General features: G+C 49.9%; 51 protein-coding genes and 5 tRNA genes (1 of these 56 running past the window's edge). 10 read left to right on the top strand and 46 right to left on the bottom strand.

Annotation, left to right across the window (positions count from 1 at the left end):
* The 9 genes from P1P86_02475 to P1P86_02435 form a co-directional block, all read right to left on the bottom strand.
* Positions 1 to 959: the 5' portion of a cytochrome ubiquinol oxidase subunit I gene (locus P1P86_02475; protein MDF1574041.1), read on the bottom strand. 1,693 nt of this gene lie to the left of the window's left edge; the window shows 959 of its 2,652 coding nt (coding positions 1-959); its start codon is at positions 957 to 959; its stop codon lies off the left edge, out of view.
* Positions 956 to 2,005, bottom strand: coding sequence for a hypothetical protein (locus P1P86_02470; GenBank protein MDF1574040.1), 1,050 nt, complete (start codon positions 2,003 to 2,005; stop codon positions 956 to 958). The genes P1P86_02475 and P1P86_02470 overlap by 4 nt, the downstream gene beginning before the upstream one ends.
* An 86-nt stretch (positions 2,006 to 2,091) precedes the next feature.
* Entirely contained in the window at positions 2,092 to 2,772 is a 681-nt protein-coding gene (locus tag P1P86_02465) for a PrsW family glutamic-type intramembrane protease (GenBank protein ID MDF1574039.1), read from the bottom strand.
* Positions 2,773 to 2,774: 2 nt separating this feature from the next.
* Positions 2,775 to 3,395 (bottom strand): hypothetical protein, encoded by a 621-nt coding sequence (locus P1P86_02460; GenBank protein MDF1574038.1) that lies wholly within the window; start codon positions 3,393 to 3,395, stop codon positions 2,775 to 2,777.
* A 37-nt stretch (positions 3,396 to 3,432) separates the two neighbouring features.
* On the bottom strand, positions 3,433 to 5,118 hold the full coding sequence (locus tag P1P86_02455) for a ribulokinase (GenBank protein MDF1574037.1): 1,686 nt from the start codon (positions 5,116 to 5,118) through the stop codon (positions 3,433 to 3,435).
* A 12-nt stretch (positions 5,119 to 5,130) separates the two neighbouring features.
* Positions 5,131 to 5,829, bottom strand: coding sequence for an L-ribulose-5-phosphate 4-epimerase (locus P1P86_02450; protein MDF1574036.1), 699 nt, complete (start codon positions 5,827 to 5,829; stop codon positions 5,131 to 5,133).
* A gap of 1 nt (position 5,830) precedes the next feature.
* Complete coding sequence (gene araA / locus P1P86_02445; GenBank protein ID MDF1574035.1) at positions 5,831 to 7,339, bottom strand: L-arabinose isomerase; 1,509 nt, start codon at positions 7,337 to 7,339, stop codon at positions 5,831 to 5,833.
* Between the two features lie 54 nt (positions 7,340 to 7,393).
* The gene (locus P1P86_02440) at positions 7,394 to 8,092 is read right to left on the bottom strand and encodes an NUDIX domain-containing protein (protein ID MDF1574034.1); all 699 of its coding nucleotides are present in this window, start codon (positions 8,090 to 8,092) and stop codon (positions 7,394 to 7,396) included.
* A gap of 15 nt (positions 8,093 to 8,107) precedes the next feature.
* Positions 8,108 to 9,805: a sodium:solute symporter gene (locus tag P1P86_02435; protein ID MDF1574033.1), complete on the bottom strand. Its 1,698-nt coding sequence runs from the start codon at positions 9,803 to 9,805 to the stop codon at positions 8,108 to 8,110.
* 154 nt (positions 9,806 to 9,959) lie between these two features.
* Between P1P86_02435 and P1P86_02430 the strand changes: the two genes are divergently transcribed.
* Positions 9,960 to 11,675, top strand: coding sequence for a sodium:solute symporter family protein (locus tag P1P86_02430; protein MDF1574032.1), 1,716 nt, complete (start codon positions 9,960 to 9,962; stop codon positions 11,673 to 11,675).
* 19 nt (positions 11,676 to 11,694) lie between these two features.
* Complete coding sequence (locus P1P86_02425; GenBank protein ID MDF1574031.1) at positions 11,695 to 11,910, top strand: hypothetical protein; 216 nt, start codon at positions 11,695 to 11,697, stop codon at positions 11,908 to 11,910.
* 364 nt (positions 11,911 to 12,274) lie between these two features.
* On the opposite strand, the gene P1P86_02420 is transcribed toward P1P86_02425, so the two are convergent.
* Complete coding sequence (locus P1P86_02420) at positions 12,275 to 12,598, bottom strand: hypothetical protein (protein ID MDF1574030.1); 324 nt, start codon at positions 12,596 to 12,598, stop codon at positions 12,275 to 12,277.
* A 211-nt stretch (positions 12,599 to 12,809) separates the two neighbouring features.
* A complete protein-coding gene (locus P1P86_02415) occupies positions 12,810 to 12,977 on the bottom strand; it encodes an ImmA/IrrE family metallo-endopeptidase (protein MDF1574029.1) in 168 nt (55 codons plus the stop codon).
* A gap of 398 nt (positions 12,978 to 13,375) precedes the next feature.
* Here P1P86_02415 and P1P86_02410 point away from each other — a divergent pair, with 398 nt between their 5' ends.
* A complete protein-coding gene (locus P1P86_02410) occupies positions 13,376 to 14,362 on the top strand; it encodes a carboxypeptidase-like regulatory domain-containing protein (protein ID MDF1574028.1) in 987 nt (328 codons plus the stop codon).
* A 153-nt stretch (positions 14,363 to 14,515) separates the two neighbouring features.
* Here the strand turns inward: P1P86_02410 and P1P86_02405 are convergent, their stop codons facing one another.
* The 11 genes from P1P86_02405 to P1P86_02355 all read right to left on the bottom strand — a co-directional run bounded on the left by P1P86_02405 (position 14,516) and on the right by P1P86_02355 (position 27,018).
* Entirely contained in the window at positions 14,516 to 15,424 is a 909-nt protein-coding gene (locus P1P86_02405; protein ID MDF1574027.1) for a DMT family transporter, read from the bottom strand.
* Between the two features lie 17 nt (positions 15,425 to 15,441).
* Complete coding sequence (locus tag P1P86_02400; GenBank protein MDF1574026.1) at positions 15,442 to 17,607, bottom strand: S46 family peptidase; 2,166 nt, start codon at positions 17,605 to 17,607, stop codon at positions 15,442 to 15,444.
* A gap of 19 nt (positions 17,608 to 17,626) precedes the next feature.
* A complete protein-coding gene (locus P1P86_02395; GenBank protein MDF1574025.1) occupies positions 17,627 to 18,217 on the bottom strand; it encodes a Maf family nucleotide pyrophosphatase in 591 nt (196 codons plus the stop codon).
* Between the two features lie 3 nt (positions 18,218 to 18,220).
* Positions 18,221 to 19,201: a geranylgeranylglycerol-phosphate geranylgeranyltransferase gene (locus P1P86_02390; GenBank protein ID MDF1574024.1), complete on the bottom strand. Its 981-nt coding sequence runs from the start codon at positions 19,199 to 19,201 to the stop codon at positions 18,221 to 18,223.
* 11 nt (positions 19,202 to 19,212) lie between these two features.
* Positions 19,213 to 19,734 carry an HAD-IIIA family hydrolase gene (locus P1P86_02385; GenBank protein ID MDF1574023.1) on the bottom strand — a complete coding sequence of 174 codons (522 nt, stop codon included), beginning with the start codon at positions 19,732 to 19,734 and terminating at the stop codon, positions 19,213 to 19,215.
* Positions 19,721 to 20,512: a DUF2520 domain-containing protein gene (locus P1P86_02380; protein ID MDF1574022.1), complete on the bottom strand. Its 792-nt coding sequence runs from the start codon at positions 20,510 to 20,512 to the stop codon at positions 19,721 to 19,723. Before P1P86_02380 ends, P1P86_02385 begins: the two co-directional genes overlap by 14 nt.
* 40 nt (positions 20,513 to 20,552) lie before the next feature.
* On the bottom strand, positions 20,553 to 22,337 hold the full coding sequence (locus P1P86_02375; GenBank protein ID MDF1574021.1) for an acyl-CoA dehydrogenase family protein: 1,785 nt from the start codon (positions 22,335 to 22,337) through the stop codon (positions 20,553 to 20,555).
* Between the two features lie 21 nt (positions 22,338 to 22,358).
* Positions 22,359 to 24,446 (bottom strand): heterodisulfide reductase-related iron-sulfur binding cluster, encoded by a 2,088-nt coding sequence (locus P1P86_02370; GenBank protein ID MDF1574020.1) that lies wholly within the window; start codon positions 24,444 to 24,446, stop codon positions 22,359 to 22,361.
* A 19-nt stretch (positions 24,447 to 24,465) separates the two neighbouring features.
* Complete coding sequence (locus tag P1P86_02365; GenBank protein ID MDF1574019.1) at positions 24,466 to 25,434, bottom strand: electron transfer flavoprotein subunit alpha/FixB family protein; 969 nt, start codon at positions 25,432 to 25,434, stop codon at positions 24,466 to 24,468.
* Positions 25,435 to 25,473: 39 nt separating this feature from the next.
* A complete protein-coding gene (locus P1P86_02360) occupies positions 25,474 to 26,223 on the bottom strand; it encodes a hypothetical protein (protein ID MDF1574018.1) in 750 nt (249 codons plus the stop codon).
* A gap of 99 nt (positions 26,224 to 26,322) precedes the next feature.
* Positions 26,323 to 27,018, bottom strand: a complete 696-nt coding sequence (locus P1P86_02355) for a Crp/Fnr family transcriptional regulator (GenBank protein MDF1574017.1) — start codon at positions 27,016 to 27,018, stop codon at positions 26,323 to 26,325.
* 166 nt (positions 27,019 to 27,184) lie between these two features.
* Between P1P86_02355 and P1P86_02350 the strand changes: the two genes are divergently transcribed.
* The 3 genes from P1P86_02350 (at position 27,185) to P1P86_02340 (ending at position 29,009) form a co-directional block, all read left to right on the top strand.
* The gene (locus P1P86_02350) at positions 27,185 to 27,553 is read left to right on the top strand and encodes a thioredoxin family protein (protein ID MDF1574016.1); all 369 of its coding nucleotides are present in this window, start codon (positions 27,185 to 27,187) and stop codon (positions 27,551 to 27,553) included.
* 2 nt (positions 27,554 to 27,555) lie between these two features.
* Positions 27,556 to 28,512 (top strand): FAD-dependent oxidoreductase, encoded by a 957-nt coding sequence (locus P1P86_02345; GenBank protein ID MDF1574015.1) that lies wholly within the window; start codon positions 27,556 to 27,558, stop codon positions 28,510 to 28,512.
* A gap of 68 nt (positions 28,513 to 28,580) precedes the next feature.
* Positions 28,581 to 29,009 carry an OsmC family protein gene (locus P1P86_02340; protein MDF1574014.1) on the top strand — a complete coding sequence of 143 codons (429 nt, stop codon included), beginning with the start codon at positions 28,581 to 28,583 and terminating at the stop codon, positions 29,007 to 29,009.
* Between the two features lie 123 nt (positions 29,010 to 29,132).
* Here the strand turns inward: P1P86_02340 and P1P86_02335 are convergent, their stop codons facing one another.
* From P1P86_02335 to P1P86_02230, 22 genes are all read right to left on the bottom strand, one after another.
* The gene (locus P1P86_02335) at positions 29,133 to 29,450 is read right to left on the bottom strand and encodes a DUF3467 domain-containing protein (GenBank protein MDF1574013.1); all 318 of its coding nucleotides are present in this window, start codon (positions 29,448 to 29,450) and stop codon (positions 29,133 to 29,135) included.
* Between the two features lie 11 nt (positions 29,451 to 29,461).
* Positions 29,462 to 33,784, bottom strand: coding sequence for a DNA-directed RNA polymerase subunit beta' (gene rpoC / locus P1P86_02330; GenBank protein ID MDF1574012.1), 4,323 nt, complete (start codon positions 33,782 to 33,784; stop codon positions 29,462 to 29,464).
* A 63-nt stretch (positions 33,785 to 33,847) separates the two neighbouring features.
* Entirely contained in the window at positions 33,848 to 37,657 is a 3,810-nt protein-coding gene (gene rpoB / locus P1P86_02325; protein MDF1574011.1) for a DNA-directed RNA polymerase subunit beta, read from the bottom strand.
* A 112-nt stretch (positions 37,658 to 37,769) separates the two neighbouring features.
* Positions 37,770 to 38,147, bottom strand: coding sequence for a 50S ribosomal protein L7/L12 (gene rplL, locus P1P86_02320; GenBank protein ID MDF1574010.1), 378 nt, complete (start codon positions 38,145 to 38,147; stop codon positions 37,770 to 37,772).
* A gap of 20 nt (positions 38,148 to 38,167) precedes the next feature.
* Complete coding sequence (gene rplJ / locus P1P86_02315) at positions 38,168 to 38,689, bottom strand: 50S ribosomal protein L10 (protein MDF1574009.1); 522 nt, start codon at positions 38,687 to 38,689, stop codon at positions 38,168 to 38,170.
* Between the two features lie 24 nt (positions 38,690 to 38,713).
* Positions 38,714 to 39,409, bottom strand: coding sequence for a 50S ribosomal protein L1 (rplA, locus tag P1P86_02310; protein MDF1574008.1), 696 nt, complete (start codon positions 39,407 to 39,409; stop codon positions 38,714 to 38,716).
* A gap of 13 nt (positions 39,410 to 39,422) precedes the next feature.
* The gene (rplK, locus tag P1P86_02305) at positions 39,423 to 39,866 is read right to left on the bottom strand and encodes a 50S ribosomal protein L11 (protein MDF1574007.1); all 444 of its coding nucleotides are present in this window, start codon (positions 39,864 to 39,866) and stop codon (positions 39,423 to 39,425) included.
* A 104-nt stretch (positions 39,867 to 39,970) separates the two neighbouring features.
* The gene (gene nusG, locus P1P86_02300; protein MDF1574006.1) at positions 39,971 to 40,522 is read right to left on the bottom strand and encodes a transcription termination/antitermination protein NusG; all 552 of its coding nucleotides are present in this window, start codon (positions 40,520 to 40,522) and stop codon (positions 39,971 to 39,973) included.
* A 3-nt stretch (positions 40,523 to 40,525) separates the two neighbouring features.
* A complete protein-coding gene (gene secE / locus P1P86_02295) occupies positions 40,526 to 40,717 on the bottom strand; it encodes a preprotein translocase subunit SecE (GenBank protein MDF1574005.1) in 192 nt (63 codons plus the stop codon).
* A gap of 15 nt (positions 40,718 to 40,732) precedes the next feature.
* Positions 40,733 to 40,805, bottom strand: a tRNA-Trp gene (locus tag P1P86_02290).
* 76 nt (positions 40,806 to 40,881) lie between these two features.
* Entirely contained in the window at positions 40,882 to 42,069 is a 1,188-nt protein-coding gene (gene tuf, locus P1P86_02285) for an elongation factor Tu (GenBank protein MDF1574004.1), read from the bottom strand.
* A gap of 54 nt (positions 42,070 to 42,123) precedes the next feature.
* Positions 42,124 to 42,195, bottom strand: a tRNA-Thr gene (locus P1P86_02280).
* Between the two features lie 14 nt (positions 42,196 to 42,209).
* A tRNA-Gly gene (locus tag P1P86_02275) sits at positions 42,210 to 42,282 on the bottom strand.
* Positions 42,283 to 42,316: 34 nt separating this feature from the next.
* Positions 42,317 to 42,399 (bottom strand) — tRNA-Tyr (locus P1P86_02270).
* A gap of 37 nt (positions 42,400 to 42,436) precedes the next feature.
* Positions 42,437 to 42,510: transfer RNA gene (locus P1P86_02265), tRNA-Thr, on the bottom strand.
* Positions 42,511 to 42,655: 145 nt separating this feature from the next.
* Entirely contained in the window at positions 42,656 to 42,946 is a 291-nt protein-coding gene (locus tag P1P86_02260) for an HPF/RaiA family ribosome-associated protein (protein MDF1574003.1), read from the bottom strand.
* A 27-nt stretch (positions 42,947 to 42,973) separates the two neighbouring features.
* Positions 42,974 to 43,855: a tyrosine-type recombinase/integrase gene (locus P1P86_02255; protein ID MDF1574002.1), complete on the bottom strand. Its 882-nt coding sequence runs from the start codon at positions 43,853 to 43,855 to the stop codon at positions 42,974 to 42,976.
* Positions 43,856 to 43,890: 35 nt separating this feature from the next.
* Entirely contained in the window at positions 43,891 to 44,082 is a 192-nt protein-coding gene (gene rpsU / locus P1P86_02250; protein ID MDF1574001.1) for a 30S ribosomal protein S21, read from the bottom strand.
* 275 nt (positions 44,083 to 44,357) lie between these two features.
* Positions 44,358 to 45,029: a helix-hairpin-helix domain-containing protein gene (locus P1P86_02245; GenBank protein ID MDF1574000.1), complete on the bottom strand. Its 672-nt coding sequence runs from the start codon at positions 45,027 to 45,029 to the stop codon at positions 44,358 to 44,360.
* A gap of 30 nt (positions 45,030 to 45,059) precedes the next feature.
* Positions 45,060 to 46,448, bottom strand: coding sequence for a sodium-dependent transporter (locus P1P86_02240; GenBank protein MDF1573999.1), 1,389 nt, complete (start codon positions 46,446 to 46,448; stop codon positions 45,060 to 45,062).
* Positions 46,449 to 46,459: 11 nt separating this feature from the next.
* A complete protein-coding gene (gene fbaA / locus P1P86_02235) occupies positions 46,460 to 47,539 on the bottom strand; it encodes a class II fructose-bisphosphate aldolase (protein MDF1573998.1) in 1,080 nt (359 codons plus the stop codon).
* A gap of 75 nt (positions 47,540 to 47,614) precedes the next feature.
* Complete coding sequence (locus tag P1P86_02230) at positions 47,615 to 49,843, bottom strand: BamA/TamA family outer membrane protein (protein ID MDF1573997.1); 2,229 nt, start codon at positions 49,841 to 49,843, stop codon at positions 47,615 to 47,617.
* Between the two features lie 155 nt (positions 49,844 to 49,998).
* On the opposite strand from P1P86_02230, the gene P1P86_02225 reads away from it, so the two are divergent.
* Positions 49,999 to 50,775, top strand: coding sequence for an RNA methyltransferase (locus P1P86_02225; GenBank protein MDF1573996.1), 777 nt, complete (start codon positions 49,999 to 50,001; stop codon positions 50,773 to 50,775).
* Positions 50,776 to 50,781: 6 nt separating this feature from the next.
* Here the strand turns inward: P1P86_02225 and P1P86_02220 are convergent, their stop codons facing one another.
* Positions 50,782 to 51,516 carry a porin family protein gene (locus P1P86_02220; GenBank protein ID MDF1573995.1) on the bottom strand — a complete coding sequence of 245 codons (735 nt, stop codon included), beginning with the start codon at positions 51,514 to 51,516 and terminating at the stop codon, positions 50,782 to 50,784.
* Between the two features lie 54 nt (positions 51,517 to 51,570).
* On the bottom strand, positions 51,571 to 53,787 hold the full coding sequence (gene purL / locus P1P86_02215; GenBank protein ID MDF1573994.1) for a phosphoribosylformylglycinamidine synthase subunit PurL: 2,217 nt from the start codon (positions 53,785 to 53,787) through the stop codon (positions 51,571 to 51,573).
* Between the two features lie 76 nt (positions 53,788 to 53,863).
* Here purL and P1P86_02210 point away from each other — a divergent pair, with 76 nt between their 5' ends.
* From P1P86_02210 to P1P86_02200, 3 genes are all read left to right on the top strand, one after another.
* Positions 53,864 to 54,631, top strand: a complete 768-nt coding sequence (locus P1P86_02210) for an SDR family NAD(P)-dependent oxidoreductase (protein ID MDF1573993.1) — start codon at positions 53,864 to 53,866, stop codon at positions 54,629 to 54,631.
* Positions 54,632 to 54,671: 40 nt separating this feature from the next.
* Complete coding sequence (locus P1P86_02205; GenBank protein ID MDF1573992.1) at positions 54,672 to 55,751, top strand: Ldh family oxidoreductase; 1,080 nt, start codon at positions 54,672 to 54,674, stop codon at positions 55,749 to 55,751.
* Positions 55,752 to 56,205: 454 nt separating this feature from the next.
* A complete protein-coding gene (locus tag P1P86_02200; GenBank protein ID MDF1573991.1) occupies positions 56,206 to 57,144 on the top strand; it encodes an AraC family transcriptional regulator in 939 nt (312 codons plus the stop codon).
* Positions 57,145 to 57,671 lie beyond the last annotated feature (527 nt).

Raw genomic sequence — 57,671 nt, 5'->3', positions numbered from 1 at the left:
GAGTACATATGACCATAAAGCACAAAAGGTTTCCGGGCGATCTCACGCATATATTCGAATCCTGACATCCAGCCAAAACAGATTACCACCAGGACCAGGGCCCCGGCCTTCTGAGTGGCCTGTGAAGAATTAACCAGGGTAAAGAGGCCCAATCCAAAAAGCAGGATGGAGCTTACAATGATCAGGGTGATAAAAGGGGTGCTTTCCCGGTTAAAATGAAAGAGGTTTTCAAAGGATTCGGCAGGGATTACCCGGGTATAATAAATTCCTGTAAGCACCAGGACCAGCAAGGGAATATACATCCAACGGGCGCAGAGGCGAAAAACGGTCCGCCGCATTTCTTTGTTCTTCAGCCGGGCCCCGGTGACCAGTCCGAAGACCCCTGCGAAAATCAGGGATATGGAGGTCCTGAATAAGAGCGAGGGCAGATAACTGGGATTAAAAAAGCCGTGCCAGAAGGATCCGGTTTCGATCCATTTTCCGGGAGTCAGCATAAATCCCAGGATCCCGTTAATGACAACGAGGCTTAACCAGGCAAAGATGAAATAAAGCCAGCCCAGGATCATATGTGATTTTGAATCCATTTTACCGAAGCGGTAATGATAGATCAGCAGGGCCACGATCTCCCCGATAAAAAAGACCCATTCAATGGCCCATCCGAACACAAAGGTGTGAATAAGGCTCGAAGTGGCTGCCGGATTCACCAGGGATATAATAAACCAGATACCCACACCGCTCATCCCTCCAAAAACCATGGTCAGCAGCAGGAAGAACCAGGTATGTTTTCTTACATATTCAAGCAATGCACTGTTTTTTGTCTTAACTGCCTTTCGTTCGGTGAGCACGAGAAAGAGGCCCCCTCCCACGGCCAGGTGCGCAATAACAACATGCAGTATCGCGATGATTGCAATTAGCAATCCTCCTCCCAACTGGGGAAGATACCAGACCGGATAGTTCATGATTTGGACGTTTTAGAGGTGAACATAAGACGGATCATATAGGATAGGGCCAGGAGGCCAAGCACAAATACCAGAAGGAAAACAATCAAGGGGGACAATTCATGTACGTTCTCCAGTTGCGAGGGATGGAAATTTTCCTTTAAATAGGCTGCACGGGCCAGGTCCCTGATAATAACCATCACCAGTACTTCCAGTCCGCCCAGAATCATGGCCGCTGTCAGCCTTCCGGTAAATGCACTGTGCAGAATCAGCAGAGCCAGCAACCAGCCGCTTACCATCATAAAGGTTGCGAAAAAACTCCCCCCCATAAAGGTCTTCCAGACCGCCTCGGGCATGGCCAGCCAGAACCAGCTTCCAATGGCGAACTGGATCACAGTGATCCATCCAAACAGTTTCAGATTTCGCCTGATCTGGCCCTCCTGCTCCTTCTTATCGATTTTGGAGTAACGGTAAAGGATGGCCCGGCCCAGGGCTCCTATGGCCAGTGCCGCCAACAGGAAGTGCAGGTACCTGGACCAGAGGGTGGGTTCACCCAGGTTAAGGTTCCATCCACCCGGATCCTTAAAATAGATGCCCCACCGGTCGGGCACCATGGCCAGTGTGTTGTTGTTTACAAGGATAAAAGCAATATAGAGCAGGGAAATGGAGGTGAAAATCAGCGCCCCCCTGGATAAAACAGGGGCTTTATCGACTTTTCTAACGAACAGATACGCCCCGTAGTAAGCCAGTATCAGTATGGGAATCACCAGGATCCAGGGAACCGCCAGCATGACCGAACTGGAGTAAAAGAAATGCCCGTAAAGAACCTGGACAAAGAGCAAGGGCGGCACACCGAAATTAACGGTCAACGCCACCAGGGTGGGGATGCTTCCCGGAGTCCTCTTCTCCAATTTCCCGGTAAGCAAATCCCATACAGTAAGCAGGCTCCCTCCCAGAAGAAAATTCATCAGGATCATATGGACAAAGAAGGTAAGAATAAGCAAGACCTGAAACCATAGCCAGTGAACCGGTATGGTATCCGCTGTTGGTATGATTGAATCGTACATGGTATGGAATTAGGGTTTTACCGAATATACTAAAAAATAGGGTGAACCCTCACAAATCCTGATGCAAAACAGAAGGAATACTGATCCTACTCATCCCCTTCCATGGGCCGGAAGATCGAGGAGTCGGAGAGGCGCTTCATCTTCCTGGCTGCCATGAAGTAGAGCATAAAAACGTAAGGGATAAAAAACAAAAGCAGCCAGCCGACTTCCACCATCAGTATAAAATCGTAAATCCCGTGCAAAACGACGGGGACCAGCAGGGCCCTGGCCAGGTATCTGCTCCTCAGCTCTTTATACATATGAGCAATTCCCAGGTAATAGCCCATGGTCACTCCAAAAATTGCATGTGCCGGAACTGCTGTAATGGCTCTGATAAGGGCTGTCTCCATTCCGCCATCGCTCACATACAGCACATTCTCCACCCCGGCAAAACCCAGGGATACAAAAACCGCATAGACAATCCCGTCGAACTGCTCGTTGAAGCTGGAACTCTTCCACACCAGCAGGCAGAGGCCCAGGAACTTGAACAACTCCTCGGTAAAGCCGGCCACGACAAAGGCCTGATATGCCGCATTTTCCACTTGTCCCGTCTGAGGGGAAAAGATCATCAGAAAACGCTCCATAAAAATCACAGGAACCACAATGACCACCCCCATTAACAGAGCTTTCAGAAGCAGGCCGAAAGGTTCCTTATCATATTTATCCCGGAAGTAGATATAGAACAGTATGATGAAGACAGGAGCCAGGGAGGCCAGCAGCACAGCCATGATTACCAGCCAAAAGGTGAAGGATAGAATGGACTTCCGAAAGGACTTGTTCTGAAGCCCTGATAAGGGTTCGTATTTCTCATATGAACGGATGCCCCTATGGTCAGATTATTTCCAATTTTGTAGGTAGCTCCCAGGGATAAATATTCCATGGGATAAGGGGCGAAGGGGGTTAGCGGGGCCCGAACCAGCTGCTTAATGCCGGCGCCATGAAGCAAGAGGCGCTCACTCATCCGGTAGGAAGCTTCCGCAAAAACGGCGAGACTGTTGAAGGTACCGGGCAGCAGGGCTTCCCCCGGCTGGCTGTAATTAATCCCCTGATAGTGGGAGGCGATCAGTCCGCCATGAAGCGACCAGCGCTGATTCAGAGACAGGGTGTAGCCTGGGGCGGTATAAAGCATCATCCCGGAACCATAACCCTTCATATAGGCGTAAGTGCTTCCCACCGAAAAATCCCAGTGCCCGAACTTCTGCTTCTCCCCCTCTGCAGACTCTTCACCGCTCTCTTCCAGCACCACGCTCTCCGTCTCCTGCCTGATCCGCAGCCTGTCCTCTTCGGCCGACTGTGCCAGCAAAGCGGAACAGGAAAAAATAAATGCACTTATGAAAAATAGTATTCGCATCCGGGTCCTTTCTTTCCTTTGAAACAAATATAGCAAACTATTTGTTTGAATCCTCCCTGCCGGTCTCCCGCTCCACAAACCTTCCAAATCTCTTATACTGCTCATACAGGGCATCATAAAGGCGGACCCTGTCCGTATCGGGGTGATACTCCATTTCAAATCCTCCCCCCATGGCCTTCTGTGCCTCGGGAACGGAGGCATGTACACCCGCAGCCACCGAAGCAGCCATGGCCGATCCCAGGGCCACGGCCTGTTCCGAGCGGGCCACCTTGATGGGTATATTCAGTACATCAGCCACAATCTGCATCACCAGCGGTGATTTCCTGGCCACACCCCCCAGGGCAATGACCCCGTCGATGCGAACTCCCTCCTCTGTAAACCGGTCCACAATCATCCGGGCACCGAAAGCCGTGGCCTCCACCAGTGCCCTGAATATGGCCGGGGCTTCGCTGCCCAGGGTCAGGCCCATAATGGCCCCTTTCAGATTTTGATTGGCATCGGGTGTTCTTCGTCCGTTCATCCAGTCCAGGGCCAACAGAGACGTATCGCCGGGGCGAATCTTTGAAGCAGCCTCACTTAAACGTGCAATCATCTGATCGGAGGTAAGCTTTCGGATCTTCTGTTTCAGGGCTTCGTCCAGTCCGTCCATCTCCATCACCATATTCTCCAGGGGCCACATCAACAGCTCCCTGAACCAGGCATAAATATCGCCAAAGGCCGACTGTCCGGCTTCCAGGCCCACCATACCGGGTACAATGGAGCCATCCACCTGTCCGCAAATCCCTTCCACAGGCCGGTCCCCCAGCTCTCCGGCAGGAGCAATGATCATATCACAGGTGGAAGTACCCATCACCTTGCTCAGCTGGTAAGGGCCTATCTCTGCCCCCAGGGCCCCCAGGTGCGCATCAAAGGCTCCTGCTCCCACGGCCACGGTGGCAGGCAGTCCCAATCTACCGGCCCACTCCTCACTCAGGGTACCCACCTTCACTTCACAACTATAAGTCTCCTCGAAAAGCCGCTCCTTCAATCCCCCGAGCAAGGGATCCAGTTGCACCAGAAAGTCCTCGGAAGGAAGTCCTCCAAAAGCTTCATGCCACATGGCTTTGTGTCCGGCTGCACACCTGCTTCGCTTCAGCTTCAAAGGATCGGTAAGGCCTGCCAGCAGTGCCGGGATCCAGTCGCAGTGCTCCACCCAGGAAAAGGCCTGACTGCGAACGGCCCGGTCTTCACGAAGCACATGAAGAATCTTGGCCCAGAACCATTCCGAACTATAGACGCCCCCTTCAAATTTCGTATAATCTGTCCCGCCCCATGATCGTGCCAGGTGATTGATCTCCCCGGCCTCTGCCAGGGCCGTATGATCCTTCCAGAGTATGAACATGGCATTGGGATTCTCCTCAAATCCCGGAAGCAAGGCCAGGGGGGTTCCATTCCTGTCGACGGCCACCGGGGTCGAACCGGTGGTATCCACGGAGATACCCACTACCTTTTCTGCCACTCCGGGCTCACACTGCTCCAGGGCCCCCACAATGCTTAGCTCCAGTCCCTCCAGGTAATCGAGGGGATGCTGACGAAAGCGGTTGGTGGCGGGATCGCAAAACAAGCCCTTCTTCCAGCGTGGATATTCAAACACATGGGTCCCCATCTCTCTGCCGGTCTGTGTATCCACAACCAGGGCCCGGACCGAATCGGTTCCGTAGTCGACTCCTATGGTATAACTCATCAGATCAGATATTTAAGGTTTTTTATTATCCTGGCCGTAGTAGGCCCCCTTTCCGTGCTTCCTTTGGTAGTGCTTATCGAGGAGATACTGTTCCAGGGGTCTCTGATTTCCCAGCAGCTCCGTGCGGAAGGCCATTTTGGCCACCTCCTCCAGGATCGCTGCATGCTCAGCGGCCTTCATGGCATCTGAACCCCAGGTAAAAGGGCCGTGGCCGTGTACCAGCACTCCGGGCATACTGATCCGATCCAGTTGCTGAAAGGCCTCCACGATGACCCTGCCGGTATTGCGTTCATAATCGCTTTCCACCTCCTCCCGCCGCAGCGCACGGGTGCAGGGAACAGGCCCGTAAAAACAGTCGGCATGAGTGGTGCCGTATACCGGGATCGGCTTCCCCGCCTGAGCCCAGGAGCTTGCCCACGGGGAATGGGTATGTACCACCCCTCCGATACCCGGGAACTCCCGGTATAGCTCCAGGTGAGTCGGCGCATCCGAGGAAGGTTTCATTTCTCCCTCCAGCTGTTTGCCGTCCGGAGCCAGGACCACCATTTGTTCGGCCTTCATCTGATCGTAGGGAAGGCCCGATGGCTTAATCACCACATTTCCGGTACCGGGATCGCGCCCGCTGGCATTTCCCCAGGTAAACACCACCAGGCGGTGAGCGACCAGTGCCAGGTTGGCCTCCAGCACCTGTTGTTTCAGTTTCTCTAACATATTATATTCCTTTTGCCAGGTGATAATAGAGCTCGTTCCATCGGAGTTCCTTTTTGAAGGATGAGATTTTTGTATCCTGGTCAATAAGCAGATACTCGATCCCGGCCATCTCTGAAAAGTCTTCCAGGTGCTCCGCTGTCACAGCCATGCTGAATCCGGTATGGTGCGCCCCGCCTGCCAGGATCCAGGCGCCGGCAGCCACCTCCAGACTGGGAGCCGGTTGCCAGACCACCCTGGCCACCGGCAGCCTGGGCAGAGGAGCATCGGCCGGTACCACCTCACAGGGATTCACCAGCATCCTGAACCGGTTCCCCATATCCATCAGGGAAGCATTCACACCGGGTCCCGAGGCCACGTCAAAGACCAGGCGGGCGGGATCGGCCTTTCCCCCGATTCCCAGGGGATGAACCTCCAGAGCTGCCTTCCCTTTGGAGATGGAGGGACAGACTTCCAGCATATGGGCTCCCAGGACCTTCATCCCATCCGGGTGCAGGTGATAGGTATAATCTTCCATAAAGGAAGTTCCTCCCGGCAGGCCGAGAGCCATCACTTTCATGGCCCTTACCAGGGCCGCGGTCTTCCAGTCGCCTTCGGCTCCAAATCCGTAGCCATCGGTCATCAGGCGCTGAACCGCCAGTCCGGGCAACTGCGACAGTCCGTGCAGATCTTCAAAAGTGGTCGTAAAAGCCGAAAATCCGCCATCCTCCAGGAAGTTTCGCATGCCCAATTCTATGCGGGCAGCCTCTTTCAGGGCATCCCTCAGGCCTCCCCCTTCAGCCGCCTCGCCGGGAATTAGATACTCCTCTTCATAAACAAGAAGCAGATCGCTTATTTCTTTATCACTGACCTTTTTCACCCTGTCGGCCAGGTCGCCCACTCCATAGCCGGCGACACTGTAGCCAAACTGGATCTGGGCCGATACCTTGTTCCCTTCGGTCACAGCCACCTCCCGCATATTATCACCGAAACGGGCTACTTTGCCTCCCTGCCAGTCAAACCATGCAGCAGCCGCTCTGAGCCAGACCCCGGTTTTTCGCTGCACCTCCCGGGTCGACCAGTGGCCCACCACCACTTTGCGATCGATTCGCAGCCGGGAGCCTATAAATCCAAACTCCCTGCCTCCGTGGGCGCTCTGGTTCAGGTTCATAAAATCCATGTCCATGGAGTCCCAGGGAATATCCCTGTTATACTGGGTATGCAGGTGCATAAAGGGTTTCGACAAAGCTTTCAGTCCCCCGATCCACATCCTGGCCGGAGAAAAGGTATGCATCCAGGTAAGCAGACCGATGCAGTTTTCCGTGTGACTGGCCTCCCTGCAAAGAGCCAGGATGGACTCCACCGTGGTGAGAACAGGTTTAAATACGATTCTTACCGGGATCTCAGGACTGCGGTCCAGCGCCGATGCAATCTCCCTGGAGTCACGATCCACCTGTTTCAGGGTTTCCTCGCCGTAGAGATGCTGACTTCCTGTTACAAACCAGGCCTCCAGTGTGTTTAAATCCTTTACCATGTCGTACAAATTTTAGCTGTTTTCCGAATTAGCTGTTGACCCGTCTCCCGGATCTCAGATAGTGAAATTATATCCTCCCTCCACCAGTTTCTGGTATTTATTCTGATCAAAGCGGTAGAGAAAGGCCCCCTTCCTGGAACTGCTTTTGTCCTTCTGGTCCAGTTTGATAAGCACATCCATGGCCAGAATCTTTTTCCGGAAGTTACGCTTATCCAGTCCGGTCTGATAGATCGCCTCATAGAGGGCCTGAAGCTGGGGCATGGTGAATTCGCCGGGCAGCAGTTCAAATCCAATGGGCTGCGAGGTGGCCCTTCGCTTCAGCCGCCGGAGCCCCTTTTCCACCATCAGCTTATGGTCCATGATCAATGGAGGCAGATTCTTCAAACTCACCCAGGTGGCCCCGGAATTGCTGTTACCAGCCTCCGTATACTCCCTGGCGGGGATCAGGGCATAATAGGCTACCGAGATCACCCGGCCGGCCGGATCCCTGTCCACTTCGCCGTATGCCTGTAGCTCCTCCATATAAATATCCCGCAGACCGGTCAGTTCGTAGAGTATGCGGCCGGCCGCCCTGTCCAGGCTTTCTCCCTCCTGCACAAAGCCGCCGAACAGCGACCACTCTCCCATGGCCGGTTCAAATTGTCTCCTATGAATCAATAGTTTCAGCTCACCCTGGTCAAAACCAAAAATGATACTGTCCACCGCCACATGAAAGGTGGGATGCTCGCTATAATATTGTTTTCCCGGGCTCATCAATTGATACTCTCTTTACCAAAAATAAATATAGAAAGCAATTATAATGGAGATGATAATCGCCGAATTGATCACATCCCACCTGGTCCAGCTGGCCCTGGTGATGGCGCGCTGCTCCGGGGTGGCCGATCCAAAATAGAGACCAGTTATCGTAGAAGGATCTTTGGGTTCGGTAAAGAAGCTGATCAGGATCATCAGCAGAATGACCAGGGCAAAGAGGAAAATCTCATAATGCAGCCAGTTGGGTGCCACGATCAGTTCATAGATAAATCCGTCTGAGACCGTATCACCAAAATAGATGCTCAGGCCCAGGCGCAGCATCCCCAGCACAAAGCCCACCACCAATCCGGCAAAACCGGCCGCAGGGGTGGTTCTTTTGGAAAGAACCCCCAGCAGAAAGACCGCGGCAATGCCGGGAGCCAGCAGCGACTGTACGTCCTGCAGGTATTCGTAGAGGACCTTTCCGATGCCTTTCATTACCGGGATCCAGAGAATTCCCAGGACAACAATCACCACGGTAGCCAGCCGGCCGACCATCACGTAGTGTTTTTCGCTGGCCTCCGGTTTAATCTTTTTATAAAAATCCACCGTGAAAAGCATCGATGAAGAGTTAAACAGGGAGGCCAGGGAGCTCATCAGGGCAGCCAGGATCCCACCCACAACGATTCCTGTGAACCCTTTGGGCAAGAGCTCTTTTACCAGTGTGGAGAAGGCCGCATCGTTGGTGGCAAAATCCAGGGCACCCTGCTGCTTCAGTGCAAAAGCGATCATTCCCGGAATAAGGAAAAGGAACACGGGGGTCAGTTTCAGATAAGCGCCAAAGATGGTTCCCCGGCGGCTCTGCTTCTGGTCACGGCCCGAAAGCACCCTCTGCACGATAAACTGGTCGGTGCACCAGTACCAGAACCCGATAATGGCCGAACCGAGGATTACCCCGGTCCATGGATACTCCGGATCTTTGGGAGAGCGCATCAGATTGGCCATGCTGTCAGTGCCGGATTGGTAGATCACCTCTCCGGCATCGTTCAGATAAGTTACATCCGTAGCCCGGATGATCTCCATCAGGTTGCCCCATCCCCCCAGCTGAGTTAAGCCAATGACAACAATGGCCACGGACCCGGTCAGCAGGATGGGGGTCTGAAGCACCGAGGTGTACAACACCGCCTTCATTCCGCCAAACACCGTATAAAGGCCGGTTAATACCACCAGTCCAATCGCACTGACCCAGAAAAAATCAACCTGCTGATTGAACATAGTCACATACTCAATATTAAATACATCCTTGAAAACCACCCCGCCGGCATAAACCGTAACCGCCACTTTGGTCAGCACATAACTTACCAGCGAGATAATGGAAAGGAAAGACCGGGACCTGGAATTGTAGCGGCGTTCCAGGAACTCGGGCATGGTAAAGACGCCGCTCCGGGCGTAAAAGGGGACAAAGAGCCATCCCAGGATCAGGATCATCCAGCCATGCATCTCCCAGTGCGCAAAGGCCATCCCGCTGGTGGCCCCGGTGCCTGCCAGTCCCACCAGATGCTCGGAACCAATGTTGGAAGCAAAGATGGAGGCGCCGATGGCGATCCAGGTGGCATCCCGCCCTGCCAGGAAGTAATCGGAAGTGTCCTTGTCTTTTTGTCTGAGTACCCATAAAATGACTCCTATCAGCGCCAGGCAGAAGAGTCCGAGAATAATCCAGTCAAGTTGGGCCATGGTAAAAGTGTATGTTTAAAAATTTTTATACTTTTAAGTGTGAATCTAACACTTGCATCAGGAAAATTCAAGGAAATAGAATAATTTAGAATGAATCCTGAATTCTTTGTTTCTGTTTTTTGCTTATAATTGAAAGCTAACTAATCCGCCTCAAATGCAAACAACATTTTCGCTGGGTACGATCGACTGGACCATTATCCTGATCTATTTCATCTTTGTACTGGGAATAGGCTGGGCTCTGAAACGCTACATGAAAGATTCAAAGGCCTTCCTGGAAGCGGGCCGGTCGCTTCCGGCATGGGTCACCGGGCTGGCCTTTATTTCGGCCAATCTGGGAGCCCTCGAAATGATCGGCATGGCAGCCTCCGGCGCCAAATACGGCATGATAATTATCCATCATTTCCTGATCGGTGCGATTCCGGCCATGATCTTCCTGGCCATTTTTATGATGCCCTTCTATTACGGATCCAAGGCCCGCTCGGTGCCGGAATACCTGAAGCTCCGTTTCGATGAGAAAACCAGGGGCTTCAATGCCTTTGCTTTTGCCATTATGACTGTCTTCTCGTCCGGTATATCCATGTATGCCCTGGCACTGCTGGCACAGGTAGTTATGCCCCTGCAGATCGACTGGAATTTCCTGGGCTTCCAGATCGGGGAATTTGATGTCTATCTCCTTATTTCGGCGTTTATCGTACTGGTATATATGGTTCTGGGCGGACTGACCTCGGCGATCTACAACGAGGTGTTGCAGTTCTTCCTGATCGTTATCGGCTTTGCCCCGCTGGTCTTTGTGGGTTTGAAGGAAATCGGAGGATGGGAGGGCATTCAGGCCAATTTGCCCGCCGATATGTTGCATTCCTGGAAGTATACCGGGAGTACAGACAATCCAATGGGTGTTAACTGGTTCGGAGTATTCTTTGGCCTCGGATTCGTGCTGAGCTTCGGCTACTGGTGCACCAACTTCCTGGTGGTCCAGCGCGGGATGGCCGCAGGATCCATGTCGGCCGCACGCAAGACTCCCCTTATCGGCGCCCTGCCCAAGATGTTCCTGCCCCTGCTGGTGGTGGTCCCGGGAATGATCGCCCTGGCGCTGTCCAATATGGGAGAGCTGGAAATCCCTTTGAAAGCGGGTACCTCGGTACAGGATTTCGACAAAGTAATCCCGGTGCTGCTGATGAGATATATGCCCATGGGGGTGCTGGGACTTGGAATAACCGCCCTGATGGCCTCCTTTATGTCGGGTATGGCCGGAAACGTGTCGGCTTTTAATACGGTATTTACCTATGATATCTACCAGAGCTATATCCAGCCCGGGAAGAGTGATACACACTACCTGAAAGTGGGGAAATGGACCACTGTTGTAGGGGTACTGGTCAGTATCATTACGGCTTATGTGGCCAGATCCTTCAATAATGTGATGGATTTCCTTCAGCTGATCTTCGCCTTTGTCAATGCCCCGCTCTTTGCAGCCTTCCTGCTGGGTATGTTCTGGAAACGCACCACGGGACATGCTGCTTTCTGGGGTCTGATCGGCGGAACCATTGCAGCGGCCATCCACCACGGATTAACCCTTCCGGCAGGTGCCGCAGCAGGTGTCAAAGGCGGATATTTCGGATGGGTTCATACCTACGGCAGTGAGATGGCGCAGAACTACTGGACGGCGGTCTACGCCTTCTCCGCAGCACTGCTGCTCACGCTTGTGATCACCCTGCTGACCAAAAAGCTGAAAACCGACGATGAACTCAAAGGCCTGGTCTACTCACTGACCCCCAGGGTACAGGACGACTCAAAACACTGGTACCAAAAGCCTGAAGTACTGGCCGTCGTCGTGGGCGTGATCTTCATCATCCTTTCCATTATTGTCTGGTAAACTAGAAAAACGATATACAATGGGACTTGATATAAAAATACCTATCGGACTAATGTTCAGTATTCTGGGACTGATTTTACTCATCCTGGGCCTGGTCACCTCGGGCGACACTGAAATGTACGAACCCTCGCTCGGCTACAATATTAATCTCCTCTCCGGAGGGGTGATGCTGGCCTTCGGAGCCTTTATGCTGTTCACCTCCAGGCTGTTTAAAAAGAAGAAGAGAGAGGAGTGAATGAGTCTTTCAACCTGACAAAACTATCGGTCTTGCAACACGGTCGGCTTTAGTGATTCTACGGTCAGGCTTTATAAATATCGTATATCGTTTGGCAAAATTGGAAACTTGCGTTGACTATTGATTTTCATTTTATAACACATGAAAACCTAATATTCAATTCTTTTACTAATTGAAAATCGTTCATCCATGGCACCCCCATATTGTCACAAACGTTGGGTATCTTTATTCGATTAGAATTCATGGCTGTAACCTTGCTGATTGAGTATTTCCCAATAGTCAGGGCAGAGTATTGGGGAATAGTACTTTTGCCAGGGCTGTATTAGAACATTTGTATCAAGGCAGAATCTCTTTTCAGAAAAGATCATTTGTAAAGTTGAGCTTCCAGTTTAGGAAATTTGTTGGTTGGCGTATTAAGTAGGTAGCTTGCAATATTTGGTTCAACAAATCCACCCTTATAAGCATCAAGTACAATTTGAGTAAATAGTCTGCCATTTTTATTCAACCTCAGTAAATACGGGCTCGGCCCTCCATCTTTTTCCTTCTGCTTTGCCTTTTTTTCTTTCTCTTTTATCAGGTATTCTTGAAAGCCTGCTTCTGCTTGTGCTTTAAATGATGTGTACTCATTAATCGTAATAAGATTCAACTTCAATGCCCTGATTATAAATGCATACGAGCTTATTCCCAACTTGCGTGAGTATTGATATACTATCTCAGGTGTAGTTATATGTTTTCTAAGTTCCGAAATGTATTTTAACGGAATCAGTGCGTTTGCAGCAACTTCAATGCAAAACGCTTCAACCGGATGATTTTCGCCTATAAGGTTCTTGATAGATTGATTCTCCTCGCAGCAAGCTGCGAGGAATCATCGATTAATTGTTTATTTTAAATGTGCTCGCTTACCCCGCAGCAGAGCTACGGGAAATGCGCTCGCGTAATTCAATATCATTTGAGATTCCTGATTGAGCAATCCAGATATGGGCTAACTCGTGTACTAAAGTGAATAACTGTGCTGCGCCCCAATCTTTTGAGTTAATGAAAATAAATGGTGCATAATCGTTCGAAATAGCAAATCCTTGTATCTCTCAGGTGATACAGAAACCTTCGAGGCAGCAGATTCAATACTAATTCGCGCGGACTCTCGAGCCCATTTCAGTACAATTGGTGTTATATGCGCGTAATCTGCCATGAGGCAAATTTAGTTTTTTACCCCTAAAAGCATTAACCTTATTCTGAGTCTTTGATTAATCAATGTTTTATGTGTCGAAAGCACTATCTATCGAAGATCTTCTGCCAATCCACAGAACATATATTCAACTTCCATTTGAGGTATAATACAATTGCTTGGCATTCCTTTGCTTCGCCATGACACTCCCAAAAGAGTAATTCCCTGTTTCTACGCGCATATTCGCATTATCTTTCCTAAATTAGCGTGGTTCCGGCAATACCAGATCCTGCTCCACCTATGAAAAAGCACTTACTTCTCCTCTTCCTGGGTTTTTACACAGGCATTGGATTTGGCCAGGTGATCCGCGGTCGGGTGGTCGACAAGGAGTCCGGAGAACCCATCGACTATGCCTCTGTCTATATAAACGGGACCTTCCATGGTACTACCAGCGATGAACATGGAGAATTTGAGATAGAGGTGACCAAATATCCCGGAAGACCTTTGTATATCAGTGCGGTTTCTTACCACACCACCTTTCTGAGCACCTTGAAAACAGAGGAGTTTATTCAGGTAAATCTAATCAAAGTAAAGTACGAGATCCCCGAAATATCGATCGAGTCCCCCTCTCTGGTCAGGAAGAGAAAAATGTATCTGAAAAAATTTAAGAAGGAGTTCCTGGGGAGCTCAAAAAATGCAAAGGCCTGCTTCATTCTCAATGAAGAGGCTGTAACATTTAACTATCATTCAAGTCAGGATACTATTAAAGCATTTGCACGTGAACCCCTTATTATTCTGAATAATTCTCTGGGCTACCGGATCACTTACTATCTGGATAAATTTGAATACGTGAAATCCAGTAATACCATCAGATTTCTGGGGAACATCTCCTTTAACCAGGATTTAGCAACTAACTCCGGCCGCAGACAGGAGTTTGAAGAAAGACGAAAAAAGACATATTTGGGTTCTTCCAAGCACTTTTTTAATGCCTTATGGCAAAACAAACTGAAAAACGAAGGTTTCAGGGTTCTGGAGGTCAATGGCATATATCCCCTGGAATATGAAAATTTTGTGATGGAAGAAAAGCCTGGAAAGAAATATTTTTCTTACCCCCGGGATCTCGAAATTGCCTACGATTATTACCTGACAACTGTTTCCTTCCTGCGACCCCGGGTTAATTTCACCAAAGATGGCTATTTCGAACCGGAAGCCCTGATCTGGTACGGAAACATGTCCCTGGAACGGATCGCTGACTGGCTGCCTTATGAATATGCCCCTCCGGAATGAATTAATCCCATAAGAATATTCCGATGTTGCACTCTGCAATCTCAGAGCGTTACACCTGTGAAAGAAAACGCCCGGGCCTGATAAATAGCTCCGATGATCCGTAGGGGGATACTACCCTGCCAGAAGCTTCCGGCCCGCTAGCCCCGGTTGTTTTTATCTCTTTTTCCAACCTGCATAAATCACCAGAATGGCACCGCCCAGCACCGACAGAGCACCGGCAAAGCTGATCAGGGAGAAGGATTCGGGTTCTATCCATGAGACTTCCAGGCGGGTCAGAATGGCCATGGTTACAAAGGTAATGATGGGGTTCAGGGTAATGATTACACTGACCCGGGTGGCCTCGGTAAGTTTGATGGCCAGGGCCAGGGAGCCATAGGCCAGGACGGTGTTCAGTCCCAGATAGATCAGGATATACCAGTTGGCTGCCGGCATGCCTCCCAGAAAGGAAAACTTAACCAGCGGGGCAAGGACCAGCATGCAGGCCCCGTATATAAACAGGTTCAGCTGGTTGGGCCCGATCCGTTTTAACAGGGACTTCTGGGCCGTGGCAAAAGCTGCCCAGGAGAGCCCCCCACCCAGCACCAGCAACATTCCTCTGGTAAAATGCTCTCCCCCAGATGCCAGCTCTTTCAACTGTTCCGAATAGAAGAGTCCGATCCCGGAAAGAACCAGCACAAATCCCACAATGTGCCTCCAGTTCACATGCTCCCGGAAGATCAGAATCCCCGACAGGGCAAAGCTGACCGGGGCAATCTGAATAAACACCTGGGAAGTCGACGGGGACACATACTTGATCCCGGTGATAAAACCTGTGTAATTCCCGGCCAGAAAGAAAGCCGCAAGAATCAGCAATAAGGGGGGGCGCAGAAAGATCCTGAAGTCCCTTCGCCTGAAGATAAGGGTCCAGGATGACAGGATCAGAAAAGCAATGGCAAAGCGGAACCAGACGACAGTCACCGGAGGCAGCTCATAGGTGATCACCTTGAGGATGATCGCCATAAAGCCCCACAGCGATGCCGTGAGCAAAGCATAAAGAGTTCCTTTTCTGTTATCGCTTCCCATTCCGCCCGTTACAGGTGCTACCAGACAATTTCCATTTCATTTAGCAGATAACCCGCACCTGCAAACTTATCGATGATGAACAGCACATAGCGGATATCCACAGAGATATTTCGGCACAGGGATGGATCGTAATGCACATCACTCATGGTGCCCTCCCAGTTGCGGTCAAAATTGATCCCGATCAGACGGCCATCGGCATCCATCACCGGGCTCCCTGAATTCCCCCCGGAGGTATGGTTGGAGGCTACAAAACAGACCGGCATGGTGCCATTCACTCCATACTTCCCGTAATCCCTGGCTTCATAAAGCTCTCTGAGTTTTTCCGGGACCACATAGTCCACAAAACCCTCTGTCGACTTATCCATAACACCCGAAAGGGTGGTATAATACCCGTACTCCACCCCATCCCCGGGCTGATAGCCATCCACCTTCCCGTAAGTGAAGCGCATGGTGAAGTTGGCATCGGGATAGAGCCTGCGGTCCTTCTCTTTTTCGAGCAGGGCGGCCATATAGATCTTATAGTTTCTGTCCATTAACTCCCGAATCTTGCCATAGACAGGACCAGCCTCCTGCATCAGCAGATCTGAAAACTGGGTATTCGTTGCCACGACGGGATCTTTCTGAAAGGCTTTGATCCCCTTTTCTGCATCTTTCTCATATGTATCCAGCAGTTTCCCGAACTTCTCAGGCCGGTTAAAGACACTTTTGTTGTACAGTGCCTCTGCATAAGCCTGGTAGTCGCCTTTATACTTGACCTGGATCTCCTCTCCGCATGCGGGTGCAAACGCTGCAGGCATCTGAGTGAAATAGGCCTCCAGCATAGCGGCACAAATCTCCTGGTCCAGGGGCCGGTAAAAATTCTTGTAGAAGCCTTCCATCTGCCTTTCGATCCGTTCCCTGGGAGCCCCCTGGAGCATCATCTGCTGAATGCGGGAAGACTGTCTGAAAAGCTCAATGGTATTGACCGATTCATTCATCATTTCCACGGCCATCTCGTAAGGCCCTATCTCCTTATACAGGCGGGCAAACTCATCCAGAACATCCTCGTATTTCAGAGTGCGCTCCCCGCTGTCTTCCACCCAGGCCCGGAATTGCTCCTCTTCCTCCAGCTTAAGCTCCACAGCCTGGTTCCTGGTCAGACCAAGGATAATCCCCTGCCACTTCTTCCAGGCATTACTTACCCCCCTGTATTTACTGGCATACTGAATCCGCACCACGTCATCGGCCCGCATATAGCGATCCATGATCTCCAGCCTGGTCGTGCGAAGTCCGATCTTCATGGGCAGTGAGGTCTCCAGCATGGACCGTACCTCGGCCGAATAGAGGTATTGGGTGGTAGAGCCCGGATATCCCATCACCATGGTAAAGTCGCCCTCCTCTACCCCACCTGCTGCAATCTCCAGATGTTTCCTGGGCTTATAGGGTCGATTGGACGGATCATAGCCGGCAGGCATATTCTCCTGATCGGCATATACCCGGAAGATGGAGAAATCACCCGTATGCCGCGGCCACATCCAGTTATCCTGGTCGGCACCGAAATTACCAATGGCCTCGGGAGGTGCACCTACCAGCCGTACATCATGAAAGGTCTCGTAAACAAACATATAATAGGCATTGCCATAGTAAAAGGGCCTCACAATGGCGCTGTAATGGCTTCCTTCAGTGGCCTCCTGGATTAGTTTTCCCATATTAAGTTCGGTCTGCCGCCTGGCCTCTTCCGGGTCCATCTCCCCGTTCATCCCCTCCTCCATGTCCAGGGTAACATCTTTCATATGGCGGAGATAGGTCACACGCAAGCCCTCGTTGGGAAGCTCTTCCTCCCTGCTTCTGGCCCAGAATCCATTGGTCAGGTAGTCGTTCTCCACGGAGCTGTGTCTCTGGATGGCTCCATATCCGCAGTGGTGGTTGGTAAGCAGGAGGCCATCGGCCGAAATCATCTCTCCGGTGCATCCTCCACCAAAGATCACCAGGGCATCCTTCAGACAATCCTGATTGATGCTGTAAATATCTTCGGCACTAAGCCTTAAACCGGCCTCCTGCATCTCGCCTATGCTGTATTTTTCCAGCAGCATAGGAATCCACATGCCTTCATCGGCCCGGATGTTCAGGATGCCGGAGGCCATTAAAACGGCCACCATCAACACATTAATTCTGTTCCCTGATTGTTTAAGTGTACTCTTCATCTTTTCAGTTTAATATGCATTACTTACCTATAAATCTCTTTAACTCGCTATAGACTCTCTGCACGGGAAGGCCCATAACATTAAAATAGCTCCCCACGATCTTCTCCACTGCAATGAGTCCGATCCACTCCTGTATGCCATACGCGCCTGCTTTATCAAAAGGCCGGAATTGGTCCACATAGTGCCCGATTTCCTGACTGTCGAGCCTGGAGAATGTCACATCGCTTACCGCAAAAAAGGAGGTGCTCGCCCGGACCGACCGGAGACAAACTCCGGTAAATACCTGATGGGTATCTCCGGAAAGCTGCCTTAACATCTCCATGGCCTCCTTCCGGTTAATGGGTTTTCCCAGCTCCCTGTCCCTGTGCCATACAATGGTATCGGCCGTAAGCAATACCTGATGGAGTTCCAGAGTCCCCGTATAAGACTCCGATTTATGCTCTGCCAGATAGCGGGCAATTTCCCCCCCGGAAAGATCTGCCGGATACTTCTCGTCGGCATGTTCCGTTTTAACCACCCTGAAAGGGATACCCAGCCCCTTCATCAGGGCCGATCTCCTGGGCGACCGGGAGGCCAGTAAAATTTCATATGAGCTCCATGGATCCAACAAGCGCTAATACTTGAAACTAACCAGGTAAAATACCACCACCGAATAAAGTATCCCGAACAGCATCACCAGCTTGATCAGGGTACTGGCACGATGGTAAGCCCTCTTATCCCGGGCTGTGATCACCTGGATGGCCAGAAGAATCAGAGGCAGCAGCAGGAACAGGGCAAAATAAGCCAGGGAGATATAATCGGCCGGATCGACCGAGAAAAATATATAGCTGAACAGCAGATAAATCAAGGCACCCAGCGTTATTGTTATCAAAACCACCAGGACCACCCTGGTCCAGAAAGTCCCGAGCCTGATGGGGACGGTCTTCATCCCGTAGGCATGATCCCCCTCCAGGTCCTCTGCATCTTTGATGATCTCTCTGATCAGGGTGGTCGCAAAGGCGAAAAAACTGAAGGCACTCACCCAGGCAAAGAGGTAATTAAAATCGGCATCGTAACGGATCATGATTTCGCCATACTCCCTGTTCAGAAGGGGAATCTCGAACAGCACCACCATCAGGGGAACCAGAGCGGTCAGAAAAGCGACCGCCAGATTGCCCACCAGAAACTGCTTTTTATAATTGGTGGAATAAAACCAGAGTAAACCTGTTGACAGAACAAAGACCAGGGACAGAGAGGGGAGCCCCACATAAAATGCCAGGTAAACACCAATCCCGACTCCAAGAATATTCAATATCATATGAAGGATCATGGCCACTTTCCGGCTGATGCTTACTCCGACCACCACCCGGGCCGGCTTGTTGATCAGATCGGCCCTGGTATCAAAGTAGTCATTGATAATATATCCGGCGGCAGCAATCAGCATAGTGGAAAAGACCAGAAGCGCAAACTGAAAATCCCCGAACTGGAGTTCAAAGGAATCCGATGGAAGCAGTGGTTTCATCAGGAGATAGCGCATGGAATACTGAGTGAATGCGATGATGAGCAGGTTTGAGAACCTGACCAGGCTGAATATGGAGCGGAGCTTTCCTACCATTATTTTTTCAGTTACCAGCTAAATGGTTCTCCGTTGTTCCAGCAGCCATGGAGCCGGAGTACCTGCTCCATCACATCCCGGACGCACCCTTTACCCCCTTTAAAAGGAGAGATATAATGCGACACCGATTTCACCTCTTCCACGGCATCGGCGGGACAACAAGGGACTCCGACTATCTTCATCACCTCCAGATCGGGCAGGTCATCGCCCATGTAAAGGATTTCTTCCGGCTCCAGATCATATTTGAACAGGAAATCCTTGAAATCGTCCAATTTGCAGGAGGAGGCCAGAAAAATATCCGTGATCCCGAGGCCCTTAAAACGCAGGGCTACCGACTCGGTATTCCCTCCGGTAATAATCGCAACCGGATAGCCGCGTTTGACCGCATACTGCAGGGCATACCCATCTTTGGTGTTCATGGAACGCATAATCTCCCCGGTGGGATGCAGGTAAACTTCCGGACGGCTCAAAACACCGTCCACATCAAATACGAAAGCCTTTACCGCCTGTAATCCTTCTTTAAAATTTGTCATGCAAGTAAAAAAAATCAGAGTCTTCCTGATCCCGGGACCTCCCTATTTCCCGGCTCATAAAAGTATACAATTTCTGCCATTCAGGAAGGTCCTTCAGCAATTCTATATGTTTATTCATGGTTTCCCGGTCACCCCGCACCGCTGGTCCCGTCTGCGCCTCAAGGGCACCCAATGCTATGATCTTCTCAAAGGTCTCCTTCACCAGGGGATCCAGCAGTCCGGGATCGAGCTTCTGGGCCCTGATTAACTGCCGGGCAATATGAACCATGTGATTCGTGAAGTTATTGGCAAATACAGCCGCGGCGTGAATCACCAGGCGCTTTGGCGAATCCACCTCTTCCACACTCTGATAAACGGACGACGCCAGTTTTTTTACTTTTTCACTTACCTCAGGCGAGGAGCCCTCCACCAGGCAGGGAATCCGGGCAGGTTCCAGGGAGCGGGACCGGCTGAGTGTCTGCAGAGGGTAGAGCACCCCGTATTGCTCAAAGATGCCCTGAAAAAGATTCATGGGAAGCGACCCTGCCGTATGAAGCCAGATCCCCCTGGTATGCCCGAATTTTCTGCATAAGCCGGCGACCGCACGATCAGATACAGCCAGAATGTAAAAATCGGCCTCCCGGGGTACCTCTTCCATCTCCGAAGTGCCGGGCACGCCCAGTTCGCCCGCCAGCCGCCTGGCAGACTCCTCCGTTCTGGAGTAGATACAGCTTATCCGGTGCCCTGCAGAATGAAAATGCCGGGAAATGTGTGTTGACACATTCCCGGCACCCATCATAACAATATTATAAGAATCGGGCGATTCGATGATTCAGAAATTAGAAACAGTAATGGTTCTCTTCTATCAAACGGTCGGCAATCCTTCTGCGCGCTTCCTTTACATTCACAGCTGCCACCTTGGTAAAGCAGGATATCCCTTTCTCCAGAAGCTCAGCTGCTTCACCCTCTGCAAAAGAGTTGGCCGAGTCCCTGGCATATTTCATGATGCGGGCAGCAACGTCGTAAACAAATACGTCAGCCATATCCCGGTAAAGTGCCATTTCACCCTCCCCCTTCAGGGATTCCATCTTCTTCAGGCGAAGCACCACCGATTCCGCTGCATAGGTCTGGATAATACAGTCTGAGATATTGCTGAGCACTTCCTGCTCATGTACAAGCTGGCGGCCAAAAGCATCTGAAGCCGATTTAAGCAGCATCAGCACCACTTTCTTGAAATTGGCCACATAGTGATCCTTCTCCTCAAAATAAGACCCGGCCGGCGCGGGAGCCCCTTTGAGTCCCTTCACCTCCTGCAAGGCCTGCTCTCCCAATTCGAAAACAGGAAGCACCTTTTTGGCGCCTTTCTTCAGAATGTTGTCCACCAGGAGGAGGCGGTTGATTTCATTGGTTCCCTCAAAGATCCGGTTGATCCTGGAGTCGCGGTATCCCTTGTCGATCATCATCTCTGCAGAGAAACCCATGCCTCCGTGGATCTGTACCCCCTCATCCACGATATAGTCCAGCGATTCGGATCCGAAGACTTTCATGGCTGCTGCTTCCACGGCGAAATGGTTAAAGGCCTCCATGGTACTGCGCCCCTTGTCGTCCCCATGGGCCACATAATATTCGATGGCATCATCCAGGGCTTGGCTGGCACGGTACACCGAACTCTCCGTGGCAAAGGTGCGGATCACCTGTTCGGCCAGTTTATGCTTAATGGCTCCAAACTGAGAGATCAGGCTGTTAAACTGCTTTCGTTCGTTGGCATATCCCACCGACTGGTCTACAGCCATCTTGGCGGAGCCAATTACATTGGCCCCCAGCTTGATCCGTCCCATATGCAGGATGTTCAGGGCAATCCGGAAGCCCTCACCACGTTTACCCAGCAGATTCTCTACCGGCACCTTCACATCATTAAAAAAGATCTGCCGGGTCGATGATCCCTTGATCCCCATCTTCTTTTCCTCGGGATTAAAGGTGATCCCTTCAAAATTGCGTTCCAGGATAAAGGCACTCAGTACCCGATCGTTATCAATTTTGGCAAATACAGTAAATACATCCGCGAACCCGGCGTTGGTAATCCACATCTTGGCCCCGTTCAGAATGTAATGCGTCCCGTCTTCTGACAGAATTGCCTTGGTGGTTCCGGAGTTGGCATCCGATCCGGCCCCCGGCTCGGTCAGGCAGTACGCCCCCACCTTTTCTCCTGTGGCCAGCTGCGGAATGTAACGGGCACGCTGCTCCTCATTGCCATAATACAGAATGGGCAGGGTCCCGATCCCCGTGTGACAGGAATAAGCCACGGCATAGGAATAACCGGCTCCCATAACCTCGCTGGCATACATGGTGGTAATAAAATTCTGCCCGAATCCTTCATACTCCTCGGGAATGGCAATGCCAAGCAATCCCAATTCACCGCTCTTCTCGATCAGACTCCTCATAAGACCTTCCTCCTGGGCGTCAATGCGATCCGCCACTGGAAATACCTCTGCGTTCAAAAAATCCTTGCAGGACTCCCCGATCATTCGCTGCTCTTCGTCGAGCTCTTCAGGAATAAACACATCGGCTGGACTGGTCTCTTTCACCAAAAATTCACCGCCGGTAATTAGTCTTTTCTCTTCCATTAGTTATTTGCTTAATAGTTATTATAATCCAAGATTCCGGGCTACCAGCTCAGCAATGTCATAATTACTGATCTCTTCCTCTTTGTTCTTATACTTCAGTCCGTCGGTCATCATCACCATACAATAAGGGCAAGCCGTGGCGATGATATTGGCACCGGTCTCCAGTGCATCTTCGGTCCGCTCCATGAATACTTCCTTCTGCCCTTTTTCAGCCTCCTTGAACATCTGTCCGCCACCGGCACCACAGCAGAGTGCAAAACTCTTGTTCCGCTTCATTTCCACGGTTGTTCCCAGAGCCTCCAGCAGCTCACGCGGAGCCCTGTACTCCCCGTTGGCACGCCCCAGATAACAGGGGTCGTGATAGGTTATCGTCTTTCCGGCCAGCGAGCCTCCGTTCAGAGATAATTTTCCATCCTTCATCAGGTCACGCAAGAACTGGGAATGATGAAAAACTTCATATTCCCCTCCCAGTTCCGGATACTCATTCTTCAGGGTATTGTAGGCATGTGGATCGCAGGTGATGATTTTCTTCACCTCGTATCCGTTCAGGATCTCCATGTTCATCAAAGCCTGCATCTGGAAAAGCATTTCATTCCCTGCCCGTCGGGCCACATCTCCACTGGAGGACTCTTCCGCCCCCAGAGTGGCATAGGAGATTCCCAGGTGGTTCAGAATCCTGGCAAAGGCCACACTCACCTGCTTGTAACGGTCGTCAAAGGCACCGGCACTGCCCACCCAAAGCAGGTATTCAGGCTGTTCACCCCTGGCCATCAAATCGGCCATCAGCGGCACCTCCACTTTTCCTTCGGCCCATAACACACGATCCTCCGGGGAGAACTGCCAGGGGGCACCGTTATTCTCAATATTGGAGAAGATGGCATTCAATTCGCCAGGTGCGGCCGACTCCTCCATAACCAGGTAACGCCGCATTCCAAGAATGATGGACGGATGATTGATATTAATGGGACACTCCTGGGCACAGGCATTACACAAGGTACAGGCCCAGAGTTCCTCTTCCGAAATATAATCCCTGAGCAGGGTGCGGTTGTCAGAGTACTCTTTCCCCTTCCTGATCAGACCCGGACCTTTCTCTTTCATCCGGGCCCTGACATCCATGATGATCTTCCGCGGCGACAGCATTTTCCCGGTGATATTGGCCGGACAAACCGCTGTACACCGGCCGCATTCGGTGCAGGCCAGGGAATCAAAGTAATTTTTCCAGCTTACGTCCTCCACATCCAGAATCCCGAAACGCTCCGGAACCTCTTCCTCAGCTTCGGCACCCTCCGGGGGGGAAGCAAAGGCCTGGCCGGGATCCATCATGATCTTCACCTCCCTGGTAATGCTTTCCATGGTATCCACTTTTCCAAGGGGTTCCAGCCTGCTCAGAAAAACATTGGGAACAGACATAAAAACGTGAAAATGCTTGGAATAGGGAAGGTAGTTGGCAAACACAAAGATCAGTCCGATATGGGCCCACCAGTTCAACTGGTGCCAGAATTCGTTCTGATCCCCGGCGTCGATCCATCCTGCCAGCACCTTACTTACCGGAAATAATCCTGCCACCTCGTGACCTGCATGGGTGGCCGACTGGATATAGAAGGTATTCATACCCAGCAGGGATACCATCAGTAGCAGGATCATGGTCAGAGCCACATTGGCATCCAGGTGCGAGATATGCTTCATTTCAATTCCCGAGAATCGCTTCACATGCAGAAAAACGCGCCGGAAAAGAAAAACCAGGATGGCCAGGGCAATGATCAGGGCAAAAATATCGCCAGAGGCCATGATAAAATTATAAAAGCCTCCCAGGAAGGAGAGTACCCGTTCGGTTCCGGCAAGGCCGTCAATAAGCATCTCGATGCTCCCGATCAGGATGACCAGGAAGCCCCAGAATACCAGAGCATGCAAGAGACCCATTAGCGGACGGCGGAAAATTTTGGTCTGGCCGACGGCCACCTCCATCATCACCCCGAACCTTCGTCCGAGCTGCTTAACCGGAAAGCCCTTCCGGGTATGCCTGAAATAAGCGATGTATCTGCGCAGTGTAAAAGCAAAAACCAGCAGCGTAAGTACCAGTACAAGCAGGAAGATAAGCTGTTTGTCCATAGAAGAGGGATTAAGTAAACTACTGAGCCCTGGCAGCCCGGATCTCACTGATCAGTTCGGGAAGCACTTTAAGGGCATCACCGACAATCCCGTAATCGGCTGCCTCGAATATCGGGGCATCCTTGTCAGTGTTCACCGCCACAATGCATTTGGAAGAACTGACTCCAGCCAGATGTTGAATGGCACCGGAGATCCCAAAAGCCATGTAGAGGTTAGGGGCAATGATTTTCCCGGTCTGCCCGGTATGCTCTGAATGTGGTCTCCACCCCTCGTCCGAGACCGGACGGGAGCAGGCAGTGGCTCCTTCCAGCAGGGTGGCCAGTTCTTCAATGGGCGCCCAGTTATCCGGTGATTTCATCCCCCGGCCACCTGAAATAACCACATCGGCATCGCTCAGCAACAGTTTCCCTTCCTGCTTCTGTACATCCTGGATGGAAGTAGCAGCGGCAGCCACATCCACATCCGGATCAAAGGCTTCCACGGTGGCAGTCCCACCTGTTTCACAAATCTCAAAAGAATTCTGAGACAGGGTCAGGATCGCCTTATCCGTAAGGATCTCAACCTTGGCAAAGGCTTTCCCGCTGTATACTTTTTTATTCACTACCAGGGGACCGGCAGACTCAGGTACCGCAATCACCGCTGCAGCCAGTCCGGCCTTCAGCTTCACAGAGAGACGGGGCGCAAGAGCCTTGCCCGTATTGTTATGCGCAAGCACCAGTATCCTGGCTCCGCACTTCTCCATGGCAGCAGCAATGATGGAGGTGTAGACCTGGTTATCGAGTCCGGATGGAGCTGCATCCGCACTCAATACCAGGGAGGCCCCATAGTTGCCCAGGGTCGACAGTTCATCCTGGTCCACGGATCCGATGGAGAGAGCAGTTACATCGCCCCCAGCCAAAGCGGCCACAGTTTTCGCATAGGATACCAATTCATAAGAGAGTTTCTTGAATTTTCCATCCCAGTTTTCTGTATAAACTAATACTGACATATAATTTAGCTTAGTGCGTTAATAAGTTAATATAAAGGATCAAAGAACTTTAGCCTCATTCTGAAGAAGATGGACCAGTTCTTTCACATTATCCGCATCCACCATCCTGCAGGGGGCTTTCGGTTCCGGCATGGCAAAAGACTTATAAGCAGTAAATGTTTCTGCCTCCACTGCAGGGACCACCTGTAAAGGCTTTTTCCTGGCCATCATGATCCCGCGCATGGCAGCGATCCGTGGTTCCCTGGCAATGCCCTTCTGAACAACAGCCACAAAGGGGGCAGGAACACTTACCTCCTCTTTGCCTCCATCGATATCCCGGGAAAGGACTACCTTATCGCCTGCAAATTTCAGTCCGGATACGGCCGAAACTGAAGGAATACCCAGGATCTCCGAGATCATTCCTCCGACGGCCGAGCCGTTATAGTCGCTGGACTCGATTCCGCAAAGGATCGCGCCATAATCGCCATTGGCCGCAACTGCTGCCAGTTGAGCTGCCACATAATGTGCATCAGAAGAATTTGCATCTACGCGGATGGCGTCGTCGGCTCCAATGGCCAGCGTTTTTCGAAGGGTGGGTTCCACCAGGGCGGACCCAACGCTTACCACACTTACTCCGGATACCGGATTGGAGGCATCTTCCTTCAGCTCCATGGCCCTGGTCAGTGCCAGTTCATCCCAGGGATTGATAATCCACTGAACCCCGCTGTCATCAAAGCTGGTGAGATCGGTCGAAAACTTCACCTTGGTGGTGGTATCCGGTACATTACTTATACAAACGAGAATACGCATATGAATCTGATTTTAAGTCCTGACAAATATAAAAGAATTCTAAAAACGGCACATAGAAACAAGGTTATCTAAAATCAATACAAAAAGGCCACGATCCTGCTAAGCGGTAGCACTGATTACTCCCAGCCGTTCCGGATCGCTGATGAGAATGTTCTTATTCTCGAGGACCAGGATTCCCTCCTTTTCAAACTCCTTCAGAAACTTAATCACACTCTCCACCGAAATAGAAGCAAAATCGGCAATATCCTGCCTTGAAAGGTAAGTAAAAACCTCTTCCCCCAGGAAGTTTTCCGAGTTGAGGTAGAGCAGCGCAGTGGCCAGCTTTCCACGCATCTGTTTATAGGAAAGGCTTGCCACCAGCTCCATCAGGTGTTTCTCCGAATGGTAGTTTTTGGAGGTGATCCGAAAACCGAATTCGGGATTGGTTTGCAGGAGCTTCCTCAGGCTCTCTTTATCTATCATCAGCAATTCAGCGTCTTTCATTGCTACTGCCGAGTAGGTATAGGTCCGTTCTCCAAACAGAGAGGAAAATGCCAGAAAGTCACCGCTTTTTGAGATCCACAGGTTCTGTACCCTGTTCCGGCCGGTCTGGAGGTAGACCCTGATTAATCCCGATTGGATAAAGAGTACATGCGGGGCAAAGGCCCCCTGTTTAAATACAGTTTCCCCTTTCAGATAGGTGATCTGTGTCCGGTTTTCGCTGAGAGACTCCAGATCTTCCCTGGAAATCAGCTGAAAACAGTCCGGTTCATTCTTCCGTTTACCACCATTCCGGTGATGATTCTGATCTGCCATCTGTCTGTTTCTGCCCCTTTCTCAAAAAACAATCCAAAGATAGTTGAAAAATAATAGCAAAAAAGCTATCAAATCCCCGTATCCAATATGCTGAGACTTCCGGGCAAAAACAGGATCTTTGCACCGTCGAAACGACATAAATAATTAATCAAAAAAAACAGGAAAAATGAAAATGTTACACACCAATTTACACGAGATAGAGACTGCAGCAGAACTGGAAAAGATGATAGCTGAGAACGAGAATGTGATGGTTTGCTGCGGCCGCATGGGTCCCATGTGTATCCCCGTATATGATGTGATGGAGGAACTTGAGGAGGAGCGTAGCGATGTGAAGTTCGCCGTGATGGCCTTCGATTCTCCCGAAGCAGGCATCATCCGTAATGACGAGGCCTGCCGCGGATTTATGGGTCTTCCCTTTACCATGTATTATAAAAACGGAAAAGTAGCAAAAGCAACCAGCAGCATCCAGAACATGCAGCAGGTGACTGCCATCCTGGATGAACAATTCAGCACCTCAACGGTGGAAAAAGCTTAAGCATGAGAGAGGAAGAGATTTTTGATGTGATTATAGTCGGTGGTGGGGCTGCAGGCCTCACCGCCGGCATTTACAGTTCACGGGCCCGTCTCTCCACCCTGATCCTGAACGAGGGCGCGATTGGCGGACAGATGGTGCTCACTGATGAGATTGCCAACTACCCGGGGGTTGAAAAAACCAATGGTTACCTGCTCGCCTCTACCATGAAGAAGCAGGCCAAAGAGTTTGGATGCAAGATCAAATCCAACCTGAAAATCCATAGCTACGATCTGGAAGGCGATATCAAACGCCTGGTCCTGGAAAACGGCACGGAATTCCGTTCCCGAAGCGTGATCCTGACCCCCGGAGGCAGACCAAGGCCCCTGCACCTGCCCGGTGAAGAGGAATTCAAGGGGAGCGGCATCTCCTACTGTGCCACCTGTGATGGAGAATTTTTCACCGGAAAAGAAGTGATCGTCGTTGGCGGAGGCAACTCGGCGCTGGAAGAGGCTGTTGCGCTTACCACTTTTGCCAAAAAAGTAACCATCGTGCATCAGTTTGATCATTTCCAGGCTTTTAGGCATGCTGTTGAACAGGCTGAATCGAATCCTAAGATCGAATTCATGATGGAGTCGGAACTGCGTTCCTTCTCGGGGAACGGGGTCCTGCAGGAGATAAGTATGGAACATCTGCCCACGGGGAAAACCTCCACCATGAATATTGACGGGGTCTTTATTTTTGCCGGATACATACCCAATACCAGCGACCTGGAAGGGATCATCCCGCTGAACGATCGAAAAGAGATCCTGGTGGAACAGGAAATGAAGACCGGTTTGCCCGGAGTATTCGCCGCAGGCGATTGCATCCAGAAAAAATACAGGCAGGTCACCACGGCCGTGGCCGACGGAACCATCGCTTCGCTAAGTGCAGCGGAGTATCTCAGGTCATCGAAAGAAATTCTCTCGGAGCTGAAGATATAAAGAGCTTTATATACCCCAAATTTACCCTATATTAGCGGGTAGGGTAATATTTTAAAAACAGATTGAACATGGCAGTGAAAGAAAAAGAAGTTGTTAGCACAAAGTGGCTCGAGAATATGTCCTTTGAATCGGAGATCAACGGACACAAAGTAATGATTGATGCCAAAGTGGAAGTAGGCGGGCAGGACAAAGGTCCGCGCCCCAAACCACTGATGCTGGCAGCTCTGGGGGGGTGCACCGCTATGGATGTGATATCCATCCTGGCAAAAATGAGGGTGGAACTGAAAAGCCTGAATGTGATCGTGGAAGGTGATTTAACAGATGAGCACCCCAAGCACTTCCATAAAATGCATGTGATTTATGAGATAGAGGGAGATAATCTTCCCATGGATAAGATCGAAAAGGCAGTCAGGCTTTCTGAGGAAAAGTACTGCGGTGTAAGTGTCGTTTACCGAAAGGTTATGGAAATCACCTCCGAGATCCGCATCAAGGAATAAGCAGCTTCCTGTTCAAACCCGAATAATCAAGACCACCTGTGCCTCAGCCAGGTGGCTTTTTTATACAAAAAGGCCATCCCTCCCGGAACAGCCTTCTGGAAATCAATAGCTAATTCAGATAAATCAGGCCTGCCCGGTCGGCCCCCCGAAATTCATCGGCATAATGGGACCGCCCGGTTCGATGTTCTTCACCTTCCCATGGGCCTTCTCATACTTCTCCACATTGTCCTGAAGGGCCTTGAGCAGTCGTTTGGCATGTTCCGGGGTCAGGATCACCCTGGACTTCACCTCGGCCTTGGGTACCCCCGGCATCACCCTCACAAAGTCCAGAACAAACTCGGACGCAGAATGGGTAATGATGGCCAGGTTGGAGTAAGTGCCCTGGGCAACATCCTCCTTCAACTCAATGTTGATCTGGTTCTTTTTGGCTTTATCTTCCATCTGATATGTACTTACTGCTTCACAGATTCTTTCACTTTTGTCTCTTCAGGGTTTTCGCTCTCAACGATACCGGATGTGAGTCGTTCATACTCTTCCTTGGAACCTACCACCAGGTTGTTATAGATCCTGGATCCGGTTCCAGCCGGGATCTGGTGACCTACAATCACATTCTCCTTCAGTCCGTCGAGGATATCCACTTTTCCAAAAATGGCAGCTTCGTTCAGCACCTTGGTAGTCTCCTGGAAGGAGGCAGCGGAGATGAAACTATTGGTCTGCAGGGCAGCTTTTGTGATCCCCTGGAGTACCTGCGATGAGGTGGCAGGAACCGCATCCCTGGCTTCGATCAGTTTCAGGTCTTTCCGCTTTAACACAGAGTTATCGTCCCTCAATTTCCGGGCAGTAATAATCATGCCGGGAATGTATTCCTGAGAGTCCCCGGCTTCCACAACTACTTTCTTGCCGTAGATCCAGTCGTTCTCATCCATGAAATCATGCTTGTCCACCACCTGCTTTTCCAGGAATTTGGTATCGCCCGGATCCACGATCTCTACTTTACGCATCATCTGACGGACAATGATCTCAAAGTGTTTATCATTGATCTTCACCCCCTGCATCCGGTATACCTCCTGAACTTCGTTCACGATATACTCCTGGACCTTGGTAGGCCCTTTAATGGCCAGGATATCGGCTGGCGTAATGGCTCCGTCAGATAGCGGAATCCCGGCCCTGACGTAATCATTCTCCTGTACCAGGATCTGTTTGGACAGCGGAACCAGGTATTTCTTCACTTCTCCGGCCTTGGAGGTAATGACAATCTCACGGTTACCACGTTTGATCTTACCAAATTCGACCTCCCCGTCGATCTCCGAAACCACAGCAGGATTGGAAGGATTCCTGGCTTCAAAGAGCTCGGTCACCCGTGGCAGTCCACCGGTGATATCCCCGGATTTCCCAACCGCTCTCGGTATCTTCACCAGAACCTCACCGGCGGCCACTTTATCTCCTTCGTTTACCGCAATATGCGCTCCAACCGGAAGGTTGTAGTTCTTCACCAGTTCCCCTTTGCTGTCAAGAATTCTGATCAGCGGGTTCTTGGTGCGGTCGCGGCTCTCGACGATCACCTTCTCCTTGAAACCGGTCTGCTCATCCGATTCATCCCTGAAGGTGATTCCCTCAATGACATTATCAAAGCTTACCTTACCGGCAGCTTCACTGATAATCAACGCATTATATGGATCCCATTCACACATCAGGTCTCCCTTCTTCACTTCGGCTCCATCCTTTGTATAAAGCTTGGATCCGTAAGGAATGGTATGTGTGGTTAATGCAATTCTGGTGTTTTTATCCAGTACGCGAAGTTCCGCCAGTCGACCGATCACGATTTCCATCTTGTTTCCGGTCTCCGGATTCTTGGAGCTTACCGTACGCAGTTCTTCAATCTCCACGATGCCATCATACTTGGAAATCACGTTGGATTCCGAGGTGATGTTGGAAGCGGTACCCCCAACGTGGAAGGTCCGGAGGGTAAGCTGTGTACCGGGCTCTCCAATGGACTGTGCAGCGATCACACCGGTGGCTTCACCCATCTGTACCATCTTACCGATAGCCAGGTTTCGACCGTAACATTTGGCGCATACCCCTTTCTTGGATTCGCAGGTCAGTACGGAACGAATCTCCACCTGTTCGATGGGCGACTCTTCGATAACGCTTGCAATCTCTTCGGTAATCTCTTCTCCGGAAGCAATTACGAGTTCACCCGTAAGGGGATGGTATACATCATGTACGGTGGTCCGTCCCAGGATCCTCTCGTACAGGGTTTCCACAACTTCCTCATTTTTCTTAATCGCGGAAGCTACCAGTCCGCGCAAGGTTCCGCAATCGGGTTCCTGGATTATGACATCCTGGCTTACATCCACCAGGCGACGGGTCAGATAACCGGCATCGGCGGTCTTGAGGGCCGTATCGGCAAGACCCTTACGGGCACCGTGAGTGGAGATGAAGTACTCCAGAACCGAAAGCCCCTCCTTGAAGTTGGAGAGAATCGGGTTTTCAATAATCTCGGAACCGGTCGAACCGCTTTTCTGGGGCTTGGCCATCAGACCACGCATACCGGAAAGCTGGCGAATCTGCTCCTTGGATCCCCTTGCACCCGAGTCCAGCATCATATAAACCGGGTTGAATCCCTGCTTATCCGAACTCAGCTGATTCATCAGTAACTGGGTCAGACGGGCATTGGTGTGGGTCCACACGTCGATGATCTGGTTGTATCGTTCGTTGTTGGTAATCACACCCATGTTGTAACTGGCCACCACCTCATCCACCTGTGCGTATCCATCTTTCACGAAGGTCTCTTTCTCGGCGGGAATGATCACATCATCCAGATTAAAGGAGAGTCCCCCTTTAAAGGCCATACCGTAACCCAGGTTCTTGATATTATCCAGGAACTTGGCGGTTTTGGCGGTACCGGTGATCTTCAGAACACGTCCGATGATATCACGAAGTGATTTCTTGGTCAGGAGTTCATTGATAAATCCGATCTCCCGGGGAACAAACTCATTAAAAAGGACACGTCCCACTGTAGTCTCGATCAGTTCGGTCTGTCCATTCTCAGACCCCGGTTTAGGGATCCTTACCTTAATAACCGCGTGCAGGTCGGCACGTTTCTCATTGTAGGCAATGATCACCTCTTCAGCCGAATAGAAGATCATATTCTCGCCCTTAACCGGCTCTTCTTCGGTCGACCGTTTTGCTTTTGTAATGTAATAGAGTCCCAGTACCATGTCCTGCGAAGGAACCGCAATGGGGGCTCCGTTGGCAGGGTTCAGGATATTGTGAGAAGCAAGCATCAGGATCTGTGCCTCCAGAACAGCAGCATTTCCAAGCGGAAGATGCACCGCCATCTGGTCCCCGTCAAAGTCAGCGTTAAAGGCTGTACACACCAGAGGGTGCAGCTGAATGGCCTTCCCTTCGATCAGTTTTGGCTGGAAGGCCTGGATACCCAGCCTGTGAAGCGTTGGTGCCCGGTTCAACAGTACCGGGTGTCCTTTTAATACATTCTCCAGGATATCCCATACCACAGGATCCTTGCGGTCCACAATCTTCTTGGCCGACTTCACCGTCTTCACAATCCCGCGCTCAATCAGCTTGCGGATGATAAATGGCTTATAGAGTTCTGCAGCCATATCTTTAGGCAGTCCGCATTCGTGCAGTTGCAACTCAGGTCCAACCACAATCACCGAACGGGCCGAGTAGTCGACCCGCTTTCCAAGCAGGTTCTGACGAAAACGTCCCTGCTTTCCTTTCAGACTGTCGGAAAGAGATTTAAGCGGTCTGTTGGCATCGGTCTTCACTGCATTGGCTTTCCTCGAATTATCGAACAGAGAGTCCACGGCTTCCTGCAGCATCCTTTTCTCATTACGGAGAATCACTTCAGGAGCCTTAATCTCGATCAGACGCTTTAAACGGTTGTTGCGGATGATCACCCTGCGATAAAGATCGTTCAGATCGGAGGTGGCAAATCGGCCCCCGTCGAGCGGAACCAGGGGCCTCAATTCCGGCGGTATGACAGGAACCACCTTGACGATCATCCATTCCGGACGATTCACCCCCTTGGAGGCACGGAAGGCCTCCACCACCTGCAGCCTCTTAAGCGCTTCATTCTTCCTCTGCTGGGAAGTTTCAGTACTGGCTTTGTGCCTCAGGGAGTAAGACAGTTCATCCAGGTTCAGCCGTCCCAGCAACTGGTGCAGACCTTCGGCACCCATGCCGGCAATGAATTTATCCGGATGGTCATCCTCCAGCACCTGGTTCTCCTTGGGCAGACTGGCCAGGATATCCAGGTACTCATCTTCGGTCAGGAAGTCGAGGTAGTTGACTCCGTCGGCCATCTTGATCCCCGGATTAATCACCACGTAGCGTTCATAATAAATGATGGAATCCAGCTTCTTAGTAGGAAGTCCCAGCAGGTAGCCGATCTTGTTTGGAAGGGAACGGAAATACCAGATATGAGCCACCGGTACTACCAGTGAAATGTGACCCATTCGCTCACGGCGCACCTTTTTCTCGGTTACCTCCACCCCGCAACGGTCGCATACGATCCCCTTATAACGGATCCGCTTATATTTACCACAATGACACTCGTAGTCTTTTACCGGACCAAAAATCCGTTCGCAGAACAAGCCATCCCTTTCCGGCTTATAGGTCCGGTAGTTGATGGTCTCAGGCTTGAGGACTTCCCCGCTGGATCTCTCCAGGATCTCCTCGGGAGATGCCAATCCAATGGAAATCTTATTGAAATTGCTGCTTTTTACTTTGGTGTCTTTCCTGAATGACATATAATGTTGTATTAATACGTTTCTAAAACTAATTCTGACCGGGCTACGGCCCGTAAAAGCAGATTACACCAGGTTCACACTAAGCCCCAGTCCGCGCAGTTCATGCAAGAGCACGTTCAGTGACTCCGGGATACCGGGCATGGGCATCGGCTCGCCTTTCACAATAGCCTCGTAGGCTTTGGCCCTGCCGATGACATCGTCCGATTTGACCGTCAGGATCTCCTGCAGTATATTGGCGGCACCAAATGCCTCCAGGGCCCAGACCTCCATCTCACCAAAACGCTGTCCACCAAACTGGGCCTTTCCGCCCAGGGGCTGCTGGGTAATCAGCGAGTAGGGTCCTATACTCCTGGCGTGCATCTTATCTTCCACCATGTGTCCCAGTTTCAGCATGTAGATCACACCTACCGTAGCCGGCTGGTCGAAGCGTTCACCGGTACCTCCGTCATAAAGGAAGGTCTTTCCATATCTGGGAACACCGGCCTCATCGGTCAGTTCGTTGATCTGATCGATACTGGCCCCGTCAAAAATAGGAGTTGCGAACTTTTTGTCCAGTTTCAATCCGGCCCATCCAAGCACCGTTTCGTAGATCTGGCCCAGGTTCATCCTGGAGGGCACACCCAGCGGATTCAATACGATATCCACGGGAGTTCCATCTGCCAGGAAGGGCATATCCTCCGAACGCACAATCTTGGCTACAATACCCTTGTTACCGTGCCGACCGGCCATCTTATCCCCCACGGTGAGCTTCCGCTTCTTCGCCACATACACTTTTGCAAGCTGAATAATACCGGTGGGCAGTTCATCCCCGCTGGTAATGCTATGCTTCTTCCGCTTGTAAAGGCCGTCGATCTCCTTGAACTTGATAATATAGTTATGGAGCAGGTCCCTGATCAGGTCATTCTTATGCTTATCCGTGGTCCATTTCAGGGGATTCAGGTTGGGGAAATCAAGTTCCTGCAGTTGCTTCTGGGTAAACTTAGTCCCTTTGGGAATCACATCCACATTCAGGAAGTCCTTCACACCCTGTGAAGTTTTTCCGTTCACCAGTTCGAACAGTTTATCAATTAACTGGTTCCTGATTTCTGCAATATCCTTGTGGTAAGTATCATCTATCTTCTCAAGGATCTGCTTGGTAGCCGGACGGGACTTGCGCTCCTTCATGGTACGGGAGAACAATTTCTTGTCAATCACTACCCCGTAAAGAGAGGGCCCTGCTTTCAGCGAAGCATCCTTAACATCGCCGGCCTTATCTCCAAAGATGGCCCTGAGCAGTTTCTCCTCCGGTGAAGGATCAGATTCTCCTTTGGGGGTGATCTTACCGATCAGAATGTCCCCGGGAATTACCTCTGCTCCGATACGGATCAGGCCGTTCTCGTCCAGATTCTTGGTAGCCTCTTCACTCACGTTTGGAATATCTGAGGTCAGCTCCTCCAGTCCGCGCTTGGTATCCCGAACCTCCAGGAGGTATTCATCCACATGGATCGATGTAAATACATCTTCCCGGACCAGACGCTCCGATACCACGATAGCATCCTCAAAGTTATATCCTTTCCAGGGCATAAAGGCCACCATCAGGTTCCTTCCAAGAGCAAGTTCTCCCTGCTGGGTCGCATATCCCTGCGTCAGAATATCCCCCTTCTTCAATATCTGGCCCTTTCTCACAATGGGATTCAGGCTCACACAGGTATTCTGGTTGGTTTTCCTGAATTTCGGGAGTTTATAGCGCTTCACATCATCATCAAACCTCACAAAACGCGCCTCTTCGCTGCGCTTATAGCGCACCACAATTTCATTGGCATCCACAAATTCCACCACTCCGTCTTCCTCTGCCCGCACCTGCAACCTGGAATCACGAACCACATTCATCTCAATGCCTGTTCCCACGATGGGCGCTTCGGGATAAATCAGGGGAACTGCCTGACGCATCATGTTGGATCCCATCAGGGCCCGGTTAGCATCATCGTGCTCCAGGAAGGGAATCAAAGAAGCAGCTATGGAAGCGATCTGGTTGGGAGCTACATCCATTAACACTACATCGTTTTTCTCTGCCAGTGGATAATCCGCTTCATAGCGGGCCTTCACCCTGGGATTCACAAAAGTGCCATCCTCATTCAGGGGTGCATTGGCCTGGGCAATCAGCTTATCTTCTTCCTCTTCAGCACTCAGGTAAACGATTCCTTTGTTTGCCAGCTCCACCTTTCCTTTTTCAGTCTGCCTGTAAGGGGTTTCAATGAAACCCAGATCACTGATTCGCGCAAATACACAGAGGGAGGAGATCAGACCGATATTGGGACCTTCGGGGGTCTCAATGGGGCAGAGCCTTCCGTAGTGTGTATAGTGAACGTCACGAACCTCAAAACCGGCGCGCTCACGACTCAGGCCACCAGGCCCGAGAGCCGACATACGGCGCTTGTGGGTCATCTCAGCCAGTGGATTGGTCTGGTCCATAAACTGGCTCAGCTGGTTGGTTCCAAAGAAGGAATTAATCACGGAAGAGAGCGTCTTCGAATTGATCAGGTCGGTAGGTGTAAACACCTCGTTATCACGTACATTCATACGTTCACGAATGGTACGGGCCATCCTGGCAAGACCCACACTGAACTGGTTCATGAGCTGTTCTCCAACGGTACGTACCCTCCGGTTACTCAGGTGGTCAATATCGTCCACATCGGTCTTGGAGTTGATCAGCTCGATGAGGTATTTGATAATCTGGATAATGTCTTCACGTGTCAGCACCCTGTGCTCCACATCGGTGTCAAGTCCCAGTTTTTTATTGAGCCTGTAACGGCCCACTTCACCCAGGTCATAACGCTTGTCGGAGAAGAACAGTTTATCAATCACATCCCTGGCAGTAGGTTCATCCGGCGGTTCTGCGTTCCGCAGCTGACGGTAGATATGCATCACCGCTTCCTTCTCAGAATTACACGGGTCCTTCTGCAGGGTATTGTATATAATAGCAAAGTCATTGATATTGGGCACATCCTTGTGCAGAAGGATGGTCTTGGCCCCTGAATCGATAATCTCATCGATATGCTCATTCTCCAGAACAGTCTCCCTGTCAATGATCACCTCGTTTCTTTCGATGGACACCACCTCGCCGGTGTCCTCATCCACGAAATCCTCAATCCAGCTCTTCAGAACACGGGCAGCCAGTTTCCGGCCCACCAGCTTCTTCAATCCGGTTTTGGACACCTTTACCTCATCGGCAAGGCCAAATATCTCCAGCACATCTTTATCGCTTTCATAGCCGATGGCCCGGAGCAGGGTGGTGACAGGTAATTTCTTTTTACGATCGATGTAAGCGTACATCACGTTATTGATGTCTGTAGCAAACTCGATCCATGATCCCTTGAACGGAATGATCCGTGCAGAATAGAGCTTGGTTCCGTTGGCGTGGACACTCTGTCCGAAAAATACTCCGGGTGAACGGTGCAGCTGACTGACAACCACCCGTTCGGCCCCATTGATAATGAAGACGCCCCTCTCGGTCATGTAAGGAACAGTACCCAGGTAAACATCCTGGATCACCGTGTCAAAATCCTCATGCTCGGGATCTGTACAATAGAGTTTCAGCTTGGCTTTCAGCGGAACACTGAAGGTCAGTCCGCGCTCGATGCACTCATCAATGGAGTAACGGGGCGGATCGATGGTATAGTCGAGAAACTCCAGCACAAAATTGTTCCGGGTATCAGTAATCGGGAAATTCTCCTGGAAAACCTGGTACAAACCTTCGTCGGTCCGGTTTTCAGGGGTGGTTTCCATCTGAAAGAAATCATGAAATGACTTCAATTGAACTTCCAGAAAATCAGGATATTCCAGCTGATTCTTTATGGAAGCAAAACTTATTCGTTCTTGATTTTTATTTGGCATTGAAATCGCGTTTAAATCCGAGGATTAAGTGTAGAATTATAAAACTGCAAAAAGGCTTAGACCCCCGCAGAGCAAGGATCTAAACCTGTAAGTGGATAATGCGATTGCCCTATTATTTAAGCTCAACTTCTGCTCCAGCTTCTTCTAATTGGGTTTTGAGAGATTCGGCCTCATCCTTGCTTACACCCTCTTTCACTGGTGCAGGCGCAGAATCAACTACAGCTTTGGCTTCTTTCAGTCCAAGTCCGGTGAGTTCCTTTACAAGCTTCACAATCTGCAGCTTGGCTCCACCCGGAGCCTTCAGGATCACATCAAATTCAGACTTTTCTTCTACAGCAGCTCCTTCACTGCCAGCGGCAGGACCTGCAAAAGCAACTGCAGCAGCAGCAGGCTCGATACCATGCTCTTCTTTAAGCACATCGAGCAATTCATTTACTTCTTTAACGGTCAGTTCGACCAACTGATCAGCAATTTTTTTAACGTCAGCCATTTTTATTAATTTTAAATGTATTAGTTTTCTTTTTCTGATAAAGTTTTAAGAGCTCCGGCCAGTTTTGAGCCGCCAGATGCAAGTGCAGACACCAGGTTTGAAGCAGGTGACCGTAAGAGCATAAGCAGATCGCCCAGTAACTCCTCTTTCGATTTGATATTGGAGAGAGCATCCAGCTGATCATCTCCGATATATATGGATTCCTCGACGAAGGCAGCCTTCAATAAAGGCTTCTCCATAGTTTTTCTGAACTCCTTGATCAGTTTGGCAGGGATATTCCCTGTCTCACAGAACATGATGGAGGTGGAATCTTTCAATACATCGTACAGATCATTAAAATCGCCTTCGGACTTCTCCATAGCTTTGCGAAGCAATGTATTCTTAACAACCATGAGGCTGATCTCTCTTTCAAAACACTTCCTTCTCAACCTGGAAGTCTCCTCAGCATTAAGCGAGGATATATCTGTCAGATAAAAATGTTTTGAATCGTCCAGCCGCTGTGCCAGGTTGTCAATGATTACTTCCTTTTCTTCTCTTCTCATTGTCTTGAGACACTTTAGCGATTATTATTCTTCGATAGCTTTAGGATCTATCTTTACCCCGGGACTCATGGTACTGGAGAGATAGATACTTTTGATATAGGTTCCCTTTGCTGCAGTTGGTTTCAGCTTAATGATCGTGTTGATAAACTCACGGGCATTTTCAGCAACTTTCTCTGCAGTAAAGGATACTTTACCAATAGAGGTATGTACGATACCATATTTGTCTACTTTGAAATCGATCTTCCCCATCTTCACATCCATGACAGCTTTTCCGATTTCCATGGTAACAGTACCGCTTTTAGGATTAGGCATCAGTCCCCTGGGACCCAGTACTCGACCGAGTTTCCCTATTTTAGCCATGACGGGGGGCATGGTGATGATCACATCCATATCGGTCCAACCCTTTTCGATCTTCTCGATATAGTCATCCAGCCCAACATAATCGGCTCCGGCTTCTTTTGCCTCATCCTCTTTCTCCGGAGTACAGAGTACCAGCACTTTGACATCTTTACCAGTCCCGTGGGGAAGGGTAACAACGCCACGCACCATCTGGTTGGCTTTTCTCGGATCCACTCCCAGACGAACATCGATATCCACCGATGCATCAAATTTGGTAGCGGTCATCTCCTTCACAAGTCCTGCAGCCTCACGGATAGTATATTGCTTGTCCTTGTCTAACTTCTCTAAAGCTAACTTCCTGTTTTTAGTCAGTTTACTCATTTTTTATAAGGAATTAATTGTTAGACGGAAATACACCTTTAATGGTAATTCCCATACTCCTTGCGGTACCAGCAACCATTTTCATAGCAGACTCCACAGTAAACGCATTGAGGTCGGGCATCTTTGCTTCAGCAATCTCACGCACCTGATCCCAGGTGACGCTGGCTACCTTCACCCTGTTTGATTCGGCCGAACCTTTCTTAAGTTTAGCCTTTTCCAGCAGTTGAACTGCCACAGGGGGTGTCTTTACAATAAATTCAAAAGATTTATCGGAATAGACGGTAATGATCACTGGCAACAGTTTCCCGGCCTGCTCCTGGGTTCTGCCATTAAATTGCTTGCAGAACTCCATAATGTTGACGCCCTTGGCACCCAGTGCGGGTCCCACGGGAGGGGAGGGATTAGCTGCTCCACCCCTTATTTGCAACTTGATTAAGCCTTCTACTTCTTTTGCCATTTTATTTAACTGTTTATATACTTACCGCTTACAACATCCGCTGACAACCATACAGGAAGCATTCATGGGCATATCATTGTCCGGAGATTGTAATATTTTTATTATTATCCATCTTTTTCCACCTGCATAAAGCTCAGCTCAAGCGGGGTCTTACGACCAAAGATCTTCACCATCACCTTGAGCTTCTTCTTCTCATCGTTCACCTCTTCAATAATGCCGGTGAAACTGTTGAATGGCCCGTCGATGACCTTCACCGATTCGCCTACGAAGAAAGGTACTGTAATCTCTTCATCACTGGCCGACAGTTCATCCACCTTACCCAGGATCCTGTTCACTTCAGAGGGCCTGAGAGGAGTGGGCATCTGGTCCCCCTCGGAGCCCAGAAATCCAATGATGTTGGGAATATTCCTCAGAATATGGGGAACCTCGCCGGTCAGTGTTGCTTCAATTAACACATAACCAGGAAAATAGTTGCGTTCCTTGCTGATTTTTTTACCATTTCGAATCTGGTAAACCTTCTCGGTAGGGATCAGCACCTGTGCAATATAGTCCTGCAGGTTTAACCTGTTGATTTCACTTTCGATATATTCTTTGGCCTTCTTCTCTTTACCTCCGATGGCTCTGAGAACATACCACTTCTTTTCCAGATTACTCATGGATTACACTAATTTATAGATGCCCTCAAGGATCTTTTGAAAAGAGATATCCATTGCGAAGACAATCAAGGCAAAGATGAGAGAGGCGACCATAACTACCAAAGCGCTGTTCTGCAGCTCTTTAACGGTAGGCCAGGTCACTTTGTGTACCAGCTCGTTATAAGATTCCTTCAGATAATTTATTATTCTCTTCATTCTGATCAATATTTGCACGGGAGGAGCGACTCGAACGCCCGACACCTGGTTTTGGAGACCAGTGCTCTACCAACTGAGCTACACCCGTGTACCTAACGCATTTAAACAGAGAAGCCGGGTCTGTAAATTGACCCGTGCTCTCCATTTAGTATCATGGTCAAATACTATTCGTCGATTTTAATCACCTGTCCGGCACCCACAGTACGTCCGCCTTCACGGATAGCAAAACGCAGACCTACGTTGATAGCCACAGGATAGATCAACTTTACTGTGATCTCCACGTCATCTCCGGGCATAACCATCTCAGTTCCTTCAGGAAGCTTGATCTCACCGGTTACGTCCAAGGTCCTCAGGTAAAACTGGGGACGGTAGTTGTTATGGAAGGGAGTATGGCGTCCACCTTCCTCTTTCTTCAGGACATATACCTGGGCGGTAAACTCGGTGTGAGGAGTGATCGATCCGGGTTTGGCAATAACCATACCCCTCTTGATCTCCTTCTTGTCCACTCCACGAAGCAACAGACCAACATTATCACCGGCTTCACCTCTGTCCAGGATCTTGCGGAACATCTCCACACCCGTTACAACCGTCTTGCGTCCTTCGGCACCCAGACCAATCAGGTTCATCTCATCACCTGTGTTTACCACACCGGTTTCGATTCTACCAGTAGCAACAGTACCACGTCCGGTGATTGAAAATACATCTTCAACCGGCATCAGGAAAGGCTTCTCAATGTCACGGGGAGGAATGGGGATATAAGAATCCACTGCATCCATCAGCTCCATAACCTTGTCTTCCCACTTCTCTTCACCATTCAGTGCACCAAGAGCGGAACCGTGGATCACGGGAGCATTTTCTCCGTCGAATTCGTAGAAGTCGAGCAATTCACGAACTTCCATTTCAACCAGCTCGAGGAGTTCCTCGTCATCCACCATATCCACCTTATTCAGGAAGACTACGATCTTGGGTACGTTTACCTGGCGGGCCAGGAGGATGTGCTCCCTGGTTTGTGGCATAGGACCGTCAGTTCCGGCAACAACGATAATCGCACCGTCCATTTGGGCAGCACCAGTTACCATATTCTTTACATAGTCAGCGTGACCCGGACAGTCAACGTGCGCATAGTGCCTGTTCGCTGTCTGATACTCAACGTGAGCGGTATTAATGGTAATACCACGCTCTTTTTCTTCCGGTGCGTTGTCAATGGAGTCAAAATCCCTGATTTCAGAGAGTCCCTTTTTTGCAAGAACCATTGTTATTGCAGCGGTCAATGTGGTTTTTCCGTGGTCAACGTGACCAATGGTACCAATATTGACGTGCGGTTTGGACCTATCAAATTTTTCCTTAGCCATAACTTGTTTAATTAATTTGCTACTTGTTTATTTTATTACATTTCTATTTTTCAGAGCCAATGCCGGGAATTGAACCCGGGACCTCTTCCTTACCAAGGAAGCGCTCTACCCCTGAGCTACATCGGCTTACTCAAGGTTTGAGCGGGAAACGAGGCTCGAACTCGCGACCCCAACCTTGGAAGGGTTGTGCTCTACCAACTGAGCTATTCCCGCGTGCTTACTCCTTCAAGTAAAACAATTTTTTACGTGGGGAGAGAAGGATTCGAACCTCCGAAGTCGTACGACAGTAGATTTACAGTCTACCCCAGTTGGCCACTTTGGTATCTCCCCTGTTTTCAATATGTTAATGTACTCTATTTGTGATCAGAGCCGATGGAGGGATTCGAACCCCCGACCTGCTGATTACAAATCAGCTGCTCTGACCAACTGAGCTACATCGGCAATCAAAGAACTTCAATGAAAAACACCCTCCAAAATCGGTTCGCAAATGTATGAATATTTTAATTAGATCACAAAAAAAAAACTCTCTTTTTTCCCGGGCATAAAAAAAGCTGCCGGAGCAGCTTTTTTAACAGGTTTATATGTCCTATTTCTTCCTGATTTTCCCCTTTCGTTTTACAAGCTGCTTTCTTAAAGCTTCGATGGAGAGGTCGGTGGCCTCTTCAAAAGTTTTGCACTGTTTCTTTGCAAATACCGACTGACCCTTAACATCCAGTTTGATCTCAACCAATTTATTCTCCCTTTCGGACGTATCCTTATCGAGCCTGAGGAATACCTCTGCCCCCATGATGTCATCATAAACAGTAGGCAACTTCTTTACCTTGGTGTCAATGAAACTCAACAGTTTCTCATCTGCGTCGAATCGAATTGAATGCATCTTAATATCCATAGGTACCTCCTTCTTTTAGGCCCTTGGGTGGGCCTGGTTATAAATAGACTTAAGCTTCTTGTATGTATTATGAGTATAGACCTGGGTTGCACTCAGGTTAGCGTGCCCCAGCAGCTCCTTGATGGCATTCAGGTCGGCTCCTCTGTTCAACATATGAGTGGCAAAGGTGTGCCTCAGTACATGCGGGCTCTTTTTATCCAGTGTGGTAACCATCGAAAGATAACTGTTCACAATCCTGTAGATCATTTTATCGTAAGCAGCGCCCCCCTTCTCCGTGACGATCAAACAGTCTGTTGCTTTTTGCCCCACTACTTCATGGCGGATGATCACATACCGGTCAATCGCTGCCACCAGTTCCCTGTTCATCGGAATGATCCTCTCCTTTCCTCTTTTCCCTGACACCTTCACACTCTGACCCTCCCTGTTTATAGAACCAATTTTGAGTCCAATTAGTTCACTTCGGCGCATACCGGTCTGATAAAGCAGATCCAGGACCAGGCGGTTCCTGATTCCCTTAAAATCCTCTCCAAAATCATATTCATCCAGAAGAAAATCCATCTTTCCATCCTCCACAAAGACGGGAACCCGCTTGCTCAGCCTGGGCTTCAACACACGGTCCATAGGATTGGAGTCGAGCCGGCCCTCCTTAATCAGGTATTTACAGAAGGTACTAAGTGTGGTTAGTTTCCGGTGGACCGTGCGTGAACTGTATCCGGAGTCCATTAAACGGACGACCCAGGAACGAATGGTCCTGAAATGCAAATCCACACCTTCTTGGTCAGAATCCTGACAGAAAGCATGGAATTGGTACAAGTCGTTTTTATAAGCTTTGATGGTATGCTCGGCATACCTCTTCTCGGCCTGCAGGTATCTTAAAAAATCGTCAATCCTGGTCATGGACAGCATTTAAAAGCCAGCCAAAACCCCTGGAATTAATCTTCCTGCTGCTGTAATTGCTGAATATAAATAGCTTTAAGCTTCTGCTGACGCTTGGTAACGGAAGGTTTTGTGAATGCCTGACGGCTCCTCAGTTCCTTTACCACACCCGTCTTTTCAAACTTTCGTTTAAATTTTTTTAAAGCCCTTTCAATATTCTCACCCTCTTTAATGGGAATTACGATCATTTCAATCTGTTTTAAATTTCGAGCCGCAAAGTTAGATATTCATATCCTAATATTCAACAAAACCCGCTAAATTTTTCAGCGATTGAAAATGACAACAGTATAAACTATATAATAATCCAGAAATTTTGACAAAGTATTCGTTCTCCTGATAAATATATGTAAAAAAGAACTGCGAGGCAATAGTAAAACAGAATTGGCATCAAAGCATGAAGAATCCCCGGTAAGCACATAGCACTTCAAATGTATCATATGAAGATAACCAGGCAAACAAATATTTACCTGTAATCAAAATATTCTTCCATCCTTTGCAGGGTGGAATCGAGCAAAATCCGATTTATTCTGAGTTCGTTTGCGGAACGGATATCTCCTTTGAAATCGCGGTATTCCACCAGAGACTTCACATCCTCATACTCCAGGTAAGGATGCCTCAGAAGCTCCCTGAAGCTGGCACTGTCGAGATGAATCTTGCGGATGACCGTGCTATCGATATACACTTGATTCCTGATTCTCTGGACGGTCTCAACGGAAATCCCGTATACCTCCCCAAGCTGATCAAATGAAATAAACCCACCTAAGAGCTCACGGTATTTAATGATTCGCCCTGCGAAAACAGGTCCGATGCCGGGAAGAGGGAGCAGCTGTACAGAATCGGCCCGGTTGATATCTACAGGTTGATATGCTTCCACTTTAGTCTGATTAATAGTCTGAGGGTACCGCCTGGCCCGGTCATTCCTGTCCTTTTGCAGGCTATCGGCCCGGGCAAAGGCAGCTATCATCCTTTTGGCCTCCCTTTCAAACTCCTCCAGACCTTCAGGTCTCTGTTGGGGAAGAAGCCCAACAGTGATCCTGAAAAGCAGAGAGACGATCAGCAACATGGAAAGCAAAATCAAAGCCCGCTGCTCCCCACGGGGTAGCAGGTAGAACTCTCTCTTTATACGATCAGACATTTAAGGCTTGATGTGGCCAGGGGCCACAAATCATCCTAAAGAAGGGAAAATAGTGATCAGCTTACTGTACACTCCCAGTGCAAACAGGAGCGCAATGGCCAGAGGAGCCACAAACCTAACCAGGAACAAAAACAGTCCATAGTATCCGGTCCTGTATTTCCCGTCACTGGAAAGCTCTCCTTTGACAGTACCCTTTGCCAGGAACCATCCGATAAATACCACAATAAAAAATCCTCCCAGGGGAAGCAGCAGATCGGGCGACCCGTTAAATACTCCGAATACCTTTGGAGATACCGAACACAGGATGCCCAGAAAACCTACAGAGATCATAGCCAGTACGGCAGCTCTCTTCCGGGTCATATTCAACTGCTCGGAAAAATAGGCCACGATTACTTCCAGGACGGATATGGTGGATGTAATGGCCGCAAAACAGAGCAGCAGGAAGAACATAAAAGCCCAGATAAGTCCGCCCGACATACTCTGGAAAATCACCGGGAGAGTAATGTAAACCAGCTCCGGACCTTCACCAGGATTGATCCCGAAGGCAAATACCGCCGGGAAAATCGCAAGCCCTGCAACCACCGCAATAAAAGTGTCGGCAAAAGCCACGCTTACGGCAGTGCTGGCCAGATTCTCCCTTTTTTGAATATAGGATCCGTAGGTAATCAGGGTTCCCATCCCGATGGAGAGAGAAAAGAAGGCTTGCCCGAGTGCCTCAATGATGATCTTCAGAGGAGCATGCCTGATGGTTGAGAAATCGGGTTTGAACAGGAACACCAGACCCTCCCTGGCTCCATCCAGTGTCACAGAGCGGACTACCAGCACCAGCAGGAGTACCAGCAGTATGGGCATCAGAATCTTGGCATACTTTTCGATTCCGTTCTTTACCCCTGAAATCACAATGTACCCGGTAAAAAATAACATCACCACAAACCAGATAACCGGTCTCCAGATCCCGCTTACAAAAGATTCATAGTGCTCTCGGAAAAAACTCCGGACCGCTTCATTGTTCATTTCACCGAAGCCGATCTTATCCGACAGAAGCATCCATTTTACCGATTGCACCAGGTATTCCAGGGTCCAGCCAGCCACCACCGTATAAAAGGCAAGAATAATAAAAGCAGTAACAACTCCCAGCAAACCAATGAGATGCCATTTTTTGCCGGGAGTTATTTTTTTAAATGCGCCTACAGGGTTGAGCTGGGCATTGCGTCCGATCACAAATTCCGACATCATCACCGGGATCCCGATAGCGGCAATAAAGAAGAGGTAAATGAGCAGGAATGCTCCGCCCCCGTTCTGTCCCACCACATAAGGAAACCTCCAGATATTCCCAAGTCCGATGGCCGATCCGGCTGCTGCCGCAATGACCCCGAACTTACTGCCAAAACTGTCTCTGACTCCTCCGCCCGGCAACATCCTGTACGCTGTTAAAGTCTGTCGATGCAGTTCAGGTCATCAAAGGCTACCTTCAGGCGCTCGATCATGGACTTTTCACCTTCGCGGAGCCAAACCCTCGGATCGTAGTATTTCTTGTTGGGTTTATCCTCCCCTTCGGGGTTGCCGATCTGTCCCTGCAGATAATCGTGTTTTGCAGCTTCAAACCTGCGAATGCCATCCCAGGCAGCCCACTGGGTATCGGTATCGATGTTCATTTTGATCACCCCGTAGCTAATAGCCTCGCGGATTTCCTCCTTGGAGGAGCCGGATCCACCATGAAATACAAAGTCCAGTGGCTTTTTGTCCAGTCCGTACTTCTGCTCAACAAATTTCTGCGAATTATCCAAAATCCTGGGAGTCAGCTGGACATTTCCCGGCTTATATACCCCATGCACATTTCCAAAAGAAGCCGCAATGGTGAAACTGGCGCTCACCTTGGAAAGCTCTTCATAAGCGTAGGCTACATCCTCCGGCTGCGTGTAGAGCAGCGAGTTGTCCATTCCGGTATTATCCACACCATCCTCTTCACCGCCGGTGCAGCCCAGCTCAATCTCCAGGGTCATTCCGATCTTGCTCATGCGCTTCAAATACTGAACGCAGGTGGCAATATTCTCTTCCAGCGGCTCCTCAGAGAGGTCCAGCATATGAGAGCTGAACAGGGGTTTTCCGTACTTTTCAAAATGCCTTTCACCGGCATCCAGAAGGCCGTCAATCCAGGGAAGAAGCTTCTTCGCAGCATGGTCGGTGTGAAGAATGACCGGAACTCCGTAAGCTTCGGCCATAGCATGAACGTGCTTGGCACCGCTCACTGCACCAATAATGGCAGCTTTCTGATCTTCATTGGAAAGCCCCTTGCCTGCAAAGAAAACAGCACCTCCATTGGAGAACTGCACGATTACAGGAGAATTCACTTCACGGGCTGCTTCAATCACCGCATTTACAGAGTTGGTTCCCACCACATTGACGGCAGGAATGGCATATTCGTTCTTTTTGGCAATTTCAAATACCTTCTGAACGTCATCTCCCGTTACGACTCCGGGCTTTACTACATCAAAAATCTTGTTGGACATGATCGGATTAATTATAAAGATTGGGTTTAAAATTGAGCGACAAATTTAGAACAAATATTGGTAATATCAACCGAATCAGAATGGATAACCAATGGCAATATTAAAGGTGAGATCTCTTCCGGCAATTCCCGAATTTCCGGGCAACCAGTTGGAACCCTCCATGGCGTAGGGGCTGCGCAGCGGAATCCCCAGGTCGAATCTGAATACCAGGAAACTGAATACCGCCCGTGTACCCACACCGGTCCCCACGGCAAGTTCCTTATAGAAGCGGTTGAATTCAAACCCGGCTCCCACGCGGTCATCTTCCGCAGAGAGCGACCAGATATTACCCACATCCATAAATAACGCAGCCTCCAGCTTCCAGAACAACTTGAAGCGGTACTCCATATTGGCCTCCAGCTTCACATCACCGGTCTGGTTGGGGTAGGCCGACTTCTCCTGATCGTTGTAGGAACCCGGGCCCAGGTTCTTCACCTGCCATGCCCGGATGCTGTTAGCGCCTCCGGAGAAGTATTGCTTTTCAAAGGGCATGGCACTGGAATTTCCATATGCGTACCCTACCCCCATAAATCCCCTCAGTATCAAACTAATATCTTCATAAAGAAACATATAGCTTCTGAAGTCAATATCCGCCTTCAGGTACTGGGCGAAATCCACTCCAAGTACCTGGTAATTTTGATTTACGGGATCGTCGGCCAGGCTTCTGAAACCTGCGTATAAAAGGTTCCCGGCCGTCTCCAGATTCAGTCGGATATCCTGGAAACTCTGATTCTTCAACAACTTCTGATTGGACCAGACCATGGAGTACCGGCTATCGATAATCAGATGGGGCTCATAGCTGTAAAAGAGGTATTTCCCCTCCAGCCAATTTTGGAACCAATCAGATTTATAGGGTGTTAAAATAAGACTGGCTTCAATTGGATAGACCCTGTGTATCAACTTTTCATTTCCCCTCCAGTTGTATCCAAAAGAAGCATTGGCCAGCGTCCTGATGTAATCGGGACGTTTCTGATAATTGTAAGAGAGGCGAATATTCGTCTGGGGATTGTACTTCCGGATAAACTGGTCGGTTTTCACTGGCAGAAGAAATTTTGGAATCCTCAACCGGGCCTCCACACCAAATTCCTGCATGATATTCAGTCCTGTATAAGAGGTATCCACCTCATCTCCGACTGGCCGGAGATTCTCAATGGCGCCCATAAAACTAAGGTCAAATTGCTCCGAAGCTCCAAAAAGGTTCCGGTGGGTATAGCTTAAATTGGCTGCTGCGCCAATATTACCTGCTGAGTTTGTACCCTCCAGTTTTGCCGAATATGACTGTCTGGTGGCCGGAGCAACCAGCACATCACAATCGAGCTGAGGCTTATCTGAATCCACTTCACTGAAACGAATATCAACCATTCTGAATGCGCTCAGCGAAGAAAGGTTCCGGTAAGTCCGGTTTACATCAGAGGCATCATACAGGGTACCGGGGATAATGTAGTTTTTCTGGGTTACCATGGCGGGACGGATATTTGGTTTCCCGGAATAAACCAAATAGATACTGTCGTAAACCAGGGTATCCTTCTGTAGGGTGTCCCCATCCCGGTTATAGGTCATGGCATTAAAATCGGTCATCATATGCACCCTGCGGATGGTGTAAACCGGATGGTCCGTAAGCACCGTCCGCCCCCGCTCGTCAATACGGGAAAAATTCCTGATCCCCAGGGTGATATCCACCTGGCAGGTGTTCAGGGCGCTATCTACTTCATAATAAATATAATCGCGGGTAAATCCGTAATACCCGCTATCGCGCAAAATGGTCTCGATCCTCACCCGCTCTTCCTGCAGCGCTTCCACATCAAACAGTTCCCCGGCCCTGAACTTATTGCTGGTAGTGTCGGCAAGGACCATCCGGGAAAGGTTCGCATCTTCGAAGAAATAGTTGATATTCCTGATCCTGTATGGCTCACTGGGTGTTACCTGGTAGATCACCCTGGCCCCTCTTTTCTTAAACAGGGTGGTATCGGTAATTTCAGCTCCGTAAAATCCCTTGTTCCTCATATACAGGTTCAGCTGCTCCGAAGATTTCGACTTCAGATCTTTATCATATACAACCGGAGGTTCACCGATCCGCCTTAACCAGTTATTAAATCCATTGTCATTGCCGGGAGAGGAGAGATTATAGAGGGACAGGTAGAACCTCCAGAATATGATCCGCTTATTGGGCTTTTGCTTGATAAAGTCGTCGAGTTCCTTCTTGTCAAAATCACCTTCTTCTGACTGGATCTTATAACTATGCAGCAGATACTTATCCTCAGGCACATACTTTGTCGCTCTGCAGGAAAAGAGAAGTATAGAAAGGATAACAAGGGTGATATATGGGATCGTTCTCCGCAATGTGGTTTGTTAAAGTGGCTAAAATACAAATTTTACTGCACCCAAATATTTTTTTCATCTTTGCATGAACGAGTAAACAAATGATCTCCTCCTCAAAAGCAAAACTGATTCGTTCCCTGCGGCAAAAGAAGTACAGGGACCAGCACCGTCTTTTTCTGATAGAGGGTGAAAAAATGATTCTGGAACTGGCAACAGCCGGTTCCGGAAACCGCTTCCGGATCCAGGAAATAATGGCTACGCCGGAATGGATCGAAAACAAAGCCGGTCTGCTTCCATCTCTGAAAAACCCGTTTTCCATTGCCAGCTTTGAAGAGATCAAAAAAGTAAGCAACCTGGTGACTCCGCAGGCAGTAATTGCCCTGGTATCCATTCCTGAAAGCCGTTTCAGTGCCGAAGTACTGCTTAACGGGCCCGTACTGGCCCTGGAGTCGATTCGCGATCCGGGAAACCTGGGGACTATAATACGGACAGCCGACTGGTTTGGTATAGATCATATTATTTGTACTCCTGATTCCACAGACCTGTATAATCCAAAGGTCATTCAATCTACCATGGGGGCTGTGACCCGGGTGCAGGTGCACTACCTGGAACTGGAGCCCCTTCTGGCTAATCCAAAGCTGCGGAGCAAAAGAGTCTATGGGACTTATCTGGAAGGAGAAAATATCTACCGGACCAGACTGGAACCCGATCCGCTGATCCTTTTTGGAAACGAATCCCGCGGATTGTCCGGGGCCCTGAGTCCATACATACAGCACCGGATTTCCATTCCATCCTATGCTTCCGCGGGTTCAGGACCGGAGTCACTGAATGTGGCATCGTCTGTTGCGGTGGTCTGTTCAGAGTTAAGAAGAGGCTGACGACTCTTACTCGAAATGAAAATTCAGCATAAGGATGTAGGAACGGACGCTTTCGATGGATCCGGCAAACTCGGGATGCCCTGTTCGTCCCTCAGGATCGATCATATTCATCAGGCCAACAGCCAATTTGATCTCCGGGGCGAATTTAAAGTAGCGCAGATAGGTATCCACCCCAAACCCGAACTCCAGGTAGAGATCGCCCCTCCTGAATTTCATATACTCTTCTGAATCAGCATCATAAACTCCGGGCTTCTTGGCCGACATATCGTACCTGAAATTCAGTCCTCCCAGCAGGTAGGGCCTGTAATTTGCATCCCGGTCTGAACGGTATTTGAGATGCAGGGGGAAATCGAGAAAAGCGGGCCCCAGGGGCACCGGATTGGCCACTCTGGGGATCTCGGCCTCCTCCCCGACCATTCCATTGCTATATTCGTAAAAAACGATCTCCCTTGATCCGAAACTGATACCCGGGAGAAAGCGAAGGTTCCAGTTTTTATTCATTCGAAGATCCGATACAATACTCACCTGGAATCCGGGAAGAAGCTGGCTCAGATCCGCATACAGAAAATCTTCAGCCATATAGTTCCTGGCGATTCCGATATCCATGGTGTTCACCCCTACCGTGAATCCGAAATGAATCCTCTTGAGATCAAATGCTGGCAGATTCCTGGGGCGTTCATCCTGTCCGTTTATACTCAGTGAGAGCAGAAGCAGAGCTATGAGCAGAATGGATTTTCTCATTATTGAATTAAACGGACAAAGATAGCCTTTAGTATAGTTTTTTCGGCAGAATCTTTAATCGTTAAACAGAAGCTCCAGCGCATTTTCAAAATCCCGGGCATAATCGGAGATAAATCCATAGGAAACATCATCCACCCTGAGTTCCTCCTTGGTGACATGGCCCAGGGCAGAGAAATGGATCCCGGCTTCCATCATAAAATCAAGAAAGGATGTTTCCTGATCAGCGGAGACACTGACCACCACGCGGCTCTGGGATTCACCAAAGAGGAAGGCATCGCCACGGATCTCGGCAGGCGAGGTCACGTCAAATCCCAGTCCGCCCGGCAGGGCGCACTCCACGAGTGCCACAAACAGGCCCCCGAGGGAGACATCATGCGCCGAGTTCACCAGCTTCTGACTAATCAGGCTTGCCACCACATCCTGTAGTTTCATTTCATACTCCAGATCAAAGCCCGGGGCAGCCGATTCATGAACGTTGTGGAAAACGGACAGATATTCCGAAGAGGAGATATCATTATCGGATCGTCCCACCAGGAAGATCATGTCCCCCTTGTTCCTGAAATTCACGGTCATCACAGCTTCATGCCGATCCAGGATCCCCACCATCCCAATCACGGGTGTGGGAATCACCGATGCCAGGTCCTCCCCGTTGTGGGTCAGGTTATGAAAGCTCACATTCCCGGCAATCACTGGGATGGCCATGCGCCTGCATACTTCCCCGATCCCCTTAACACTCTCGGCAAAATCACGGTATACATAGGGATCCGATGGGTCTCCGTAATTGAGACAATCGGCCAGGGCCAACGGCCGGCCACCGGAACAAATGATATTGCGTGAGGCCTCTGCCACAGCGATCATAGCCCCCTTTCTTGGTTCGAGCCTTCCGTACCTGGAATTACCATCCACACTCATGGCCAGCGCCAGCTCAGAATTATTGATCTTCACAATACCGGCATCGGAGGCATATTCACTGCTCATATTGGAAAGTCCGGCCATGGTATCGAACTGTTCGTAGATCCATCTTCGGGAGGCCACATTTGGAAGAGAAACCATTTGCCTGGCAATATCCTTCATATTACCCGGAACCGGGACATCATCGGCGGAAATGACCCGGGGTGTTTTGCCCCGCTCCTTCATATCCCTGATATAGACCGGGGCGCCTCCGCCCCTGACCAGCAGGTTCACCGGCAAATCGCCGCACAGCGTGGAACCGTCCTTGATCCGGATGGTGACCTGGTCATCCACCGTTCCTATTTGCGAGCACTCCAGCCCCCACCTCCGGGCCCTGTCGGCAATCTTTTCATAATTCCCCGGATCGGCTGCAAGTAACATCTGCTCCTGAGTCTGTGACAACAGAACCTCCAGGGCATCAATATCCTCTCTGACCAGCGGCATTTCATGAATCCTGATCTCAACGCCTTTTCCCCCGCGGAAGGCCATTTCTGCAGCCGCACAAAGCACTCCCCCGGCCCCGACATCCTGCATTCCGTCGATCAGTCCATCTTCATTGAGCTCAAGAATACAATCCATCAGGATCTTTCCACTGGCCGGATCGGCCACCTGGGAGGATGGAACCATCTGTCCCTTATTCTTAAGCGCCTTGGAAGCAAATCCTGCGCCATGCACCCCGTGTCCCGAAGTCTTCTTCCCAAGCAATACCACATACTGACCCGCTTCTTTGAACGCAGCCCTGATCAGCTTGTCCTTCCGGACGATGCCCACACCCATGAGGTTTATCAAAGGATTGAATCTGTAGCTTTCGTCAAACAGAATCTCTCCTCCCACCACGGGCACCCCGAAATTATTGGAATAGCTGCCCAAAGCGCTCACCACGGCATTGACCATATCCCGGATATTCTTCTCCTTGGGATTCCCGAAACGCAGGATATTCAGCTGTCCCACAGGCTCGGCCCCCATAGTGATCAGATCGCGGTTTATATTTCCGACACCTACAGCTCCCTGCCTGGGATCCACCGCAATGGGATGGTTGTGCGATTCTATCTTCACCACACAGGCCAGCTCATCGTTGATATGAATGACTCCGGCATTTTCTTCGCCGGCAGGGACATACACGTCCTCCCCCTTTACAGGCATTTCCTCCAGCCACTTGACGGAACTCTTGTAGGAGATGTGTTCCGACCACATGGTGGCGAACATATTCAGTTCAAAGGGGGTAGGCTCCCTGCCCAGCATGGATTCAATGGAATACAATTCATCCTGTGTCAGATAAGAAAGAGCTCGTTCTTTCAGTTGGGGACTGTTCAGATCCATTCTTGTATCGATTAATGCACAAATATAGTGAATAGATCATGAAGATAATTTTTACTTTTGTTGGAAAGCGAGTTCAATGAGACCAATTGCTGTCGTAAGCGGGGCATCTGCCGGATTTGGAAGAGCCACAGCTGAAATCCTTGCCAGAAACAATTATGATGTGGTGATTACCGGACGCCGTGCCGATAAACTGGAGATTGCCGAAGAAGCTATCCGGTCGAAGACGGAAGCCGACGTTCTCTCTCTGAGCTTTGATATCAGGGATCTGAAAGCGGTTCAGGAGGCCTGTGAAAAACTCACCGGAAAATGGGAGAAGGTGGATGTGCTGGTTAATAATGCGGGGCTTGCAGCCGGCCTGAGCCTGATCCACGAGGGAAGCGTGGACGACTGGGAACAGATGATCGACACCAATATCAAAGGCTTGCTCTACATGACCCGGCTTTTAAGCCCGGGCATGGTGCAGCGAGGGAAGGGGCATATCGTAAATATAGGCTCCATAGCGGGGAAAGAGGCTTATGAGATGGGCAATGTGTACAATGCTTCCAAATTTGCCGTGGACGGATTAACACAGGCCATGCGGATCGACCTGGTGAACTTCGGAATTAAAGTGAGCGCCATCAATCCAGGTGCCGCGGAGACCGAGTTCAGCCTGGTCCGCTTCAAAGGGGACCGGGAGCAGGCCGACAAAGTCTATGAGGGATTTACTCCGCTTTACGCCGAAGATATTGCCGAGGCCGTCCTTTTTGTTGTGAACCGTCCGCCTCATGTGAATATCGACGACCTGATCATTATGCCTGCTGCCCAGGCCAGGTCCAGAAAAATCAAGCGTAATAATCCGAAATAATCCTTATCAAGCATACCATCGAAAACCAAAACCACCATCCATGTATACCGCCGAATATCTCGAACAATTTACCCGGAACGTATTTGAAAAAATGGGCTGCAGCCCGGAAGATGCCAAAATGGCCACCGATGTGTTTATCGCTGCCGAACTGAGAGGCTACTCCAGTCACGGCATGATCCGCATCAAGGACTATTTTCAGCTCTGGCAGGCCAGGCGTATCAATGTAAGGCCCGATGTTAAAATCGTACACGAATCGCCCAGCACCGCCGTGGTCGATGGCGACGGGGCCATAGGCATGATCGCAGCCACCAGATCCATGGAAATTGCCATTGAAAAAGCCAGGACAGCCGGTACAGGATGGGTATCCACCCGGGGCTCCAACCACTTTGGAATCGCGGGTTATTACTCCATGATGGCCCTGAAACACGATATGATCGGGATCTGCATGACCATTGCCAATCCCCTGGTGGCCCCCACCTGGTCGGTGTCTCAGATGCTGGGGACCAACCCCATTGCCGTGGCCGTGCCCGCAGGCGTACATCCGCCTTTTGTAGCCGATTTCTCCACCACCCCCATCGCCCGCGGCAAACTGGCGGTAGCAGCTAAAATGGGTGAAAATGTCCCCCTGGGTTATGTGCAGGACAAAGAGGGCGTTCCATCCACCAATCCCGATATTCTGAAAGAGGGCGGATCCATGCTGACTCTGGGCGGAACACGCGAACAGGGAGGCCATAAGGGCTATTGCCTGAGTGCCATTGTGGATATCTTCTCGGCGGTACTGTCAGGGGCCAGTTTCGGACCTTTCTGTCCCCCCTCGGTGGCCTACCTGCCGGTGAAGGAGGAGAAGGTGGGCGAAGGTACCGGTCACTTTTTCGGGGCCATGCGCATCGATGCCTTCCAGACACCCGGGGCCTTTAAAAAACAGATGGATAAGTGGATCGAGACTTTCCGGGTCGCCAAGCCGGCCAAGGGTCACGAACGGGTGCTGATCCCGGGCGATCCCGAACGGGAGAACGAAGAGCGCATCAGCAAAGAAGGGATCCATGTGATTGTTCCCGTACAGAAGGAGATGAAGGAGATTGCCGATGAGCTGGGGATTGAATTTGACTACCAGGGGTAGAAAAGCAAGAGACAATATAAAAGTAAATATCACGGCAACGGAGTTTGATGCGCTATTTGATGCCGGTGAAGCTGTATCTGCTCACTATGACCTGGAGAAGGCTGTTCGACCGGCTTTGAACAGCGAAGGGTGAGTGTGGATTTCCCTGTATGGATGTTGCAGCAGCTGGATCAGGTGGTCCGCAGGCTTGGAGTTTCACGCCAAAGCCTCATCAAGGTGTTCATTTCAGAGAAATTAAAAGAAGCAAACCTTTAAAATACTTCAGAACATAAACACCTCTTCTATCTTCATCCCGAATACCCGGGCAATGTCATAGGCCAGTTTCAGGGATGGATTGTATTTTCCATTTTCCAGGAAAAAGTTTTGCTAATTTTGATTTGTAAGTTGCGCAAGAATGATCAAATCATGCTTGTAGAATTATATTATCATCGGTAGATAAAACCCAGAGCTTCGTATGTCCATGAATATCCAGAAACAGTCCAGGCAAGAATATTATCTGCGCATCAACCGGGTGGTCGATTACATCGATGCCCACCTGGATGAGGAGCATAACCTGGAAAAGTTATCCCAGGTGGCCCACTTCTCCCCCTTTCATTTCCATCGTATCTTCCGGGTACTTACTGGTGAAACCATCAATAACTATGTAAAACGGATCCGTCTGCAGCGGGCCGGAAGCATGCTGATCTCTGATGACCAGCGTTCCGTATCCGAGGTAAGCGCACTGTGCGGATTTAACTCCACTGCTGTCTTCTGCAGGGCCTTCAAATCACATTACGGGAAAAGTACCGGCGAATTCAGAACCTACTGGAAAAAACAGGAAAGCAAGAATGGTCAAGCGGATCGCAAGGATGATCAATACGAACTACGTTCCTCCTCCTATTTTAGCGATGAATTTTTAAATTTAAATCGCGACTTTAACATGGAAACAAACATTGCAGTCAAAGAAATGCCGGCCATGGACCTGATCTATTGCAGGCACACGGGCCCCTTCGATCAGATAGGCGGAGCCTACGAAAAACTATTCAAATGGGCCGGCCCCAGGGGATTGCTCCGCTTCCCCGAAACCAAGACCCTAACCGTCTATCACGACGATCCCAAGGTAGTGGACATTGAAAAACTGAGGCAAAGTGCCTGCATCACGGTGGATGAGGATGCCAGGCCGGAAGGCGAATTCGGAAAGATGCACCTGCCCGGGGGAAAGTGCGTGGTCGGGAGTTTCAAGGTCAAACCCCACCAGTTCGGAGAAGCCTGGGATGCCGTCTGCCTCTGGATGGCCGACAGCGGCTACCAGCCCTCCGACGGCTACCCCTATGAATACTACCCCGAGGAACACAGCCATGAGAATCCACCCACCTTTACCGTGGATATTTGTGTGCCGGTGAAACCCCTGTAGGGTTTTTGGGGCATGACAGCATTAAATGATCGACTCATTTGATGCTGTCAATTATCAAACTTCGATAAGCCCATAAGCGGAATTCGGTCAGACCTAAGACCTCCTCCCTGTTTCCTGTTTTCATCATCGGGACACCCCGGGCGGCTTTTAGCGGGATTCTGCCCGGAATCCTGACCTGGGTTCTGCTTGGAATCCAGACCTGGGTTCAGCCCTGAATCTCTCACCCGTTCCCGCTTCCTGGAAAGAACAATGTTATGCAATGCAAGATGGGCTTCAGGAGCTATTTAGTGCTTCGTTTCATTTGATGTTCTACATCATCTCTTTCAGGTCTGCAGCAGGCTGGCCAGCGAAAGTATCATTGTGTTTACGGCAGGTTTCCCGGTATTCTCGTCAGGTATCACAGGGAACTTTGTATTTGTAAAGGTGGTAAACCGGGACTTTATCCTAGTTGGGGCTGTATATAAAGAACTCAGGGATAAATAATATCTTCATAATTAATGATAAAATGTCATATATGGATACTAATT

This window comes from Bacteroidales bacterium (genome assembly GCA_029210725.1).
Taxonomy (GTDB): domain Bacteria; phylum Bacteroidota; class Bacteroidia; order Bacteroidales.
This window is presented reverse-complemented; position numbering and strand designations above follow the sequence as displayed.

Coding starts and splice junctions, on each gene's coding strand:
- P1P86_02470 (MDF1574040.1), bottom strand. CDS start 2,005: ATGTACGATTCAATCATACCAACAGCGGATACCATACCGGTTCACTGG.
- P1P86_02465 (MDF1574039.1), bottom strand. CDS start 2,772: ATGGCTGTGCTGCTGGCCTCCCTGGCTCCTGTCTTCATCATACTGTTC.
- P1P86_02460 (MDF1574038.1), bottom strand. CDS start 3,395: ATGCGAATACTATTTTTCATAAGTGCATTTATTTTTTCCTGTTCCGCT.
- P1P86_02455 (MDF1574037.1), bottom strand. CDS start 5,118: ATGAGTTATACCATAGGAGTCGACTACGGAACCGATTCGGTCCGGGCC.
- P1P86_02450 (MDF1574036.1), bottom strand. CDS start 5,829: ATGTTAGAGAAACTGAAACAACAGGTGCTGGAGGCCAACCTGGCACTG.
- araA (MDF1574035.1), bottom strand. CDS start 7,339: ATGGTAAAGGATTTAAACACACTGGAGGCCTGGTTTGTAACAGGAAGT.
- P1P86_02440 (MDF1574034.1), bottom strand. CDS start 8,092: ATGAGCCCGGGAAAACAATATTATAGCGAGCATCCCACCTTTCATGTG.
- P1P86_02435 (MDF1574033.1), bottom strand. CDS start 9,805: ATGGCCCAACTTGACTGGATTATTCTCGGACTCTTCTGCCTGGCGCTG.
- P1P86_02430 (MDF1574032.1), top strand. CDS start 9,960: ATGCAAACAACATTTTCGCTGGGTACGATCGACTGGACCATTATCCTG.
- P1P86_02425 (MDF1574031.1), top strand. CDS start 11,695: ATGGGACTTGATATAAAAATACCTATCGGACTAATGTTCAGTATTCTG.
- P1P86_02410 (MDF1574028.1), top strand. CDS start 13,376: ATGAAAAAGCACTTACTTCTCCTCTTCCTGGGTTTTTACACAGGCATT.
- P1P86_02405 (MDF1574027.1), bottom strand. CDS start 15,424: ATGGGAAGCGATAACAGAAAAGGAACTCTTTATGCTTTGCTCACGGCA.
- P1P86_02400 (MDF1574026.1), bottom strand. CDS start 17,607: ATGAAGAGTACACTTAAACAATCAGGGAACAGAATTAATGTGTTGATG.
- P1P86_02390 (MDF1574024.1), bottom strand. CDS start 19,201: ATGGTAGGAAAGCTCCGCTCCATATTCAGCCTGGTCAGGTTCTCAAAC.
- P1P86_02385 (MDF1574023.1), bottom strand. CDS start 19,734: ATGACAAATTTTAAAGAAGGATTACAGGCGGTAAAGGCTTTCGTATTT.
- P1P86_02380 (MDF1574022.1), bottom strand. CDS start 20,512: ATGATGGGTGCCGGGAATGTGTCAACACACATTTCCCGGCATTTTCAT.
- P1P86_02375 (MDF1574021.1), bottom strand. CDS start 22,337: ATGGAAGAGAAAAGACTAATTACCGGCGGTGAATTTTTGGTGAAAGAG.
- P1P86_02370 (MDF1574020.1), bottom strand. CDS start 24,446: ATGGACAAACAGCTTATCTTCCTGCTTGTACTGGTACTTACGCTGCTG.
- P1P86_02365 (MDF1574019.1), bottom strand. CDS start 25,434: ATGTCAGTATTAGTTTATACAGAAAACTGGGATGGAAAATTCAAGAAA.
- P1P86_02360 (MDF1574018.1), bottom strand. CDS start 26,223: ATGCGTATTCTCGTTTGTATAAGTAATGTACCGGATACCACCACCAAG.
- P1P86_02355 (MDF1574017.1), bottom strand. CDS start 27,018: ATGGCAGATCAGAATCATCACCGGAATGGTGGTAAACGGAAGAATGAA.
- P1P86_02350 (MDF1574016.1), top strand. CDS start 27,185: ATGAAAATGTTACACACCAATTTACACGAGATAGAGACTGCAGCAGAA.
- P1P86_02345 (MDF1574015.1), top strand. CDS start 27,556: ATGAGAGAGGAAGAGATTTTTGATGTGATTATAGTCGGTGGTGGGGCT.
- P1P86_02340 (MDF1574014.1), top strand. CDS start 28,581: ATGGCAGTGAAAGAAAAAGAAGTTGTTAGCACAAAGTGGCTCGAGAAT.
- P1P86_02335 (MDF1574013.1), bottom strand. CDS start 29,450: ATGGAAGATAAAGCCAAAAAGAACCAGATCAACATTGAGTTGAAGGAG.
- rpoC (MDF1574012.1), bottom strand. CDS start 33,784: ATGTCATTCAGGAAAGACACCAAAGTAAAAAGCAGCAATTTCAATAAG.
- rpoB (MDF1574011.1), bottom strand. CDS start 37,657: ATGCCAAATAAAAATCAAGAACGAATAAGTTTTGCTTCCATAAAGAAT.
- rplL (MDF1574010.1), bottom strand. CDS start 38,147: ATGGCTGACGTTAAAAAAATTGCTGATCAGTTGGTCGAACTGACCGTT.
- rplJ (MDF1574009.1), bottom strand. CDS start 38,689: ATGAGAAGAGAAGAAAAGGAAGTAATCATTGACAACCTGGCACAGCGG.
- rplA (MDF1574008.1), bottom strand. CDS start 39,409: ATGAGTAAACTGACTAAAAACAGGAAGTTAGCTTTAGAGAAGTTAGAC.
- rplK (MDF1574007.1), bottom strand. CDS start 39,866: ATGGCAAAAGAAGTAGAAGGCTTAATCAAGTTGCAAATAAGGGGTGGA.
- nusG (MDF1574006.1), bottom strand. CDS start 40,522: ATGAGTAATCTGGAAAAGAAGTGGTATGTTCTCAGAGCCATCGGAGGT.
- secE (MDF1574005.1), bottom strand. CDS start 40,717: ATGAAGAGAATAATAAATTATCTGAAGGAATCTTATAACGAGCTGGTA.
- tuf (MDF1574004.1), bottom strand. CDS start 42,069: ATGGCTAAGGAAAAATTTGATAGGTCCAAACCGCACGTCAATATTGGT.
- P1P86_02260 (MDF1574003.1), bottom strand. CDS start 42,946: ATGCATTCAATTCGATTCGACGCAGATGAGAAACTGTTGAGTTTCATT.
- P1P86_02255 (MDF1574002.1), bottom strand. CDS start 43,855: ATGACCAGGATTGACGATTTTTTAAGATACCTGCAGGCCGAGAAGAGG.
- rpsU (MDF1574001.1), bottom strand. CDS start 44,082: ATGATCGTAATTCCCATTAAAGAGGGTGAGAATATTGAAAGGGCTTTA.
- P1P86_02245 (MDF1574000.1), bottom strand. CDS start 45,029: ATGTCTGATCGTATAAAGAGAGAGTTCTACCTGCTACCCCGTGGGGAG.
- P1P86_02240 (MDF1573999.1), bottom strand. CDS start 46,448: ATGTTGCCGGGCGGAGGAGTCAGAGACAGTTTTGGCAGTAAGTTCGGG.
- fbaA (MDF1573998.1), bottom strand. CDS start 47,539: ATGTCCAACAAGATTTTTGATGTAGTAAAGCCCGGAGTCGTAACGGGA.
- P1P86_02225 (MDF1573996.1), top strand. CDS start 49,999: ATGATCTCCTCCTCAAAAGCAAAACTGATTCGTTCCCTGCGGCAAAAG.
- P1P86_02220 (MDF1573995.1), bottom strand. CDS start 51,516: ATGAGAAAATCCATTCTGCTCATAGCTCTGCTTCTGCTCTCACTGAGT.
- purL (MDF1573994.1), bottom strand. CDS start 53,787: ATGGATCTGAACAGTCCCCAACTGAAAGAACGAGCTCTTTCTTATCTG.
- P1P86_02210 (MDF1573993.1), top strand. CDS start 53,864: ATGAGACCAATTGCTGTCGTAAGCGGGGCATCTGCCGGATTTGGAAGA.
- P1P86_02205 (MDF1573992.1), top strand. CDS start 54,672: ATGTATACCGCCGAATATCTCGAACAATTTACCCGGAACGTATTTGAA.
- P1P86_02200 (MDF1573991.1), top strand. CDS start 56,206: ATGTCCATGAATATCCAGAAACAGTCCAGGCAAGAATATTATCTGCGC.